Origin of the sequence: Thermoactinospora rubra (genome assembly GCF_002093975.1) — a bacterium.
In the GTDB taxonomy this organism is placed as follows: domain Bacteria; phylum Actinomycetota; class Actinomycetes; order Streptosporangiales; family Streptosporangiaceae; genus Nonomuraea; species Nonomuraea rubra_A.
On sequence record NZ_MSZZ01000058.1, the window covers coordinates 1 to 57,107 of the forward strand.

Here is a 57,107-nt window from a genome sequence, read left to right on the forward strand (position 1 = left end):
AACTTGACACAAACGTCCAGAACTTCACGACCAAAGATCGCTAGGCAAGGGCTGGCCTCATTCGAGGGATTGCCGGATTTCCGCGGCCAGGGTCACGTCGGAGCTACCCGGAGGCGGCCAGTTCGCCGCCTCGCGCCCCAAATGATGAACACGGCCGGAAATGTTCAGGTGTGCCAGACTTCCGGTATGAAATCAGCGGGCTGCGCACTGGCCGTGCTGGTGGCGGTCGCCGGTTGCGCGTCCGGTCCGCGTGCGATTCCGGCCGATCGAGCTTCCACGCCGTCGTCCGGCCCCGCCACCGCCGGCGAGTCGTCGTCCGGCCCCGTCACCAGCGAGGGGCCGGCGTCCGTGGTCTCCCCGCGTCCAGCCGGTACGGCGGCGCTCCAGCCGTCGCCGGCCCACCCGGCGGGTTGCGCGCTGCCGCCGGAAGGCGCCGACGACCTGCGGGCTTCCGACGCCGCGACCGAGTGGCGGACGGTTTGGGTGGACCGTAACCGCGGAGCCATGAACCTGCTCGCCGTGGCGGCCGACGGCACAGTATGGGCGACCTTCTCCGTCGAGGCCGAGCGCGAGGGCGCGCTGGTGACCGGCGACGACGGGGTGCGCCGCTGGGACGGCACCGGATGGCAGGCGTTCGAGGTTCCTCTCCTCCGCCGGCGCGGCGCGCAGTCGAACGTGGCGCTCGCCGCCGCCTCGGCGCGCCAGGCTTGGGTGTTCGGCACCGTCAACGGCAGGACGAGGGCGGACACGGTCGGCTTCGTCAGTGCCTACGAGGGCGGCCGGTGGCGTTCGCAGGCGCTGGCGAAGCCGGCGGCTGATGCGATCGGGTGGGCCTACACGGCCGCGCGCTCTGGCGCAGGGGACCGGGTGTGGGCGGTGAACGGGCGGGTGGCGCTGCACTGGAACGGCGGGTCGTGGACGTGCCACTGGGGCCCGCTGGGATCGAGCTTGGAGAGCCCCGCCCGGAGGATCACCGCGTTCGGCCAGGCGGAGCCCGACGGCAGGGGCGGCCTGTGGGTGCTCGGCCGTGGCGACCTGCTCTGGCATCTGTCCGGCGGGCACTGGACCCGCCACCGCGTGCCCGCGCCGGCCGGGTACGAGGCACATGTCACCTCGCTGGCCCGGCGGCCCGGCACGAGCCAGGTTTACGCGGTGGGCTCGGTGATCTCGAGGAAGGGGAACGGCTTCGACGTCTCCCGCGCCGCCCTGTGGCGTTTCCCGGCGAGCTGACCAGGATGGCACCAGGGTTCCCAGACGCGAGGCTGATGGGACGCCATGAGGAGTCGGCTTGGGAGGCGCGACATGCGCCAGACTCGCGTCTACAAGGAACACCGCGTGAAAGGCCGGCGTGATCGAGATGCGCTCGTGGGCATGCTGCCGCTCGATCCCCGCGACCCCGAGATCGTGAGGGCCAAGCGGTCACGGTGGGAGCCGATCGGGCGTGAGCATCATGACCTGGGACGAACGGCATGAGCACGAACTCGCGGTCATGCGGGAGGCGGACGGCGAAGCCCCTGCAGAAGGGCGTCGGCTTTCTGGCCGACATCCCTCCCGGCCTTCGCGAGCGGCTCGTCGCCGCGGTGTCGGTGACGTCTACGGACCGCCCGCCCTTCTCCCTCGTGACCGTCAGCTGGTCACCCTTGGCATTCTCAGCGCGTTGAGCGGTCGTGAACCACAGCTGGAGGTCCACGTGGTCCTTGAGATCACGTCGGAGCGGGCGGTTCTCCTCTGGGCGGGCGCACAACCAGGACTTCGCATTCCGCGTGGCGCACCACTTCGGTGGCGACGTCGCCGAGGAGCCGGTCGGCGATGCCGGTGTCGCGGAGGGCGCCGACGACGATGAGATCGCTGGCACGCTCGTCGGCCGTGGCGAGCAGCGCGGTCGCCGGCTCGCCGTCCACCAGGAGCGCTGCTGAGATCGTCGCTCCTTGCTCCCGGGCGATGGCGACGGCCTCTGCGAGCGCGGCGCTCGCGGTAGAGCGTCCGGGGACCCGGCCGGGCGGCGGCTCGGCCACGGTGGCGCGGGCGCGTGCCTCCTGGCGAGGTGACAGCTCCGAGTAGGCGCAGACGATGACCAGGTCGGCGTCGTTGTGGGCGGCGAGCCGTGCCGCTCGGGAGACGGTCGGGTCGGCCAGCGGCGAGCCGTCGGTGCCCACGACGATCGTGCGGTAGTCGCCCATGGTTCCCATCGATCCACTCCCTCAGTGCGTGCCCGCGGGCATCTGGAGGAGGTCGTCGACGTCGCGGACGATGGGCGGTTCCTTGATCCACGTCATCGTGACGGCTGCGGCGGCGAGGAGGACGCCGGAGAACATGATCGCGTTGGTCGGGTCGCCGCCGAGGATGTTCTCGAAGACCCGGCCGAAGGTCACGGTCTGGATCAGCATGGGCACGACGATCATCATGTTGATGATCCCCATGTAGACGCCGTAGCGCGTGGACGGGATCATGCGCACGGCCATGATGTACGGCACGCCCATGATCGAGGCCCAGGCGATGCCGAGACCAATGATCGGGATGAACAGCAGATACTGGTTGGTGAGGTTGGCGAAGATCAGCAACCCGACCGCGGCGCACAGGAGGCAGAAGATGTGCACCCACTTGGCGCCGCGCCGACGAGCCAGGGCGACGAGGGGGAACGCGACGCAGAAGGTGACGATGTTGTACCAGCCGTTGACGAGACCGGTCCATGAGACGGCATTGGCGTACCTGGGGTCGTCGGCGGTCACGCCGTAGACGGATTCGGCGATGGAAAGCGAGACGAACTGCCAGTAACAGACCATGGCGTACCACTGGAAGAGGTACACCAGCGCGAGCTTGCGGAGCTCGCCGGGCATCTCGACGATCGCGTCCCAGATCTCTCGGACCGCGGCGCCGAGGCCGCCCTTCTTGGCCCGGATCGCCGCCAGCTCCTCGTCGCTCGGCGGGAGTTCCGGGGTGGTGAGGACCGACACCAGAACCGTGGCGATGGAGCACACCGAACCGAGGATGAACGAGCCAACCACCCAGTAGGGGATGCCGGCCGACGTCGCTCCGCTGATGAGGGTCTGGAAGACGAACAGCGAGATGTTGGCGAGAGTGATCCCGAACCCGGTGAAGAAGCTCTGCGCGAGAAAGCCCTTGGCCAGCTGCGACGGCGGCAGCCTGTCGGCGATGAACGCCCGGTACGGCTCCATGGCCGTGTTGTTGCTGGCGTCGAGGATCCAGAGCAGCAGCACAGCCGTCCAGAGGGCGGCGACGAACGGGAACAGGAACAGGCAGACGCTGCAGCCGATCGCTCCGATGATGAAGTACGGCTTGCGCCGGCCCCACCGCGGGCTCCAGGTGCGGTCCGATAGCGCTCCGATGAGCGGCTGGATGAGCAGTCCTGTGACGGGTCCGGCCAGGTTGAGCAGCGGCAGCTCCTCGGGAGAGGCCCCGAGGAAGTTGTAGATCGGGTTCACCGCGGTCTGCTGCATGCCGAAGCTGTACTGGATGCCGAAGAACCCCAGGTTCATCAGCAGGATCTGCCGCATGTTCATCAGCGGCTTCTGCCGCACGATGGTGATGTGCGCGGTGGGGGCGTGCGTCGTCGTCATCGGGACTCCTCCCGAACCCGGCGCCGGGCCAGGTACTCCTCCAGGCGGTCCAGCTCAAGCTCCCAGCCCTTGCTGTGGTAGCCGGCCACCTCCGGCTCGAAGGGACCCTGGACGACGCGCACCAGGGTGTGATCGCGTCCGGTCTTGGTGAACTCCACCCGCAACTCCAGCGGAACGTCGGGGTCGATGCCCGGATCGCCGGTGATCCGCTGACGGGCGACGAAGACGTCCGGTTCGAAGTACTCGATGAACACCGCGTCGGTCGTCACCCTGGTGGTGGGATCGTTGTCGCGGACTTTGACGTGGTGGTGGCGTCCACCCACCCGCAGGTCGGACGTGACCGTGTCCGGCTCCACGTGCCAACCGGGGCTCCCTCGCCACCGCGCCATCTCCTCCGGAGCCGTCCAGGCCCGGAATACCTCTGGCCGCGGGTAGTCGTACTGCCGCTCGACCACAACCATCACGTTGGCGGCCATGGGGCCCTCCAGCCCGACGGTGGCCAGCCACCTGGCGGGTCGGCCCGGCCTCCGCCCCTCTTACGCAGAATCCTCCCGCTCGCCAAATCTGTCCAGTGCGTAAATGCCGAGGTCAGGGCGTTTGTGCGGGCCGGATGCGGCGGGCGGCCGTCGCCGCCGACGTGTCCCGGCGACTGGAATCCCTTGCTCGGCTCACCTCCGGTGGGGCGTAGCCGAAGCCTCACGCAGACGAAGCCGGAGGGCAGCGCAGCCGCGCAATACCGCACTTGCGGTGCTTGGCATCCTTCACCCACGCGGGGAGGCGACCGGCCAGGCTGGTGTTGCGGTTCGGCTCGCGTTCACGAATGGACGCGCGAACATAGCCTTCGAGAAAATCCGGGTGGTCCGCATCGTAAGCCCAAAGGACGTGTCCCAGGCACAGGGTTTGCAGCCACAGTTCCAAACCGCCGAAGGCAGACACTCCGGAACGTCCTTCTGGCCGCCAGCGCAGAGGGGGATAAGTCACCGCCCGGCAGCCGGGGCATTTCACCGGCGATCCGATCCCGTGTCGCCACAGCGCAGCCGGCACATCGGGGGCAGCGGACGAGAGCCTGGCTCGGGTTCAAGAATTGAGCGGGATGGCCGCGATCGGAGAACCGCCATGGGAGCGCTCGCATCGAAAGAAGGTCGCATGGCGGTCAGGCGAATCGCCATCGCGTTTTCCGTCACGGAAAACGATTCAGGCATCTGTCGGCCACGGGCGCGGTCCTATAGTGGCCGACATGGGATCCGGCCAGGTGGAGTTAAAGGTCCTGGGACCGCTTGAAGTCATGGTGGATGGCCGGTCCGTGAGGGTGACCGGGCGGCGCGCGCCGGCGGTGCTGGCCATGCTCGCGCTCGATCACGGTCGGCTGCTGACCGTCGATCGCCTCGCGGCCGTCTGGGGTGAGGACCCGCCCGCGTCCGTGCGCAACCAGGTGATGATCGCTGTGGCGTCGTTGCGCCGGGCCTTGCAGGCGGCGGGGGCGGACCCGCAGATCATCGAGACGATCGGGTCCGCGTACCGGCTCAGCGGCGGGACGGTGGACGCCCAGGTCTTCGCCGAGCTGGTCGGCACTGCCCGGCGCGCGGCCGGCGAGGGACGCAAGGACGAGGCCGGGGCCGCCTTCGGCCGGGCGCTCGCGCTGTGGCGGGGTCCCATGCTGGACGGCGTGGACATGGGCGCCGCCGGCGGCGTGGTGGGCAGGTGGGAGGAACTGCGCCTGGCCGCCGCGGAGGAGCGGGCCGAGCTTGAGCTCGAGCTGGGACGGCACCGCGAGGCGATCGGCGAGCTGCGGGCGCTGCTGGCCGAGCACCCGCTGCGCGAACGGCTGAGGGGCCTGCTCATGCTGGCGCTCTACCGGTCGGGGAGGAGGGCCGACGCGCTGGAGGTGTACCGCGAAGGCCGTCTCCTGCTCGCCGAGGAGCTCGGCCTGGATCCTGGGCCGGAGCTGCGCGGGCTGGAGGCCGCGATCCTGGCGGACGCCCCGGAACTGCGCAGGGTGGAGGCCCCGCTGCCGGGCGACGAGCCCGAGCGGGCCGCGGGCCGTACCGCCGCACCTGGCGGCGCGCGGGGAACGGCCGACACCGGCTCTCACGGCACCGACTCTCACGGCACCGGTCCTCACAGTGGCGATTCTCACGGCGCCGGGGCGCAGGTCCGCGAGGCGGAGCCGAGCGGCCCCCAAGGCAGCCGCCGGACCGCCTCACCCACCGCCCGCCACGCCCGGCGTCCCGCGCAGGACCTCCACGTGCCCGCGGAGCTGCCCGCCGACATGTCCGGCTTCGTCGGACGCGACGACGACCTCGCGACGCTCAAGAGGCACCTGTCGCCCGACGCCGCCACCACGGTGGTCGTCGTGACGATCGTCGGCGGCGCCGGAATCGGCAAGACGGCGCTGGCGGTGCGCTTCGGCCACCTCGTCGCCGACGAGTTCCCCGACGGCCAGCTGTACGTGAACCTGCGCGGCTTCTCCCCCGGCCCGGCCATGACGCCCCGCGAGGCGCTCACCCGGCTGCTCGGCTCGCTCGGCGTCGCCGAGGAGCGCGTCCCCGACGACGAGGAGGCCGCCGCCGCCCTGTACAGGTCGCGCCTGGCGGGCAGGCGGGTGTTCGTGCTCCTGGACAACGCCCTGTCGGCGGAGCAGGTGCGCCCGCTGCTTCCGGCCGCGCCGGGCTGCGTGGTCGTGGTCACCAGCCGCGACCGGCTCGTCGGCCTGTCGGCCAGCCACGGCGCCCGGCGGCTGGCGCTGGACGTGCTGCCGCCGAGCGAGGCGTTGATGCTGGTCGAGGCGGTGGCCGGGCCCGAGGTCGTGAGGCCGGAGCCGCAGGCCGCGGCGGAGCTGGTCCGCCTGTGCGGGGGCCTGCCGCTGGCCCTGCGCATCGCCGCCGCGACGCTGAGCGCCTACCCGTCCTGGGGCCTGCCCGACTACGTGAAGGCGCTGGGCGCCGACCGCCTCGACCTGCTGAGCATCGACGGCGACCTGGCGGTGAGCACGGCGTTCGGCCTGTCCTACGCCCGCCTGCCGGAGGCCGCCAGGCGGCTGTTCCGCCTGCTCGGGCTCGTCCCCGGCGCCGACGTCGGCGCCGACGCGGCGGCGGCCCTGGCCGGGACCGGCCTGGAGGAGACCGTCGAGCTGCTGGACCGGCTCGCCGCCGCGCACCTGGTCGAAGAGCACCGGCACCGCCGCTACACCTTTCACGACCTGCTGCGCGAGCACGCCCGACGGGTGGCGCGGCAGGAGGAGCCGGAGGAGGAGCGGCGGGCCGCCCTGACCCGCCTGCTGGACCACTACGGCTACCTGGCCGAGCGGGGGCACGACCTGGTCAACCCCAACCGCCGGCGATTTCGGCCCCCGCTCCCGCGGCCCAGCGACGACGTCCCCGACCACGCCGACCGGTCGGCCGCCGTCGCCTGGCTGACCGAGGAGGGCTCCAACGTCATCGCCGCCCTGCGGCCCGCCGCCGACATGCGTGCCGACGAGCACGTGTGGCGCATCGGGCTCAACCTGACGCCCTATCTCATGATCCGCGGACGGTACGTCGACGCCGCCTTCGTCAACGAAATGGCCGTAACCGCCGCCCGGCGGGCCGGCGTGGTGGAGGCCGAGTCGATGGCCGAGTTCAACCTGGCCGTCTGCGGGCAGGCCACCGGCCGGCACGAGGCCGCCCTGGACCACGTACGGCAGGCGCTGCGGCTGGCCGCCTCGGTGGGGGACGAGGCCGGCCAGGCCCAGTGCCACGGCCTGGCCGGGCTGCTCCACCACAGCCTGGGCGACTACCCCGACTCCATCCGCTGCCAGCGCCTGGCCCTGGCCGCCCACGCCGGGACGGGCAACCGGCTCAAGCAGGGCCTGGCCCGCATGGACCTGTCCAGGACCCTGCTGGTGCTGGGGGAGCACGACCAGGCCGAGGAGGAGCTGCGGGCCGCCCTGGCGCTGTTTCGCGAGGTCGGCTTCCAGCTGGGCGAAGGGGCGGCGCTCCACGTCCAGGGCTGCGTCCTGGCGGCGAGCGGACGGCACGCGGAGGCGCTGGCCGTCCTGCACGAGAGCCTGCGGGTGCTGGAGGAGGTCGGCGATCCGGCGATGACGGCGACCGTCCGGTGCGCCATCGGGGACGTGCTGCGGCGCGAGCGGCGCTTCGCCGAGGCGTACGAGGAGCTTGACCGGGGCCTGGAGGCCTTCGCCGGCCTGCCGGCTCCCGGGCCGACCAGCGAGGCGCGCAACATGCTGGGGGCGCTGCATCGGGACGCGGGCCGGCCGGAGGCCGCGCTGGAGGCGCACGGCGAGGCGTTGCGGCTGGCCGAGGGGATCAAGCTGCGGCTGGAGCAGGCCCGGGCCCATCACGGCCTCGCCGAGGCGTACGCCGCGCTCGGGCGGCACGACCAGGCCGAGACGCATCGGCGGCACGCCGCCGACCTCGGCGCTCGGCTGGGCGTCCGAGCCGACGGCTGGTAGAGCCGCCCCGCCGGTGAGGTGACCACCACGGTGCCGAGGCGAGGGGAAAGGAAGCACCGTGGTGATCACCGCCCCCGTGCGTGGTGGCGGGCAACCCCCGTCGGTCGCGCCCTCGTCGCCGCTCCCGTTGCACCAGGTATATCCGCCGCCGCTATGAGTTGGCTTTGAGCCCGCTATGCGGGCAGGCGGGTGAAAGTTTCAGCGCCTCCCATCGCCTCCTCCAGGTCAGCGCCGTGCGGGCGCGCCGCGTCGTTGACGCTCCGAAGAGCCCCACCAGACCATGACACGGCGTTTCCCCCCGTCGAAAGGCGTCCGATGAACAGACCCCTCGCGGTCCTGGCCGCGCTGGTCACAGCCGTGGCGGGCGTGGCCGTCGCGGTGGCGGCCACCACCGCGACGGCCACCGCCGACACCGGCACCGGCTACCTGCGCACCTCCGGCAACAAGATCGTCGACAGCACGGGTGCCACGGTACGGCTGACCGGCATCAACTGGTTCGGCATGGAGACCGACAACAAGACCTTCCACGGCCTGTGGTCGAGCAACCCCTGGCGCAACCAGATCGACACCATGGCCCGGCTCGGCTACAACACGCTGCGCGTGCCGTACTCCAACGACGCGCTCAAGCCCGGCGCCACGGCCACCGGGATCAACGACTACGTCAACCCGGACCTGATGGGCCTGTCGCCGCTGCAGATCCTCGACAAGGTCATCGACTACGCGGGCAGCAAGGGCATGCGGGTCATCCTCGACCGGCACCGTCCGACGGCGGCCGGGCAGACGGCGCTGTGGTACAACGCCGCCACGCCCGAGAGCAAGTGGATCGACGACTGGAAGATGCTGGCCCAGCGGTACGCGGGCAACACCACCGTGATCGGCGCCGACCTGCACAACGAGCCCCACGCCGAGGGCACCAACCCCAACGCCACAGGGGCCTGCTGGGGTTGCGGCGATCCGGCGCGCGACTGGCGCCTGGCAGCCGAGCGCGCGGGCAACGCGATCCTGTCGGTGAACCCCGACTGGCTGATCCTCGTGGAGGGCGTGAGCTGCCCGAGCGGCGGGCTGTCCAACGTCTGGGACGGCGACCCCAGCAACGACGAGGACTGCGGCTGGTGGGGCGGCAACCTGTCCAAGGCGGGCCAGTATCCGGTACGGCTGAGCGTGCCGAACCGGCTGGTCTACTCGCCCCACGACTACGCCACGTCGGTGTATCACCAGAAGTGGTTCGACGACCCGTCCTACCCGGCGAACATGCCCGGCATCTGGGACAAGTATTGGGGCTACCTGTACAAGCAGAACATCGCCCCCGTCCTGCTCGGCGAGTTCGGCACCACGCTGGCGTCGGACACCGACCGGATCTGGCTCACCGAGCTGATGAAGTACCTCGGCGCCGGGGTGAACGGCATGTCGTTCACGTACTGGTCGTGGAACCCCAACTCCGGCGACACCGGCGGCATCGCCAAGGACGACTGGACCACCATCAACCAGGACAAGCAGGCGATCCTGCAGCCGTACCTCATCCCGCCGGGCGGGCCGGCGCCGACGTCCTCCCCGACGTCCTCCCCGACGTCCTCCCCGACGTCCTCCCCGACGGCCTCGCCGACACGCGACCCCGCCTCCTGCACGTTCGGCTACAAGGTCACGAACTCCTGGCAGGGCGGCTTCCAGGCCGAGCTGAGCCTCAGGAACGCCGGCACCTCGACGCTCACGAACTGGACCGCCACCTGGACGATGCCGCCGGGGGTGACGCTCGGCAACGCCTGGAACGCCACCGTGACGCAGTCGGGCACCACGTGGACGGCCAGGGCGCCGTCCTGGTCGCCGAACCTCGCCCCGGGCCAGACCGTGACGATCGGCTTCACGGCCAACGGCCCGTCGACCGGTCAGCCGGAGAACGGGTCCTGCTCGTGAGATGAACGGTTCCTCCCCTTGAGATGGGGGAAGCATGACGTGTGGAGCGCGGTCCGCTCGGGGAAGGCGGGCCGCGCTCTGCTGTCTCGGGGCTCTTTCAGATCCCCAGCTCCGCCTGCCGTACCGTGAGGAAGCCCGCGGACAGGCCGGACAGCAGGGGGAGGCCCAGGCGGCGCGCCCGCCGTACCCAGTGCTCGTCGACCACCCGCGTCGTGCCCAGCGGGGCCTCGAACGGCTTGCGCCCTTCCGGACCGTAGACCCACACGTCGTAGGACATCACAGGCGCTCCGCGTCGGCGACGACCTCCAGGACGAACTCGGCGCAGTCGCGGATCGCGACCCGCCGGGCGGGCTCGCCGCGCCAGTAGGCGAGCGCCTGGCGGACGAGCGGGTGCCAGCGGCGGTCGAAGACGTCCAGCGCGTACTCGCCCGCCGCCTCCTTGGAGGCGATCTCGCCCGTGGCGATCGTGTGGTGCAGGCGCGGGGCGCCGAGCATGCCCCAGGCGCCGGCGTGGCGCGCCTTGAGCCCCGGGCCGCGCAGGCGGGCCTCGGCCCAGGAGCGCCAGTAGCGGCGCAGGTTGTCGAGGTTCCATTCGCGCAGCCGCCCGGGTTCGGGGTCGAGACCGAGCCGGTCCGGCGCCGGGCCGCGTACGGCGATGCCGCGCTCCTGGAGGACCTTCCAGGTCACGGGGTTCACGTCGAAGCCGACGCCGACACGGACGCTCTCGCCGACGTGCGAGGCGACGGGACGGATGCGCGTGACGGGCGTGCGCAGGTCGGACTCGGCGACGAAGACGCCGTTGACCGTGCCCGGAAGGGTCAGCCGCAGGCGCGCGAGGGCCCACAGGGCGGAGGGCGCGTTGGCGGCCAGGTGGAGCAGGCGCAGGCGGCGCAGGTCGAGGTCGCCGTCGACGACGGCCACGAAGTCGATGTCGCTGCGGTCGGGCCGGTAGGCGCCCAGCGCCGTGGAGCCGACGAGGTAGAAGCCGCGGATACGGCCGGGGAGCACGCGGTCGGCGACGGCCAGGTAGCGGGCGGCGGCTCTGGCGGCGCGGGGATGGGGTGTCAGGGCTTGGTGAACCATGCGCGGGCGGAGGGGAGGAGGAGCAGGACGATCACGGCGAGGGGCAGGACGAAGATCGGCGTGAAATCTCGGTCGATCATGGAGGCGCCGAGCGGGATCAGCACGTTCACGCCTTCGAGGGCGAACGCGGCGGTGCGCAGCAACCTCCGGCGGGAGGCCCACTTTCCGGCCAGCCAGCCGGAGGCCACCGCCGGGGCCGACATGAGCAGGATCCCGAGGAGGGGCAGGACGGCGCCGGGCCCGAGGGAGGCTATCGCGAAGCCGACTACGAGGACGCTTCCGACCAGGGCGAACGCCGCTTCGAGGAAGACCAGGAGCTGGGCCGTCCGGACCACGCGCGGCATCCGCGCCGTGGCGACGCCGGTCTCGGGGCCGGCGGGCTCGGGATCACTTGTCACGGGTCGAAGTCTAGGTGTGCGGGGTTGTCCGGGGTCTGTGGATTGTCGGTGGGCTCTGCTTGGATCGGGGGTCATGGTGACCGTGGATGAGTTCCTGGAGATCGTGGAGGGCTTGCCCGAGGTCCGGCTCAGTGACGGGGGCGAGTGGACGTCGCTGAAGGTCCGCGGCAAGGGCTTCGGCTACCTGTGGGAGCGCACGCGCACCGTGGGGCTGAAGGCGACCGTGGCCGAGCAGAAGGCGCTGGTGGCCGAGCGGCCCGACGTGTTCGAGGAGCAGTTCACCGCCGGGCGGTTCGGCTGGGTGGTCGTCCACCTCGACCGGATCGACCGCGACGAGCTGGAGGAGCTCGTCGACGAGGCGTGGTGCCTGACCGCGCCCAGGCAGCTCGTGGCCGCGCACGAGGCGGCGAGGCCGCTCGGGAAAATGTGATGCTCGCCGGAGTCGTCCCTGTCTAGGGCCGACCCTCGTGGCGAACGACTACTCCCTGGTGTTCCTGCGGTTCGGGATCGAGCCGCAGGAGTCGATCTATCCCTTCAAGGCGGTCAACCTCGTGTACGGCGAGGCGGGGCCCGTGCTCGTCGACCCGGACAACGGCGACCGGGACAACCCGCGGCAGGCGGCCTTCCTGGCGGATCTGCTCACGGTGGACCTCGGGCGGTACTCGCTGGAGGGGACATAGGAGGATAGATCTAGAGATAACCGCCAGAAAGGGAGCCATGCGGATCGAGCTTCGTGAGTGGCGAGAAGAGGACGCTCCTGTCGTCCTTCGGGCTTTCCAGGCGCCCGACATGGCGCGGCAGTCCGCACTGCCGGTGTTGTCCCTCCAGGACGCCGTGGGGTGGATCGCCGGATGGGCGAAGAAGGAGCACGCCTTCGCCGTCACGCTGGACGGCCGGGTCGTGGGGAACGTGGCCGTCACCAACATAGATCGGCACGCGAACGGGTGGGTGTCGTACTGGACGGTTCCGGAGGCGCGTGGCAGGGGAGTCGCGTCGGCGGCGGTCCGGCTGCTGGCGGAGTGGGCTTTCGAGGAACGGGGGCTCTTCCGGTTGGAGCTCGGGCATCGGACGAACAACCCGGCGTCGTGCCGCGTGGCGCTCCGCGCGGGGTTCCGGGCGGAGGGGATCGAGCGGGCGAAGCTGCTGTACGACGGGGTGCGTTACGACGTTGAGCGGCATGCGCGGCTGGCGACCGACGAGGCGGGCTAGTTCCGCGCTTCGCGGGCCTGGACCGTTCCAGAAGTGCCGGAACGGTAGACAAATATTGTCTGGTTGTCAGACAATCGTGGGTATGCGCAACGGACCTCTCGCCGTCGTCGCCGCGGCCGTCCTCTGGGGCACCGGCGGCACCGCGGGACTGCTGATCACCGCCGACCCCGTCTCGGTCGCCGCGGCGCGCCTGGTCATCGGCGGCGTCGCCCTGCTCGCCCTCGCCAGGGGCGTGACGAGGCTGATCCGCCCCGACCTTCTCCTCGCCGCCGTCGCCGTGGCCGCCTACCAGCTGTGCTTCTTCGCGGCGATCAGCCGTACCGGGGTCGCGATCGGGACGGTGGTGGCGATCGGCAGCGGTCCGGTCTTCACCGGCCTGCTCGGCTGGATCCTCCACGGCCAGGCACCCAGCAGGCGGTGGGCGCTGGCCACGACGAGCGCCATCGCCGGATGCGCCGCACTGATCGTCGGCGGCGGCGCCGAGGCCGGCCGGCAGGCCGTCTCCGGCATCCTGTTCGCCCTCCTCGGCGGCCTGCTGTACGCCTTCTACGCCGTCACCGCCGCCCGCCGCATCAGCGCCGGAGCCGAGTCGACGGCCGTCATGGGCCTGCTGTTCGGCGGCGCCGCGGTGGTCATGCTGCCCGTCCTGCTGTGGACCGGCCCCGGCTGGCTCGCCGAACCGCGCGGCCTGGTCGGCGCCCTCTACCTCGGCCTGGGAACCACCGCCCTCGCCTACTTCCTGTACGGCAAGGGCCTGCGCCGCACGCCGGTCGCCACGGCCGCCACCCTGGCGCTGGCCGAGCCCGCGGTCGCCGCTCTGCTCGGCCTCGTCGTGCTGCGGGAGACCCTGACTCCCCTGTCGGTCGGCGGTCTGGTGCTCCTGGGCGCTAGCCTCGTGGCGGTAGCCGTACCAGAAAGGGAGCCCAGGCGTGCTGAAGCCGGTGTCGGCGGTGAACGCGCTGGCTGACGCGCTGCGCCAGCGGGTGCTGTCGGGAGAGGTGGAGCCGGGCACGCCGCTGCCCGAGCAGGAGATCGCGGCGGCGTACGGCGTGGCCCGCCCGACCGTGCGCGAGGCGCTCGCCATGCTGGTCCACGAGGGCCTGCTGCGCAGGGAGCGCAACCGCAGCGCCTACGTCCCGGAGATCACCCAGGCCGACCTGGACGACCTGATGTACGTCCGCCGGCCCCTGGAGGTGCTCATGGCCAGGGCACTGGCCGGGCGCAGGGTGCCGGAGGCCGAGGCCGCGCTCGCCAGCATGGCGGGCAAGGCCGCCGACGCCCCCTGGTCGGAGATCGTGGCCGAGCACATGGCGCTGCACCAGGCGTTGATCGTCGCGGTGGGCAGTCCCCGGCTCGAACGCCTCTACGGCACGCTGGCCGCCGAGACCAGGCTGGGGCTGGTGCGGCTGCGCACGGTCTATGAGGACAGAGAGCGCCTGGTGGCCGAGCACCGCGAGCTCCTGGACGCCATCGAGGCCGGAAACGGCGAGGCCGCGGTGGTCGCGCACCTCAAGTGGCCGGTCTAGCTCTTGCGGGATGTGGACGATTGTCGCGAGAATCGCGCCCATGCACGGCAATGCGATGCCGGACTCCTACGTGTACGTCACGGAAGAGGGTGTGACGCGACACTACGCCGACGGCAGTGTCGAGGCTCTCGCATGGGAGGACGTCGTCGAGGTGCGCGTGCAGGCGCAGCCCGATGTCGATGTGTTCTACATCCTGCTCGACCGCGACGGCGAGGGCTGCGTGGTGCCACGGAGCGCCACGGACGCAACTTTTCTGGCGCGGCTGCGGTATTTGCCGGATTTTGACCTGGACCGGCTCCAGGTGGCCGCGGAAACCGCGCGCGACGGGGCCGTGGTGGTGTGGCGGAGCCCCGACCCGCCGTCGGCGCTGCCCGACCTCGAGTACGACTGACGGGCGGATTTCGCCTGCCGTCTCGCCCCGGCGAAGCTTTTCGCCATGCCTCTTTGGATCCATTTGTCAAGACGTCCGGTATGGCGAATCTAGTCCGTTTCAGGACACCTGTCGGTTGTTCCCAGAAGAAAACCTGATCTTTAGGATTTCTGAGGGGGTGGGCCGGCCCCAATTGATGTGAGGAGCGCGTCAACCAATGGGGTGAGATGCACGTCTTGTGACGTGTGATGCTCTGAGGCTCAGATGGTGGGGTGGGCATGAGGCTGACGGTCGAGGAGGGTAACGGCGCCCTACTCGCTCGCGACTTGTCACAACGTTCGACAATTTGGACAAGGTCTTACGTCAGAACGTTGGTTTTCGGGGACGTCGTGTGCGCGCTGGTCGCATGCAATGTCGTGCTGGGCGTCCGGCAGTGGTACGGCGTCTTCATCCCGATAGCGGAAATGGCGTTCGGGGGAATGCTGGCCGTGGTGTGGCCGGTGGCCATGGCGATGGCGGGCGCCTACCGCGAGCGGATCCACGGCGAGGGAAGCGAGGAGTTCAAGGCCCTCTTCGAGGGCGGCGGCGGGCTGATGGCCGTGGTGGCCATCGGCGCCTACGCGACGCAGACCAGCGTGGCGCGCAGCTTCGTGCTCGCCATGATCCCGCTGGCGCTGCTGCTCACCATGTCCTTCCGGTACGGCATGCGCAAGCGGCTGCACCGGCGCAGGCAGGCGGGACAGTACTTACGCCGCGTCGTCGCCGTCGGCCATCGGGCCGCGGTCCTCGACCTGATGATCCAGTTCCGGCGGCAGCCGTACCACGGCATGAGAGTGGTGGCCGTCTGCCTTCCGTCCGGCTGGGACTCGCGGACCGGCGCCGACGTCGACGGGGTGCCGGTGCTGGGCGACTTCACCAAGGTGGCCCAGGTCGTGGACGAGGTGTCGGCGGACGCGGTGGCGGTGCTGGCCTGTCCCGAGTTCGACGGCGACCAGCTGCGCCGCCTGGCGTGGAACCTGGAGGCCACCGACACCGACCTGTTCGTCGCGCCCGCCCTCATGGACGTGGCCGGGCCGCGCACCTCGATCCGGCCGGTGGCGGGGATGCCGCTGCTGCACGTGGAGCACCCCGAGTTCGGCGGCTACCGGAGGGTCATCAAGAACGTCTTCGACCGCTGCGTCGCCGGCCTGGCGCTGCTCCTGCTGCTGGTCCCGATGGTCGCCATCGCCCTGTGCATCCGCGCCACGAGCGCGGGACCGGCGCTGTTCCGCCAGGTCAGGGTCGGCAGGGACGGCCGCGAGTTCCGGCTCTTCAAGTTCAGGACGATGGTGCGCAACGCCGAGGAGCTCAAGGGGCGGCTCACCGAGATCAACGAGTTCGACGGCGTGCTGTTCAAGATTAGGAACGATCCAAGAGTCACCAGGGTAGGGGCCTTCCTGCGCCGCCACTCGCTGGATGAGCTGCCGCAGCTGCTCAACGTCCTGCGCGGGGAGATGTCGCTGGTCGGCCCGCGCCCACCGCTGCCCGAGGAGGTGGCCCAGTACGGCACCGACGTGCGCCGGCGGCTCGTGGTCAAGCCGGGGATGACGGGCCTGTGGCAGGTCAGCGGCCGCTCCGACCTGTCCTGGGAGGAGTCGGTGAGGCTTGACCTGAGATACGTGGAGAACTGGAGCCTTATCCTGGATCTCCAGATTCTCTGGAAAACCTGGTCGGCCGTGACGAGCGGAGAAGGGGCCTACTAAGCGTGAAGGCTCTCGTACTGGCCGGCGGGTCGGGCACGCGACTGCGGCCGATCACCCACACCTCGGCCAAGCAGTTGGTCCCCGTGGCGAACAAGCCCGTGCTCTTCTACGGCCTGGAGTCGATCGCGGCGGCGGGGATCGTCGAGGTCGGCGTCGTCGTGGGCGACACCCAGGCCGAGATCGAGGCGGCGGTCGGCGACGGGTCCGCCTTCGGCCTCGAGGTCACCTATCTCCGGCAGGAGGCCCCGCTGGGCCTGGCGCACGCCGTCCTCATCGCCCGCGACTACCTGGGCGAGGACGACTTCGTCATGTACCTCGGGGACAACTTCATCGTCGGCGGCATCACCTCGCTGGTCGACCGCTTCCGCGCCGAGCGCGCCGCCGCCCAGATCATGCTGACCAAGGTGTCGGACCCGCGGCAGTTCGGCGTGGCCGAGCTCGACGCGGCGGGGCGGGTGATCGGGCTGGAGGAGAAGCCCGCTCGCCCGCGCAGCGACCTGGCGCTGGTCGGCGTCTACATGTTCACGCCGGTCGTGCACGACGTCGTCAGGGAGCTGAAGCCGTCCGCGCGCGGCGAGCTGGAGATCACCGACGCCATCCAGCGGCTCATCGACCTCGGCCACCCGGTGGATTCCGTCGTCATCTCCGGCTACTGGAAGGACACCGGCAACGTCACCGACATGCTGGAGGTCAACCGGCTGGTCCTGGAGTCGGTCGAGCGCCGGCTCGACGGCGACGTCGACGCGGGCAGCGAGCTGATCGGCCGGGTGGTGGTCGAGGCCGGCGCGCAGGTGAGCGGCTCGCGCATTGTGGGACCGGTGGTCATCGGCCCGGGAACCACGGTCCGCGACTCCTACATCGGCCCCTTCACCTCCGTCGCGGCCGGATGCTCGATCGCCGACAGCGAGATCGAGTACTCCATCGTGCTGCCGCGCGCCTCCATCGCCGGAGTGGGCCGCATCGAGGCCTCCCTCATCGGACACGACGTCGAGGTCACCCCCGCTCCCCCCACGCCCCGCGCCCACCGGCTGGTGCTCGGCGACCACAGTAAGGTGCAGATCAGTCCATGAGGGTTCTCGTCACCGGCGGAGCCGGCTTCATCGGCTCCCACTACGTCCGCACGCTCGTCACCGGCGGCTACCCGGCGTTCGCCGGAGCCCGGGTGACCGTGCTGGACAAGCTCACCTACGCCGGCAACCCCGCCAACCTGGCGCCGGTCGAGGGGCGCTTCGACTTCGTCAAGGGCGACGTGTGCGACGCCGGGCTGCTGGCCGAGGTCGTGCCCGGCCACGACGTGGTCGTCAACTTCGCGGCCGAGTCCCACGTCGACCGCTCCATCGACGGGGCCGCCGAGTTCGTCCGCACCAACGTGCTGGGCGTGCAGACGCTCATGCAGGCGTGCCTCGACGCGGGCGTCTCCAGGGTCGTGCAGGTGTCGACGGACGAGGTCTACGGCTCGATCGAGGAGGGCTCCTGGCGCGAGGACGCCCCGCTCGCCCCACGCTCGCCGTACGCCGCCTCCAAGGCTGGCGGCGACATGATCGCCCGCGCGTACGCGATCACGCACGGCCTGCCCGTCTCGATCACCCGCTGCGGCAACAACTACGGCCCCTACCAGTACCCCGAGAAGATCATCCCGCTGTTCGTGACCAACCTCCTGGAGGGCAGGAAGGTCCCGCTGTACGGCGACGGCGGCAACGTCCGCGACTGGATCCACGTGGCCGACCACTGCGCGGGCATCCAGTTGGTGGCCGAGCGCGGCGAGCCGGGCGAGGTCTACCACATCGCCGGTACGGCGGAGCTGACCAACAAGGAGCTCACCGGGCGGCTGCTGGAGGCGCTCGGCCACGGCTGGGACATGGTCGAGCCGGTGGCCGACCGCAAGGGGCACGACCGGCGCTACTCCCTGGACGACGCCAAGCTGCGCACCCTGGGCTACGCGCCCGCCATCGGGTTCGAGGAGGGACTGGCCGCGACCGTCGCCTGGTACGCCGCCAACACCGAGTGGTGGAAGGCGCTGCGATGACCCGCTGGCTGATCATGGGCGCCGGTGGGATGCTCGCCACCGACCTGGTCGCGCGCCTGGAGGCCGAGGCGCCCGACGAGGTGGTCGCCCTCGCCAGGGCGGCGCTCGACGTCCGCGACGGGGCGGCGGTCCGGCGGGCGGTGCGGGACGTCAAGCCCGACGTGGTGGTGAACTGCGCGGCGTGGAACCTCGTGGACGACGCCGAGTCGCGCGAGGAGGAGGCGACCGCCGTCAACGGTCACGCGGTGTGCCTCCTCGCGGCGGCCTGCGGCGAGGCCGGTGCCCGCCTCGTCCACCTGTCGACCGACTACGTGTTCGCCGGTGAAGCCTCCAGCCCCTATGCGGAGGACGCGCCGACGTCGCCGCTGAACGCCTACGGGCGCGGCAAGCTCGCCGGCGAGCGGGCGGTGCTGGAGCAGCTGCCCCTGACCGGCTACGTGGTGCGCACGGCCTGGCTGTACGGCGCGCACGGCCGCAACTTCGTGCGCACCATGGCCCGCCTGGCCGAGGAGCGCGACACCGTGGACGTGGTCGACGACCAGCGCGGCCAGCCGACCTGGACCGCGGACCTGGCCGAGCAACTGCTGCGGCTGGTCCGCTCCGAGGCCCCCGCCGGGGTCTACCACGGCACGAACTCGGGCGAGGCCACCTGGTACGAGCTGGCCCGCGAGGTCTTCGCGCGGCTCGGCCACGACCCGTCCCGCGTGCGGCCGGTGCCGACCGCCGCCTTCCCGCGCCCGGCCCGCCGTCCCTCCTACAGCGTCCTCGGGCACGCCCGATGGGCGGCGGCGGGGCTGCCCCCGATGCGGCCCTGGCGTGAGGCCCTGCGCGAGTTCCTCTGATGTACGTGGCGGAGAGTCGTGCGCCGATCCCCGCGGGGACCGGCCGGGTGCTGACGGGCAACGTGCTGGCGCTGGGCTGGGTGAGCCTGCTCACCGACGTGTCGTCGGAGATGGTCACCGCCGTCCTGCCCGTTTACCTGGTGTTCACGCTGGGGCTGGGCGCGCTGGAGTTCGGGTTCCTGGACGGCCTGTACACCGGGGCGACCACGCTGTTACGGCTGGCCGGCGGCCACGTGGCCGACAGGTTCGGCCGCCGCAAGCCGGTCGCCGGAGTGGGCTACGGGCTGTCGGCGGTCAGCAAACTCGGCTTCCTGGCCGTGGGGAGCTCGGTGCCGGGCATCGGGCTGATGATCGGCGCCGACCGGATGGGCAAGGGCCTGCGCACCGCCCCGCGCGACGCGATCATCTCGCTGAGCGCGCCGGGCGCGGCGCTGGGCCGCGCCTTCGGGCTGCACCGCGCCATGGACACGGCGGGCGCCATGGCCGGGCCGCTGGTGGCCTTCGGCGTACTGGCGCTGGCCGCGCAGGCCATGGACGCGGTGTTCTTCACCAGCTTCTGCGTCGCGGCCGTGGGCGTGCTGGTGCTGGTGCTGTTCGTCCGCGAGCCGGCCACGACCGCCCCGGCGTCGTCGCGTCCCACACTGCGGGCCATGGCGGGGCTGCTGGGCGCCGGGCCGTTCCGCCGGGTGGTGCTGGCCGTGCTGCTGCTGTCGCTCACCACGGTCAGCGACGCGTTCCTGTACCTGCTGCTCCAGCAGTTGCTCGGGCTGCCGCCGGAGTACCTGCCGCTGCTGCCCGTCGTCGTGGCGGGCGTCTACCTGGCCGCGGCGGTGCCGTTCGGGCGGCTGGCCGACCGGGTGGGGCGCCGCCGCGCGGTGTTCGGCGGCTACGCGGGCATCCTCGCGTGCTACGCGCTCGTCCTGGCCGGTGCGGGACCGGCGCCCGTCGTCGCGGTCGCCGTGCTGGCGGTGCGCGGGCTGGCGTACGCGGCCACGGACGGGGTGCAGGTCGCGCTGGCCGGGCCGTTCCTGCCCGAGCGGGTGCGGGCGATGGGCATCGCGGTCCTGCAGACCGCGCAGGCTCTGGCGGCGATGTGCTGCTCGTGGCTGTTCGGCGCGCTGTGGGCGGTCTGGGGGCCGTCGCAGGCCGTGGGAACGCTGGCCGGCGGGATGACGCTCGCCCTGGCCGCATCGTGGCTCCTGCTGAGGGGGACGGCGCGGTGAAGGGCAGGGTGTGGATCCTCACGGCGGCGGCGTCGGCGCTGGCGCTGCTGGCGGGCGGCTACATCTTCTGGGCGCGCCAGCCGGGCACGGCCGCGGGCGCGCCGGTGACGCTGGACGGGCTGACGTACCTGTCGGCCGGATCCGGAACGGCCAACGGCAAGGTCACCCGCGGCGACGGCGGCAGCCGTACCGTGTCGGGCCTGGCCTGCACGCGCTTCTACAGCGCGGGCGGGACCGGGCTGTGCCTGCGCCCCGAGCACGGGGCCGTCACCCGCTACCACGCGATCGTGCTGGACCGGAACCTCAAGGAGAGGCGGCGCGTCGAGCTGCCGGGAGCGCCCAGCCGCGCCCGCGTCTCGGCCGGGGGTCACCTGGCGGCGTGGACGGTCTTCGTGGCGGGCGACTCCTACCTGGCCTCCGGGCTGTCCACCCGCACCGGCATCGCCGACCTGCGCACCGGCCAGGTCATCGCGTCCCTGGAGGAGCTGCCGCTCTACCGGGACGGCGCCCGGGTCACCGCGGTGGACGTCAACTACTGGGGCGTCACCTTCGCCGCCGACGAGGACGCCTTCTACGTCTCGGTCAAGACCGGCGACGTCGTCTACCTCGCCAAGGGCAGCCTGCGTGCCCGCCGGATGGACATCCTGCGCGGCAACGCCGAGTGTCCCTCCCTGTCGCCGGACGGCACCCGCGTGGCCTACAAGAAGCGGGTGCGCGGCGGCGAGGCGCCGTGGCGCTTCCACGTGCTGGACCTGGCCTCCGGCCGGGAGACCCCGCTCGCCGAGACCGCCAGCGTCGACGACCAGATCGCCTGGCTGGACCCCGACACCCTGATGTACGCCAAGGTCCGCGGCGACACCAGCGACGTCTGGTCCGTTCCCGCCGACGGCTCGGGCGCCCCCCGCCTGCTGGTCAAGGACGCCTTCTCACCCGCCCCGCCGGAGGACGCGCCGTGAACCTCTCCGTGATCATCGTCACCTACCGCAGCGCCGCCTACATCGGCCGGTGCCTGGAAGCGGTGAGCCGGGCCGTGGACGGGCTGGACGCCGAGGTGATCGTCGTCGACAACGACTCCCCGGACGACACCGTCGCCGCCGTGCGCTCGGCGGCGCCCTGGGCCACCACCCTGCCGCGCACCGACAACGACGGGTTCGCCGGCGGCTGCGCGGCCGGCGCCGAGCTGGCCAAGGGCCGCCACCTGCTGTTCCTCAACCCGGACGCGGTGGTGCGGCCGGACGCCTTGGCCGAGCTGCTGGCCTGCGCGCGGGCCCATCCCGACGCCGGCGTGGTGGGCGGCCGGTGCGTCACCGAGGACGGCACGAGCGACCCCCGCTCCTGGTGGGGCCGTCCCACCCTGTGGTCGCTGCTGTGCTTCGCGACCGGGCTGTCGACGGTCTTCCCCGGGCACCGGCTGTTCGATCCGGAGTCGCCACGCCCCTGGTCGGGCGACCCCGGCGAGACGCGCCGGGTCCCGATCGTCACCGGCGCGATGATGCTCGTCGAGCGGGAGCTGTGGGACCGGCTCGGCGGCTTCGACACCCGGATCTTCATGTACGGCGAGGACGCCGACCTGTGCCTGCGCGCGGCCGAGCTGGGCTACCGGCCCATGGTGACGGCCCGTGCCGCGTTCCTGCACCCCGGCGGCATGTCGTCGTCCAGCGCGCGCAAGCAGCTGCTGCTCTACACCGGCAAGGCCACCGTGGTCAGGCGGCACTTCCCCCGCGTGACCAGGCCGCTCGCGCTGGCGCTGCTCCTGCTGGGGGTCTGGCTGCGCGCCACGGCGAGCGGGGCGGTCGCCCCGCCCAACGCGGCCCGGCAGGGCCGCCCCACATCACAGCGACAGGACTGGAAGCCCCTCTGGAAGGCCCGCAAGCAGTGGCGCCGGGGCTGGAACTTGGAGGAGAGCCCGAGATGAGGCGCATCGAGCTGCTGGACAACCGCGACCTGGTCACCCGCATGGTCGACCTGGCGGTGCGCGGGCTGCCCCCGGGATACGTGGACGGGGAGTTCGTCTTCACCCGGCGCGGCACGCCGGGGCCGGACGGGCGCTGGACCGCCGTGCCGGAGGGACGCAGCGTCCGGTACGCCGCCATCGTGGCCCTCGGCGTGGCGACGCTGCCCGAGGAGCGGCAGCGGGCCGCCCTGTCCGGCGACACCGCGCTCGACCTGGCCGGGCGGCTGGTGGCCAGGCTGCCGCGGGTGGACAACCTGGGCGACGCGGCCCTGATCTGCTGGGCCGCCGCCGAGACCGGCCACCCGGACGTGGCCGCCGCCCTGGATCGCATGGCACGCCTTCGCAGCGACTACACGGTCGAGCTGTCGTGGGTGCTGGCCGGGCTGGTGGCGGCCGCCGCGGCGGGGCACGGCGGGCTGGAGGAGCGGATCGCCGCCGTCCGGGCCCGGCTCCTCGACGGGCTGCGCGGCCACACCCTCTACCGGCACGTGCTCGGCGAGGCCCCCTGGTACCGCGCGCACGTCGGCTGCTTCGCCGACCAGGTCTACCCGCTCCAGGCGCTGGCCCGCCTGCACGCCCTGACCGGCGACGAGGCCGCGCTGGCCGCCGCCGCCCAGGTCGCCGACCGGATCTGCGCCGTCCAGGGAGCCGAGGGTCAGTGGTGGTGGCACTACGACGCCCGCACGGGCGACGTGGTGGAGGGCTACCCCGTCTACAGCGTGCACCAGCTGGCGATGGCGCCGATGGCGCTGCTGGACCTGGCCGACGCCGGCGGCCCGGCGCACGTCAAGGAGATCGAGCTGGGGCTGGGCTGGATGACCTCCCGGCCGGAGACCGACGAGCCGCTGATCGTGGAGGAGCTCGACCTCACCTGGCGCAAGGCCGCCAGGAAGGACCCGCGCAAGCTCGTGCGGGGCGTGCGCGCCGCCGCGACCGCCATCCGCAGCGGGACGGGCGTGGGCGTGCTGGACCGCATCTACCCGCCGGTCGCTGTGGACCGCGAGTGCCGGCCGTACGAGCTCGGCTGGCTGCTGTACGCGTGGGGGTACGAGCGGTGATCACGCGATCGGTCCTCGGCCACCGCCTCCACGCGCTCACGCTCGCCGAGGCCGTCTCCCGTTGCGTCACGGCGGTGGAGCGCAGGGAGAACCTGACGATCGGCGTCCTCAACGCCGCCAAGATCGTCAAGATGCGGTCGGACCGGGAGCTGCGCGAGTCGGTGTCCTCCTGCGACCTGGTCCTCGCCGACGGCCAGTCGGTGGTGTGGGCCTCCAGGCTGCTGCGGCAGCCGTTACCCGAACGGGTCGCCGGGATCGACCTGTTCACCGAGCTCATGGCCGAGGGCTCCGAGCGCGGCTACCGCGCCTACTTCCTCGGCGCGGAGAACGAGGTGCTGGAGCGGATGCTCCAGACCGTGCGCGCCCGCTATCCCGGCCTGGTCGTGGCGGGCGCCCGCGACGGCTACTTCACCGACGAGGAGGCCGGGCCGGTCGCCGACGAGATCGCCGCGGCCAAGCCCGATCTGCTGTTCCTCGGCATGACCTCACCCAAGAAAGAGATCTTCCTGGCCTCCTACGCCCACCGGATCGACGTCGGCGTGGTCCACGGCGTGGGCGGCTCCTTCGACGTCCTCGGCGGGCGCACACGCCGCGCGCCGCTGTCCTGGCAGCGGCTCGGCCTGGAGTGGCTCTACCGGCTGCTGCAGGAGCCACGCCGCCTCGGTCCCCGCTACCTGTCCACGAACCTGGCGTTCGTGTGGATGGTGGCCGTCGAGCTGATGGGCGGGCGGCGATGAGATCAGGTGCGGCTGCTCTCGTCCCGCAGCCAGGTGGTGAAGTCGCCCGCGCGTACGACCCGGCGGGCCCTGGCCCTGGCCACGAGCGTGACGCCCAGGAAGACGGCCAGGTGCGGCGCCAGCCACGGCTCCCGCAGCGCGATGCGCACCAGGTCGCCCACACCCGTCCGCGCGTCGCCGCCGCCGATCTCCGCGACTGCCGTCACCGCCCGGACGCGCCTGCGCAGCAGGTCCGCGACCGTGCGCGGCGGATGCACCCGCACCCGCGCGCCGCGCACGACCGCCCGCTCCCCGGGGGCGAACGCCAGCGAGGCGGCCAGGTCGTCGCCCATCACCGGGGGCAGCGCCATGACCCGCCTGCCGCCCTCCTCGCCGACCGCGATCACGCCGCGGCCGAACAACCCCTCCCGTACGGCCGGCAGCCGGCTCCAGATCGCGTAGTAGGCGCGCACCGGCCACGGCCGCCCCTCCATCACCAGATCGCGTTCGGGGGCGGCGGCCAGGACACGGTCGAGCGCCTCGCACAGGGCCAGCACGTCGGCCGCGCCGATCTCCACGTCGGCGTCCAGGTAGACGCGCGGGAAGGCCGTGGCGTGCTCGTCGCCCAGGCGCAGCGCCTCCCGTTTGGACGGGACCGGCGTCTCGACCACCCGGGCGCCGAAGGCGGCGGCGACCTCGGCCGTGTCGTCGTCGCATCCGTTGGCGACCACGACGATCTCGAGATCGGCCCCGCCCAGGCCCTTCAGCAGGCGGCCGAGGACGCGGCCCTCGTTGTGGGCCGGGATGACGACGCTGGCTTTCGGCATAGTTCCGAAGTATTCCGCTTTGTGGGGAGCAGGGGATGAACAATCCACAGACCGGTGCGGTACGCATCGCCCCCTCGGCGGATGTGGATCCCAGCGCCACGCTGGGCGAGGGCACGGCGATCTGGCACCTGGCGCAGGTCAGGGAGAAGGCGGTGCTCGGGCGGGGCTGCATCGTGGGCCGTGGCGCCTACGTCGGCACCGGCGTGGTCATCGGCGACAACTGCAAGCTGCAGAACTACGCGCTGGTGTACGAGCCCGCCGTGCTGGAGGACGGGGTGTTCGTCGGCCCGGCCGCGGTGCTCACCAACGACCGCTACCCCCGCTCGGTGGACCCCTCCGGTCAGCTGAAGCGCGGCGACGACTGGCTGGCCGAGGGGGTGAAGGTGCGGACCGGCGCGTCCATCGGCGCGCGGGCCGTCATCGTCGCGGGCCGCGAGATCGGCCGTTACGCCCTGGTGGCCGCCGGCGCGGTGGTCACCCGCGACGTCCCCGCCTTCGCCCTGGTGGCGGGCAACCCGGCGCGGCGCATCGGCTGGGTCGGCCGGGCCGGAGTACGGCTGGCCGAGGCGGGCGAGGGCCGGTGGACCTGCCCGGACACCGGCGAGACCTACCGGGAAACCCCGGACGGCCTGGAACTCCTGGAATGACGGCCAGGCCACTGATGACAGTTCCGTAACGGTTGTCATCCCAGACCACATCCGTCACGTCCAATGAACCGTTCCATCTCGACGCACCATCTGGAGGACGCGTGTACACATCAGCGCGTCTGTTGTTCACCTCCCTCTTAGGCGCACTCTTCGGCGCCGCCTTCACCGTGCTGGGGCTGTCGGCCCCCGCCCAGGCCCAGCACAGTCAAGGCGCGGCTCCCTGCGACCCCGGCAACAACCCCGTCGTCTGCGAGAACTCCAAGACGGGCACGCCGCCCTCGCAGTGGGAACGCAACATCAACGGCGGCGACACCATCGAGGGATTCGCCACCCAGATGAGTGTGAACGTGGGCCAGACCGTCCACTTCAAGATCCGGACGCCCGCGACCTCCTATCGCATCGACATCTACCGGATGGGCTACTACGGCGGCGACGGCGCGCGGAAGATCGCCACGATCTCCCCGTCCGCGTCGCTGCCGCAGACCCAGCCCGACTGCCTGACGCAGGCCGCCACCGGCCTGGTCGACTGCGGCACCTGGGCGGTCTCGGCCAGCTGGGCCGTGCCGTCCACCGCCGTGTCCGGCGTCTACTTCGCCCACCTGACCCGCACCGACGGGGTGGAGGACGACAACCACATCGTCTTCGTGGTCCGCGACGACGCCGGCCACTCCGACATGCTGTTCCAGACCTCCGACACGACCTGGCAGGCCTACAACGACTGGGGCGGCAACAGCTTCTACACCGGCACCAGCCAGGCGGCCTCCAACCGGGCGGTCAAGCTCAGCTACAACCGCCCGTTCGCCAGCCGCGAGAACACGCCGTGGGGGCGTGACTTCGTCTTCGCCAACGAGTACCCGATGATCCGCTGGCTGGAGGCCAACGGCTACGACGTCTCCTACACCAGCGGCGCCGACGTCGACCGCGCCGGTCAGCTGCTGCTCAACCACAAGATCTTCTTATCGGTCGGCCACGACGAGTACTGGTCCAAGCAGCAGCGCGCCAACGTGGAGGCCGCCCGTGGCGCCGGGGTCAACCTGGCCTTCTTCTCCGGCAACGAGGTCTTCTGGAAGACCCGCTGGGAGAACAGCGCCGACGGCAGCGGCACGCCGTACCGGACCCTCGTCACCTACAAGGAGACGCACGCCAACGCCAAGACCGACCCGTCGGCCGAGTGGACGGGCACCTGGCGCGACCCGCGCTTCACCCCGCCCGCCGACGGCGCCGCCCCCGAGAACGCGCTCACCGGCCAGCTGTTCGCCATCAACTGCTGCACGGGCGAGATGAAGGTCCCGGCCGCCGACGGCAAGATGCGCTTCTGGCGGAACACCTCGATCGCGTCGCTGGGGTCCGGCGAGACCGCCACCCTGCCCGACGGCGTCCTCGGCTACGAGTGGGACCTCGACCCCGACAACGGCCACCGCCCCGCCGGTCTGTTCCGCCTGTCCACCACGACGGCGACAGCCGAGAAGAAGCTCAAGGACTGGGGCAACACCTACGTCAGGGAGGAGGCCACCCACCACCTGACCATGTACCGGGCACCCAGCGGCGCCCTGGTCTTCGGGGCGGGCACCGTGCAGTGGTCGTGGGGCCTGGACCCCGAGCACGACGGCGACGGGCCGCAGACCGCCGACGTGCGGATGCAGCAGGCGACCGTCAACCTGTTCGCCGACATGGGCGTCCAGCCGGGCAGCCTCCGGCCCGGCCTGACCGCCGCGACCAAGAGCACCGACACCACCGCGCCGGCCACCACGATCGACTCGCCCGGCGCGGGCGCCGAGCTGGCCAACGGCGCCACGGTCACCGTCAGCGGCACTGCGAGCGACACCGGCGGCAGGGTCGCGGCCGTGGAGGTCTCCACCGACGGCGGCGCCACCTGGCACCCGGCCACCGGCCGTGGCTCGTGGACCTACACCTGGCACGCCACCGGCAACGGCCCGGTGACCATCAAGGCGCGCGCCGTCGACGACAGCGGCAACCTGGAGTCCACCCCGGCCGGCCGCTCGGTGACCGTGAAGTGCCCCTGCACCCTGTTCGGCAGCGGCGAAAAGCCGGAGACCGCCTCGGCAGCCACCAGCCTGCCCCACGAGCTGGGCGTGAAGTTCCGCGCCGCCGTGAACGGCTGGATCACCGGCGTCCGCTTCTACAAGGGCGCGAACAACACCGGCACGCACACCGGCAGCCTGTGGGACGCCTCCGGCAACCGCCTGGCCACCGCCACCTTCACCGGCGAGACCGCCACCGGCTGGCAGACGGTGTCCTTCCCCGTCCCCGTCCCGGTGACGGCCGGGACCACCTACGTGGCCTCCTACTACGCGCCCAACGGCGGGTTCGCCGCCGACAACAACTGGTTCCAGGCGCGTGCCCTGTCCCGCCCGCCGCTGACCGGCCTCAAGGACGGGGCCGACGGGCCCAACGGTGTCTACCGGTACGGCTCCAGCGGCTTCCCCGCCCCGACCTACCAGGGCGCCAACTACTGGGTGGACCCGGTCTTCTCCGACGTCGAGCCGCCGGACACCCGCGCCCCGCTGGTGACGGCCCGCACGCCGTACCCGGGCAGCACCTCGGTCCCGGTGACGGTCAGGCCGTCGCTCACCTTCGACGAGGCCGTCACCCCGTCCTCGCCCGCCGTGCAGCTGACCGTGGACGGCGGCGCGGCCGTGAGCGGCTCGTTCGCCCTCGACGCCGCGGGCAAGGTGCTCACCTTCACCCCGGCGGCGAACCTGGCCCACGGCACGACCTACCGCTTCACCGTGTCCGGCGCCAAGGACGCGGCGGGCAACGCGGCGGCCACCGAGGACTTCACCTTCACCACGGCCAAGGCCACCCCCGAGCCGGGCGTGTGCCCCTGCTCGGTCTGGCCCGACTCGGCCGTGCCCGCCGTCGCGTCGGCGTCCGACACCAAGGCGGTGACGCTGGGCGTGAAGTTCACCGCCGACCAGAGCGGTTCCGTCACAGGCCTGCGCTTCTACAAGGGGCCGGGGAACGACGGGCCGCACGTGGGCGCGTTGTGGACGGCGTCGGGGACGAAGCTGGCGGAGGCGACGTTCGCCGGCGAGTCGACCGCCGGGTGGCAGCAGGTGACGTTCTCCTCGCCGGTGACGATCTCGGCGAACACCACGTATGTGGCGTCCTACCACGCGCCGGTGGGCCGCTACTCCTACACGTGGGGGCAGTTCGGCTCGGCCGGGGTGGCCAACCCGCCGCTGCGGGTGCCGCAGAACGGCGGCCTGTACGCGTACGGCAACGCGGGCACCTTCCCCGCGACCAGCAGCCCCGCCAACTACTGGGTGGACGTCGTCTACAAGGACAACGACGCCGACCCGCCCACGGTCAGCGCGGTCACGCCGCTCGACACCGAGAACAGCGTCCCGGTGACCACCGCTGTCACCGCCACGCTGAGCGAGCCGATCCAGCCGGGCACCGCGCAGTTCACGCTCAGCGGCGGCGTGACCGGCTCGGTGAGCTACGCCTCCGCGACCCGCACGCTGACCTTCACCCCGCCGGCGGCCCTCGCGGCGGGCACGACCTACACGGCGACGATCTCGGGCGCCAAGGACAGCACCGGCAACCAGATGGCGCCGTTCAGCTGGACCTTCACGACCGCCAAGCCGGCCCCCGCGTCCGGCGTGTGCCCGTGCTCGGTCTGGCCCGACAGCGCCGTGCCCGCCGTGCGGACGGCCTCCGACACCAAGGCCGTGGCCCTCGGCGTCAAGTTCACCGCCGACCGCGGCGGCGTCGTGACCGGCGTGCGGTTCTACAAGGGACCGGGCAACACCGGCACGCATGTCGGCGCGTTGTGGACGGCGTCGGGGACGAAGCTGGCGGAGGCGACGTTCGCCGGCGAGTCCGCCGCCGGGTGGCAGCAGGTGACGTTCTCCTCGCCGGTGACGATCTCGGCGAACACCACGTATGTGGCGTCCTACCACGCGCCGGTGGGCCGCTACTCCTACACGTGGGGGCAGTTCGGCTCGGCCGGGGTGAGCAACCCGCCGCTGCGGGTGCCGCAGAACGGCGGCCTGTACGCGTACGGCAACGCGGGCACCTTCCCCGCGACCAGCAGCCCCGCCAACTACTGGGTGGACGTGGTGTTCTCGGCCGTCGACTCGGCCGCACCGCAGGTCGTGTCGGCCAACCCGCTCGACACCGAGAACAGCGTGCCGACGTCCACCACGGTCACGGCCACCTTCGGCGAGGAGCTCCAGCCGGGCACCGCCCAGCTGTCCGTGGCCGGAGTGGCGGGCACGAGCGCCTACGACGCCGCAACGAAGACGATCACCTTCACCCCGGCCTCGGCGCTCGCCCCCGACACCTCCTACACGGCCACCGTCTCGGGCGCGAAGGACACGGCGGGCAACGAGATGGCGCCGGTGACGCTGACGTTCAGGACGGCCAAGCCGGACCCGCAGCCGGGCGTGTGCCCGTGCTCGGTGTGGACCGACGGCTCGCGGCCGGCCGTCCGGGCGGCGGCGAGCACCGACCCCGTCACGCTGGGGATGAGGTTCACCGCTGACCAGAACGGCTCGATCACCGGGCTGCGCTTCTACAAGGGGCCCGGCAACACCGGCACGCACGTGGGCGCGCTGTGGTCGGCCGACGGGGTCAAGCTGGCGGAGGCGACGTTCACCGGCGAAACGGCGGCCGGCTGGCAGGAGGTCACGTTCTCCACGCCTGTTCCGATAACCGCGGGCACCACGTATGTGGCGTCCTACCACGCGCTGGCGGGACGTTTCTCCTACACCTGGGGCCAGCTTTCCTCGCCGTATGACAAGGCGCCGTTGCGCGCCACCGGAGGGGCGTATCTGTCGGGCGCCGACGGATTCCCGTCGACCGATTCGCCGGCCAATTACTGGGTCGACGTCGTCTTTTCGCCATGAAAAAGCGATAAAGGGGAGGAGATTACTCCATGCCGCCCATCGGTATGGCGCTCGTGGGGGCCGGGTATTTCGGCCCGCACCTTTTGCGCAACGCGCAGCAGGTGCCCGAGCTCCACGTGAAAGCCGTCTGCGATCTCAACCTCGACCGGGCCAGGACCGTCATCGGCCGGTACTCCACCATCGAGCCGACGGACTCCTTCGCCCGGATCCTGGACGACCCGGAGATCGAGGCGGTCGCCATCGCCACCCCGGCGGCGACCCACTTCGAGCTGGCCCGCGCCGCGCTGGAGGCGGGCAAGCACGTCCTGGTGGAAAAGCCGATCACCGCCTCGCTGGCCGACGCCGAGAAGCTCGTCCAGCTGGCCGAGGACACCGGACTGACCCTGATGTGCGACCACACGCTCTGCTACACGCCGGTGGTGCAGCGCATCCGCGAGCTGGTCGGCTCGGGCGAGATCGGGGACATCCAGTTCATCGACGCGGTCCGCATCAACCTCGGCCTGGTCCAGCCGGACGTGGACGTCATCTGGGACCTGGCGCCCCACGACCTGTCGGTGTTCGACTTCGTGCTGCCCGACGGCGTCCACCCGGTGGCCGTGGCCGCCCACGGCGCCGACCCCATCGGGGCCGAGCGGGCCTGCGTGGCCTACCTGTCGATCTGGCTGTCCAACGGCGCGCTGGCGCACGTCCACATCAACTGGCTCAGCCCCACGAAGATCCGCACGACGGTGATCGGCGGCTCCCGGCGCACGATCATCTGGGACGACCTCACGCCCGGCCGCCGCCTGTCGGTCTACGACCGCGGCGTCGACCGCATCCCCTCCGCCGAGCTGGACGAGGGCGAGCGCACGCGCGCCCGCGTCGCCTACCGGGACGGCGACATCCACATCCCCGCGCTGCCGGAGACCGAGGCGCTGCGGGGCGTCATGGCCGAGTTCGCCTCGGCCGTCAGGGACGGCCGCCGGGCGCTCACCGACGGGCGCGCGGGCGTTCGCGTCCTGCAGTTGCTCACCGCCGCCGACGAGAGCATGCGCCTCGGCGGCGCCATCGTGAAGCTCCAGGGAAGGACCATATGATCAGGGACAGCCGCTGCCTCGTCACCGGGGGCGCCGGGCTCATCGGCTCGACCATCGTCGACCACCTCGTCGCCGCGGGCGCGGGGGACATCGTGGTGCTCGACGACATGGTCGGCGGCCAGCACGCCAACCTGGCCGCCGCCATGGAATCGGGCCGCGTGCGGCTGGTCGAGGGCGACATCCGCGACCGCGACACCGTCCGCGAGCTGGTCAGGGGCGTCGACTACGTCTTCCACCAGGCCGCCATCCGCATCATCCAGTGCGCGGAGGAGCCGCGCCTGGCGCACGACGTCCTCGTCAACGGCACCTACGAGGTCGTCGAGGCGGCGGCTGAGGCGGGCGTGCGCAAACTGGTGGCCGCCTCCAGCGCCTCGGTGTACGGCCTGGCCCAGTCCTTCCCGACCAGGGAGGACCACCACCCCTACGACAACGACACCATCTACGGCGCGGCCAAGACCTACAACGAGCTGCTGCTGCGCAGCTTCCGCGCCATGCGCGGCCTGCCGTACGTGGCGCTGCGGTACTTCAACGTGTACGGCCCGCGGATGGACACGCGCGGCGTCTACACCGCGGTGTTCATCAAGTGGATGCACCGGATCAACCAGGGACTGCCGCCGGTGATCTTCGGGGACGGCACCCAGACGATGGACTTCGTCTACACCGCCGACATCGCCAAGGCCAACCTGCTGGCGGCCGAGAGCGCCGTGGAGGGCGAGGTGTTCAACGTCGCCAGCGGCGTGGAGACCAGCCTCAGCGAGCTGGCCGAGACGCTGCTGCGGGTCATGGACGCCGAGCACCTGGGCGTCGAGTACGGCCCCGACCGCGGCGTCAACGGCGTGACCCGCCGCCTGGCCGACACCTCGGCCGCCGCCGCCAAGATCGGCTTCAAGGCGGAGGTGTCGCTGGAGGAGGGCCTGCGCGAGGTCGTGAAGTGGTGGAGGTCGCTGTGATCCCGGTGATGCGCCCCTGGCTGGGCCAGGAGGAGGCCGACGCGGCGGCCGCGGCGGTGCTGTCGGGCTGGGTGGCGCAGGGCCCTAGGGTGGCCGAGTTCGAGGAGGCGTTCGCCGAGGCGGTCGGCGTGCCGTACGCCATCGCGGTCTCCTCGTGCACCACCGCGCTGCACCTGTGCCTCATCGCCGCCGACATCGGGCCGGGCGACGAGGTCGTCGTGCCGTCGCTGTCGTTCATCGCCACGGCCAACTCGGTCGTCCACGCGGGGGCGCAGCCGGTGTTCGCCGACGTGGACCCGGCCACGCTCAACCTCACGCCCGAGACCGTCGAGGCGGCCCTCACGCCGCGGACCCGCGCGGTCATCCTGGTCGACCAGTGCGGCATCCCCGCCGACCTGGACGCGGTCCGCGAGCTGTGCGAGCCGCGCGGCATCGAGCTCATCGAGGACGCCGCCTGCGGCGCCGGGGCCACCTACCGGGGCCGGCCGGTGGGGGCGGGAGCCCGGTTCGCCGCCTTCTCCTTCCACCCGCGCAAGGTGCTCACCACGGGCGAGGGCGGCATGGTCACCGTCCACGACGAGAAGGTGGCGGCACGCATCCGGCGGCTGCGCGAGCACGCCATGAGCGTGAGCGCCGCCGACCGGCACCGGTCCGCCCAGCCGGTGCTCGAGGGCTACGACGAGGTCGGCTACAACTACCGGATGACCGACATCCAGGCCGCCGTCGGCCTGGTCCAGCTGCGCAAGCTGCCGGTCATGGTGGCGCGGCGCCGCGAGCTGGCGGCCCGCTACCAGCGCGAGCTGGCCGCCGTCCCCGGCCTGGTGACCGCGACCGATCCGGAGTACGGCACGACCAACTATCAGTCGTTCTGGGTCACGCTCCCCGAGGACCACCCGGTCGGCCGCGACGAGCTGCTGGGTCTGCTGGCCGAGGAGGGCATCTCGGCCCGGCGGGCGCTCAGCGCCGCCCACCTGCAGGGCGCCTACGCGCACCTCGGGGCGTCCCTGCCGGTGACCGAGCGGCTGGCACGAGACTCGGTCACGCTGCCGCTGTACCACGAGCTCACCGAGGACGAGCAGGACCGCGTCATCGCCGTGCTCCTCAAGACATGATCAAGGACGTCATGCGGCGGGCGCTCGTCGCCCGCGAGCGCAGGGCGCGCCGCCTGCCCCGGCTCAGGACGGGCCCGGCGACCGGTCCCGGCCGCCTGTACTTCCTGTGCCCGGACCACGCGGCGCCCAGCGGCGGCGTGCGCATGATCTACCGGTGCGTCGACGCGCTGGCCGCCGAGCAGGTGCCCGCCACGGTGCTGCACCACCGGGCGGGCTTCCGCTGCCGCTGGTTCGCCAACGACACCCCGGTCACCGGCGCGGACCGCGCCACGCTGACGCCCCGCGACGTGCTGGTGGTCCCGGAGATCTACGGCCCGTCCCTGCGCGGGCTGCCCGAGGGGCCGAAGGTCGTGGTGTTCAACCAGAACGCCTACCTGACCTTCCAGCACGTGCCGGGCGGGCGCTCGCCGTACCATCAGGTGCCGGGGCTGCGCGGGTTGCTGGCGGTCTCGCAGGACAACGCCGCCTACCTGCGGTTCGCCTTTCCAGAGCTGCCCGTCACGGTGATCCCGCCGGTCGTCGACCCCGCGGTGTTCTTCCCGGCCGCCGAGCCGCCCGGCCGGCGTGTCGCCTACATGCCGCGCAAGCGGCCCGAGGACGCCGAGCAGCTGTTCGCGATGCTGCGGGCGCGGGGAGCGCTGGACGGCTGGGAGCCGGTGCCCATCCACGCGCGCAGCGAGGCGGAGACGGCCGCGCTGCTGCGGTCCTGCCCGATCTTCGTGTCGCTGAGCCGCCGCGAGGGCTTCGGCCTGCCCCCGGCCGAGGCCATGCTGTCGGGCTGCTACGTCGTCGGCTACACCGGCCTGGCCGGGCGCGAGTTCATGCTGCCCGAGTTCTCCAGGCCCGTCCCCGAGGACGACGTGCTCGCGCTCGCGGTCGCGCTCGCGGACGTCATGGAGCGCTACGCCAAGGACCCCGGCCCGGTGCGCGCGGACGGCCTGCGGGCCGCCGAGCACGTCCGCCGCACCTACGCCCCCGACAGGCAGCGGCGCGAGCTGCTGCGGTACTTCACACCCCTGCTGGAACAGGAGTAGCGACGTGCGTCTCCTCGTCGGACTGCACCACCTGGAGCTCGGCGGCAGCCAGCTCAACGCCCTCGACCTGGCCCTGCGCATGCGGGAGCGGGGCCATGAGGTCGCGCTGTTCGGCACGCACACCGGGGTTCCCGGCCCCATGGCCGACCTGGCCAGGGACAGGGGGCTGGACATCACGCTCGTGCGCCACCCGCTGGAGCGGACCCGGCCCATGCTGCCCTGCCGCCCCAAGGTGGCCTCCGCGATGACCCGGCTGGTGCGCGAGCGCGGCTTCGACCTGGTGCACACCTACGAGTACCCGCTGGCCCTGGACGCCCTGTACGGCCCGCAGGCCCGCCTGGGCACGCCGCTGGTCGCCACCGTCTACACCATGCGGCTGCCGCGCTGGCTGCCCCGGCACGTCACGCTGGTCGCCGCCTACGAGGAGATCGCCGCCAAGGCCCGCGGCTGCGGCCAGCGCTGCCTGCTCATCGAGCCGCCCGTCGACACCGACGCCGACAGCGCCGAAGCCGTCGACGGCGCCGCCTACCGGGCCGAGCTGGGCATCGATCCCGGCGAGGTGGTGGTCGGCATCGTCACCCGGCTGGAGCCGGAGATGAAGGCCGAGGGCGTCTACCGCGCGATAGAGGCGGTCAGGCGGCTGGAGGCCACCTGCCCGATCCGGCTGCTCGTGGTCGGCACCGGCCCTTCGCACGAGGAGATCGCGGCGGCCGCGCAGAAGGTCAACGCCGACCTCGGCCGCCCGGCGGTGCTGGTCACCGGCGCGCTCGGCGACCCGCGGCCCGCCTACGCGGCCAGCGACCTCACGCTGGGCATGGGCGGCTCCGCCGTACGCGGGATGAGCTTCGGCAAGCCGCTCGTCGTCATCGGCACCCGCGGCTTCTCCCGCCCCTTCACCCCCGCCACCGCCGACCACTTCCTGCACGCCGGCTACTACGGCGTGGGCGAGGGCATCCCGGCCGACGACCCGCTGGCCGAGCAGATCCGCGAGCTGGCCGCCGACCCGGCGCGCCGGGCGGAGCTGGGGGCCTGGTCGCGGCGGCTCGTCGTCGACCGGTACAGCCTCCACGCCGCCGCCGGCACTCTGGAGGGCATCTACCGCGACTCCGTGGCCACCCAGCGCAGGAGCCGGGGCGAGCTGGCCCGCACCGCCGTCTACCGCGCGGTGGCCGACATCGTTCCCGACGCGGCCAAGGGCGGGCTGCGCCCGCTGGCCCGGCGCGTGCTCGGGCAGAGCTCGTGACCGGCACGCTGAGCCGCCGCGCCGGGCGCGCGCTGGGCTGGAGCCTGGTCAACATCCTGGTGGCCAAGGTCGGCACGCTGGCCATCGGCATCGCGCTGGCCAGGATCCTGGGACCCGAGGAGTTCGGCGTCTTCGCCGTCGCCATGGTCGCGCTGCTGGCCATGCTGAGCTTCAACGAGCTGGGCGTCAGCCTGGCCATCGTGCGCTGGCCCGGCGATCCCCGCGAGATCGCCCCCACGGTCATGACCTGCGCGACCGTGTCCAGCCTGGTCGTCTACGCCGGGTGCTACCTGGCCGCGCCGTCCTTCGCCGCCGCCATGGGCGCGCCCGAGGCGACCGGAGTGGTGCGGCTGCTGGCCGTCAACGTGATCATCGCGGGGCTCGTCATCACGCCCGTCGCCCTGCTCCAGCGCGAGTTCCGCCAGGACCGCAAGATGCTGGCCGACCAGGTCAACAACTGGCTGGGCGCGTTCGTGTCGATCGGCCTGGCGCTGCTGGACTTCGGCGCGATGAGCCTGGCGGCGGGCCGGCTCGCCGGCGCCGCGGTCTCGGGCGTGCTGTTCTTCGCCTTCGCGCCCATGCGGTTCGGCTTCGACGCGGCCAAGGCCCGCGCGCTCTACGCCTTCGGCCTGCCCCTGGCCGGGTCCAGCATCGTCTTCTTCGCCGTCGCCTACGTCGACCAGATCGTCATCGGGGCCAGCCTGGGCGCTGTCGCGCTCGGCTACTACTCGCTGGCCACCAACCTGTCGCTGTGGCCGCACAGCATCTTCTCCCAGCCCGCCCGCCAGGTCGCCCCCGCCGTGTGGGCCCGGCTCCAGGACGACCCGCCCGCCATGCGCGGCGCCTTCACCGCCCACCTCGGCCTGCTCGCCGCCGTCACCTTCCCTGTGTGCGTGCTGCTCACCGGCACCGCCGAGCCGCTGATCGGCTTCGTGTACGGCCAGGCGTGGCTGCCCGCCGCCGACGCCCTGGTCTGGCTCGGGCTGCTCGTCGCCCTGCGCATCCTGTTCGACCTGGTCTACGACTACTTCATCACGATCGGCAGGACCCGCGTTCTCTTCGCCATCCAGGTGACCTGGCTCGTCTCGCTGGTCCCGGCCATGGCCCTGGGCGTGCGGCTGGGCGGCATCTCCGGCGCGGGAGCCGCCCAGGTCGCGGTGGCCCTGCTCGTCGTCCTGCCGTTCTACGCGGTCCAGCTGCGCCGTACCGGGGTGGACCTGGCGGCGCTGGCCCGGCGGCTGGCCGTCCCGGCGCTGGCGGCGGCGGCCGTCGTGGGGGCCTGCCTGGTCGCGGGCCTGTTCGTCACACCAGACCTGCTCCTGCTCGCGCTGTGCGGGCTGGCCGCCGCGGTCGCGGCGGGCCTGCTCCTGCTCGGCATGCGCGACACCATTCGGGGACTGAAAGGCATGGAGGCCGTTTCATGATCAGTATTTCGAGCGTCTCGCTCCCGCCCGAGACCGAGGAGCTCGTGCTCTCGGTGCTGCGCTCCGGCATGCTCGCGCAGGGACCGCGGGTGGCCGAGCTGGAGGAGGCGTTCGCCCGCCTGTGCGGGGTGCCGCACGCGGTCGCCGTCAACAACGGCACCACGGCGCTGGTGGCCTCCCTGCAGGCGCTGGGGCTCGGGCCGGGCGACGAGGTGATCACCACCCCGTTCAGCTTCGTGGCCACGCTGAACGCCATCCTGGAGGCCGGCGCGACCGTCCGCTTCGCCGACATCCGCGACGACTTCACCGTCGACCCCGACGCCGTGCGCGCCCTCGTCACCGACCGCACCCGCGCCGTCGTCCCCGTCCACCTGTACGGCCTGCCCGCCGACATGGCGGCGCTGGAGGCGCTGGGCCTGCCCATCGTCGAGGACGCCGCCCAGGCCGTCGGGGCGCGCTTCGGCGAGCGGGCCGCCGGGTCCTTCGGCCTGGGCTGCTTCTCGCTGTACGGCACCAAGAACATCACCAGCGGCGAGGGCGGCATGGTCACCACCACCGACGACGCCTTGGCCGACCGGCTGCGCCTGCTGCGCAACCAGGGCATGCGGCGCCGCTACGAGTACGAGCTGCCCGGCCACAACTACCGCATGACCGACCTGCAGGCCGCCGTCGCGCTGCCCCAGATGGCCAGGCTGGAGGAGATCAACGCCCGGCGCGCGTCCAACGCCGGGAAGCTCACCGCGGGGCTGTCGGGCGTGCCCGGCCTGGTGGTGCCCGCCGAGGTGCCGGGCCGTACGCACGTCTGGCACCAGTACACCGTCCGCGTGACGGCCGAGGCCAGGCTCGACAGGGACACCCTGGCCGTACGGCTCGCGCAGGCGGGCATCGGCACCGGCGTCTACTACCCCAGGCTCATGCACGATTACCCGTGCTACCAGGGCCACCCGCTGATCCCCGACACGGGGGACACGCCCATGGCACGCGACGCCGCGAAGGAGGCGCTGTCACTGCCCGTCCACCCGGGCGTGTCGGACTCCGACGTCGACCGGATCGTCGAGACCGTCACGGGCCTCCTGGCGCAGTAGCCGCCACACAGCCGCGCAACAGCCCAGCACGAGGAACGTCAGCCCCGCCACCATCGAGAACGCCAGGGCGTCGAACGTGCCGTAGCTGAAGATCAGCACGAGCATGGCGGCGCCGAACGCCCGGGCCAGGTGCCGCCTGGCCGGGTCGGCGGTGTGGCGGCGGGCGCGGGCGGTCAGCGCGAAGCCCGTGAAGAACAGCCCGACGAAGGCGACCGTGCCGACCAGCCCGACCTCGACCAGGAACACCAGGTAGTGGTTGTCGAACACCCGGTAGAGCTGGGGCAGGAAGGTGCCCAGCCCGCGGCCGAACCACGGGCTCTGCACGAAGAAGCCCAGCGCGTCGCCGTAGTCGTCCGTGCGGGCCACGGTGCTGGAGTCGGTCCCGATGGACAGCACCAGGTTCTTCAGCGTGCCGATGAGGCCGCCCGCCACCACGTGCATGAGGCCCAGGAACACCACCAGCACCGCGTAGGTGATCTGGCGCTCCTTCTTGCTCCACGACGGCAGCAGCATCAGCAGGGTGATGACGCCGCCGAGCACGGCCGAGCGGGAGACGCTCATCATCATGCCGCTGGCGATGACGAAGACGCCCGCCCACCGCCATGCCGCCCGGCCCTTGGGCGCGTGCCGGGCGCCGTGGAGGGCCAGCGGCAGCAGCGTGGCCATCACCACGCCGAACTCGATGGCGTGCAGCGCGGTGGACGTGGGCCGGTTGAACCCGTCGCGGGCGCCGACGGACGCGTAGGCGCCGTTCAGCGTGAGCCCCGGCAGGTTGAGGTACTGGACGATGTCGAAGCCGGTGAAGAACTGCAGGATGCCCACGGCGGCGACCACGACGCCGCAGTTGACCATGCGGCGTCGGATCGCCTCCAGGTCGTGGAGGCTGCTGAGGCTGTCGGCGGCCATGAGCGCGATGCCGAGCCACGAGGCGATGTTGATGAGCGCGACGTCGGCCGCGTTGCGCTCGGCGCCCAGCATGTGCCGGGTCATCGCCGCGGCGTAGCCGGCCAGCACGGCGAACAGCACGAAGCCCAGCATCATCCGCAGCGGCTGGCGCTCCTGGACGACCTGGGAGCGGGGGCTGAGCCAGGCGATCCAGTACCAGCACAGCAGCCCCACGCCCAGCACGCCCGCCAGCGTGCCCGCGCTGCCCAGCGGCCCGATGATGAACCGGGACGGCACCAGCAGCAGCATGACGAGGTAGACGGTGAGCAGGACCCGCGCCGGGGTCCTGACGAGCGTGACGGAGGGGGACTGGATCGGGTCCGCGAGGATCGGCCGGCTCCCGCGCAGCAGGCTCATCGCGACGGCGTCGGCCCGTCGCCGTTGCTGCTCCTGCCGGTCTCCTGCCAGGGGATGGCGAAGGTGACGGTGTCGGCGTCTCCGGCCCGGTCGTCGTGGTCGGCATGGTCGGCGTGGTCGTCGTGGTCGGCACGGCCGGTTTCCTCGTCGTGGTGGGCCGTCTTGAGCGGCGGGCCGGCCACCTTGCGGCCGGCGGGCCGGTCACGCGACGCCTCGTCGTCGAGCACCAGGAGGGCGGCCTCGTCCGTCCACACGTGGATGTCGTCGACCATGCCGTTGAGAGGGCCGTTGAGAGGGTCGTTGAGATGACGGTCGTCGAGGCGGTCCGGCGAGCGGCCGGCGCCGGCCGGCGCGGGCGAAGGCGGCGGCTGCTCCCCCTCCTGCTGGAGGCGGGCGGCGGCCGAGCGCCTGCGCTGCGCCGAGGCCTCCAGGGCGGCGGGCGCGGCGAACGTCAGCACCAGGCCCAGCCCGGCCACGACCACGATGATCCGGATCTTTTCGGTCGGCTTGAGCTCGGGCGACTCGGTGACCGGAATGGTCTTCGTGCGGACGCGGGTCTGCTGGGGCAGGGAGCTCTGCAGCGCGTCGACCTGCTCCGGGATGACCTTCAGCAGGTGGTCGAGGGTCGCCTGCGCCACCTTGGGGTCGTCGCTCTCGCTCATCACGTTGAGCAGCGGGCCCACGCTGTCGGGCGCCAGGGCGACGGTGTACTCGGCTGTCAACCCCTGCGCCGCCATTTTCTCAGCTTGGGACTCACCCATGAGCGTGCGACCGACGATTTCCGCGGTCACCTTGAGCGATGAGTCAAAGTACAGGTAAGGATTGCCGCCGGCTTCCTTCGACAACTGCTGCGAGGACAGGAAGACCACGTTCGCATGGGCCTCGTAGCTCCACGGAAACCAAAGATATGTCGCCGCGGTGCCCGTTATGGTAAAAGTCAACAGGAGGAGAGCGACAAGCCAGCGTCGGCGAACCGCCTGGATAACGCTGAGAAGATCCATGGTGACCTTTCGGGTGCCGACACAGCAAAGCCCAATCCATGAAACAGCATAATCAGGTGGGCGGCTAGGCGTCCGAACGATGACGTCCCCCGGCGGACAATGGGAGGTTTTGCGGATGGCGCCGACGGACTTCGTCCGCCTGTTTTGGCGGCACCGCCTCCTCGTCCTGGTGGCCCTCCTGCTCACCGGGCTGGCCCTGGCGCTGGTGGCGACGGCTCGTCCCGTCTACTACGAGTCCGCCGGAGTGTGGTACGTCGCCCCGGACGACGACTATCCCCGCAGCCGCCTGGAGAACTTCAGCCCCAGCCTGATCGTCATGGGCGAGCTGTCGGTCGTCACGCTGAGCGGTGACCGCGGCCGCAGGCTGGTCCGCGACCTGGGCGGCACCGCCGACTACACGGTCGAGCTCGTCAACCACGGCAACCTGGAGACCCCCTACCACGACCAGCCCTACGTGCTGCTGACCGTGACCTCGCGCGACCCCGAGGAGGTCAACGCGACCATGCGGGCGCTGGTCAACGCGCTCCAGCAGGAGGTGCAGGACCGGCAGGCCGCCATGGGCGCCCGCGAGCGCTGGCACGTGACCACGGAGGTGCTGACCCGCACCCCCGATCCCGTGACGCTGAGCGGCAGCCGCGCCCGCGCGCTGGGCGGGGTCCTCCTGGCCGGGCTGGTGGGCATGTGGCTGGCCGTGTCGTGGGCGGAGCGCCGCCGCGGCGGTGGCCGGCTCGTGCCGATCCAGCTGCAGGACGGTTGACCGTGGATCGATCCAATGCGAGGCTGACGACCGTGTCCCTGAGCGATGCCGTTGGATCGCCTCGCAGTCGGATCCGCCTGAGCTACTTGGACGGCATCAGGGCCGTCGCCGCGCTGTACGTCGCCCTCCACCACATGTGGCTGGGCGTGTGGCAGGGATACCCCGCCAACGACGGGCCGTGGTGGGTGGGCTGGCTGGCCTACGGCCACCTGGGCGTGGCGGTCTTCATCGTGTTGTCGGGCTTCTCGCTGGCCATCGAGCCGGGCAGGAACGACCAGCGGCTGGTCGGCGGCGCCCGGCGGTTCTTCAGGCGGCGGGCGTGGCGCATCGTGCCGACCTACTGGGCGGCGATCGCCTTATCCTGCCTGCTGTTGCTGGTCAGGGACGAGAAGATCCTCGGGCACGACGGCGCGGTCCTCGGCGAGCAGCCGGTCACGCTCAAGGGCGTGATCGTCCACGGGCTGCTGCTGCAGGACGTCATCGGCAGCGAGTCGCCCAACGGGGCCTTCTGGTCCATCGCCATCGAGTGGCAGATCTACTTCCTGTTCCCGATCCTGCTGGTGCTGCTCCGCCGTACCGGGCTGGCGGTGCTCGTGGCCTCGGTCACCGCGCTGGTCCTGGCCACCCAGCTGCTGGCCGTCAACGTCGCGCTGTTCGAGCCGCTGCTGAACCTGGTGCCGCAGTTCCTGGCCCTGTTCGTGTTCGGGATGGCCGGCGCCCAGGTGCTCAGCCGGCCACCGGGCGCGAGGTTCGCCCCGCTGGCCCTGGCGACCGCCGGGCTCGGCGCGGCCGTGCTCGTGGCCTGGTTCTGGGCCGCGGGGTCCGCCGCGGTCATCCCCCGCTACTTCTGGATCGACCTGGCCGTCGGCGCCCTCACCGCGCTGCTGCTCGCCGGGCTGGCCACGATGCGCTCCGACCGGCTGCGCGCCCTGTTCGAGGTGCGCTTCCTGCGGTGGACGGGCCGTTTCTCCTACAGCGTCTACCTGGTCCACGCGCCGATCCTGGGAATCGTCTGGCAATTCGGCGTCGTCCCGCTGGGTTTGTCGCCCGTGCCGGCGTTCCTGGCTATCGTGCTGGCCGGAACGCCCGCGATCATCCTCGGATCGTGGCTGTTCGCCCAGGCCTTCGAGGAGCCCGTGCTGCGCCACCGCAGCTGGGGCGCCCTGCGCGCCGCTCTCGTCACCCGGATCAAGGGCAGCCGTGAGCCCGCACCCGTCGCGGAGTGAAGTGGACAAGGGAGAGCCGACCATGCGGCGCACCGCCTCGCTGGTTCTGATCGTGCTGGTCGCCGTCCTCGCCGCGTGCACGGCGGAGCCGACCAAAGTACGGCAGGCCGATCCGCTCGCCCCCGGTCCCGTGCCGCCCACCACCCTGCCGGGCGGCTGGCCGGGCCCGGACAACACCGGGGTCCCGCCGGGGATCAAGCTGCGCAAGACCAAGTCCATCAAGGTGACCATCCCCGGCACCGTGCTCGACGGGCTGGAGGTCCACGGCGACATCGACGTCCAGGCGGACGACGTCATCGTCCGCAACGTCGCCGTGCACGCCCCGGAGGGCGAATGGGGCATCATCCAGCGCGCCGAGTACGGCGGTCTGGTCGTCGAGGACAGCGAGGTCTTCGGTGACGGCCGCAAACGCACCCAGTCGGGCATCCTCAACATGGGCGGGGAGCTGACCGTCCGCCGCGTGGACGTCCACACCATCACCGACGGCATCGTCACCAGCCAGGGCGTGGTCGAGGACTCCTACATCCACAACCCCGCCTTCTACGAGGGCGACCACTCCGACATGATCGTGAGCACGGGTGCGCCGCGGCCCGGCAGCCGGCTGGTGATCAGGCGCAACACGGTGATCAACACGCTCGGCCAGACCGGCGCCATCTCGCTGTTCCAGGACTTTAGCGTGCCCAGGGACGTCTACATCATCAACAACCTGCTGGCCGGCGGCGGCTACTCGCTGTACGGCGGGGGCGGCAAGCGCGGCACCGCGACCAACATCCACGTCGTGGCCAACGTCTTCAGCCGGCGCGTCTGGCCCAAGGGCGGCTATCACGGGCCCGTGGCGTACTGGGACGCCGGGGGCGCGGGCAACGTCTGGAAGGACAACAAGTGGGAGGACGGCAGGGAGGTGCCCTCATCGGGCCAGTGAGCGCGGCCGTTTGAAACCGGAATGTCTCATGCTGCATTTGGGGAAAATGAGGTTATATCCGCTATCGGATCGTTATGCTGCCGCGCGGGAAACGTTGCCGATCCCTAGGAGCACATCGTGCATGCGCGGCGCATGAGCCGGTTACAGCGGCTTCAGGGCAGGCGTAGGAGGAGGCGGGCGACCCGCCGTCTGATGATCGGGATCGTCGCCGCCGGGGTCGTCGCCCTCGGCGCCCCGCTCGTCTACTACGGCGCCTCCCCCGTGGCGTACTGGACCGAGTACCAGGAGGGGAAGGCGCGGGCGAGCCAGAAGGCGTGGACCCAGAAGACCCAGAAGACGTGGAGGCCGCGGCCGACCCCGACGCGCAAGCCCCGTCCGCGCTGGCGGCACACGCCGCAGCGACCCGCGCCGACGCCGACGTGGACCAGGGTGACCACGAGCCCGCGGCCCACCGTGACCGCGTCGCACGGGCCCATCACGCTCGAGCCGACGCCGGGCACCGTGACACCGTCACCGACGCCCACGAAGGTCACCCCGACCCCGACGCCCACGAAGGCCACGCCGACCCCGACGCCGACGAAGGCAACTCCCTCGCCCACACTCACCACGCCGACGCCAACCCCCACGAAGATCACGCCGACCCCGACGCCGACGAAGGTCACGCCCACCCCGGACCGCCCGACCGACCCGCCGCCCACCGGCGGCTTCCCGAACGCCGGCACCACCGGCCCGTCCCAGGGGACCAAGCTCACCAAGAGCGGCCCCCTGAAGATCACCAAGGACGGCACGGTCATCGAGAACCTCGAAGTCCACGGCGACATCGACATCTACGCCGACGACGTCGTCATCAGGAACACCCGGGTCATCGGGACCGGCGGCAACTGGGCCGTGCTCCAGCGCAAGGGACACTCGGGCCTGCGCATCGAGGACAGCGAGATCTCCGGCGACGGGCGCAACCGCACCCAGGTCGGCGTCCTCAACCAGGGCGGCATGCTGACCGTGCTGCGCAGCGACATCCACACGATCACCGACGGCATCTACACCGACCAGGGCGTCATCGAGGACAACTACCTGCACGACCCGGTGTACTTCGACGGTGACCACACCGACATGATCACCACCTCCGGCGGCCCGCCCAAGGGCGCCAAGCTGGTCATCCGCCACAACACGGTGATCAACACCCTCGACCAGACCGGCGCCATCGCCCTGTTCCAGGACTTCAGCGTCGTCCACGACGTCCTCGTCGAGGGCAACTACCTCGCCGGCGGCGGCTACTCCCTGTACGGCGGAGCCGGCAAGCTGGGCAAGTCGTCCAACATCAAGATCGTCGGCAACGTCTTCAGCCGTGCTGTCTGGCCCAAGGGCGGCTACTACGGCCCCGTGGCGTACTTCGACATGGACGGTCCGGGCAACGTCTGGTCGGGCAACGTCTGGGAGGAGACCGGCACCAGCGTGGCCGGGGGATGATGGCGTACGTTCGGGGACGACGAGGTCGGAGGTCGCCGTAAGTGGAACCGTTGGACATCGAGGGCGCCTGGGTGTTCACGCCCGCCATCCACGCCGACGACCGCGGCACGTTCCTGGAATGGTTCCGCGCGGACCGGCTGGCGGAGGCCACCGGCCGCGCCCTCGGCCTGGCCCAGGCGAACACCTCGGTCTCCAGGCGCGGCGTCCTGAGAGGCGTCCACTTCGCCGACGTCCCCCCGGGGCAGGCGAAGTACGTCACCTGCCTTAGGGGAGCCGTCCTGGACGTCGTCGTCGACCTGCGCGCCAGCTCGCCGACGTTCGGCCGCTGGACCGCCGTGGAGCTCGACGACGTCTCGCGCAGGGGCGTCTTCATCGCGGAGGGGCTCGGCCACGGCTTCCTGGCCCTCAGCGACGACGCCGTGATCACCTACCTGTGCTCGGAGCCGTACCGCCCGGCCAGAGAGCACGGTGTCCACCCCCTCGACCCCGACCTGGGCATAGCCTGGCCGGCCGGTGTGGCGCCGATCCTGTCGCCGAAGGACGCCGCGGCCCCCTCACTCGCCGAGGCCCTGGCCGCGGGCACGCTGCCCGACTACCGGGAATGCCTGGCCTTCTACGACAAGCTCAAGCTTCACCACACGTAGGTGGAGGTCAGCGAGTCCTCCGGCAGGTACTCGCCGATCTTGTTGGTCCTGAGCGCCTCGTAGAGCTTGGCGCTCTCGGCGGCGTCCAGCTTGACGACGCTGGCCCCCTTGACCGTGCCGACGCCCTTCATGGGGACGACCGTCGAGATCAGGTCCTTGGCGCGCACGTGGCGCAACTCCAGCGCCAGGTCGCGCAGCGTGCCCAGCGTCACGCCGGAGTCGACGCTGATCGACTTGGTGACCGCCTCCAGCAGCTCGTTGAGCGCGAGGGGATCGGTGAGCGTGCCCTTGCTGACCACCTTCTCGCCGAGCGCGCGGAGGAAGGCCTGCTGGCGCTTGATCCGGTCGAAGTCGCCGCCCGCCAGGTTGTAGCGCTGGCGGACGAAGTTCAGCGCGCTCTCACCCTCCAGGACGACCTTGCCCTGCTTCCAGGTGATCTTGCTGATCGGGTCGTGGACGGTCTGCATCAGGTGGAGCTCCACGCCGCCGATCGCCTTGGTGATGTCGACGAAGCCGCGGAAGTCGAGCGCGGCGAAGTGGTCGATGCGGACCTTGGTCAGCTGCTCGACGGTCTTGATGAGCAGCTTCGGCCCCCCGAACGCGTACGCCGCGTTGATCTTGTCCTTGCCGTGCCCGGGAATGGGCACGTAGGCGTCGCGCGGGATGCTGATCAGGTAGACACGCCTCCTGTCCGGCGGCAGGTGCACGATCATGATCGTGTCGGCGCGCTGGTGTCCCAGCTCCTCCGGCCTGCGGTCGGACCCGACGAACAGCCAGTTCTGCGCCGAGCCCGCGACCCTGGCCGGACGCTCGGGCTCGTCGGGGAAGACCTGGCCGATGCGCTTGATGTTGCTGTTGTAGGTGTACTGCCGCTCGAAGGCGAGGATCGTGAGCGCGGCGAGCGGGACCAGCAGGACGAGCGCGGTGACGATCAATAACTTGCGCCGGCGCGTGCGTGGACGCTCGGATGCGGCTTCTCCCTCTGTCACAGCTCGTCCCGTCGACGTGGCCGATGGTGGGGAAATGGTAGCCGACCGCCCCGATCGCCAGGAGCCGGGCCAAGCCGTACACACCGGGAAACGAGACGGCGGCCCGCGCCTGTCGGTGAGGGCGCGGGCCGCCGGTCCGGCCCGTGTCAGTCGATGCGCCAGGTGTCCCCGGCGTGCAGCAGCGCCCCCAGGTCGCCCCGGCCCTGCTGGGCCACGGCCTCATCCAGCTGGCCCTGCATGAGCGAGTCGTAGCTGGGCCGGTCCACCTGGCGGAAGATGCCGATCGGCACGTGCTCGAAGGCCGGCTCGTCCAGCCGCGACAGCGCGAAGGCCACCGACGGGTCGGGGTTGTGCGCGTCGTGCACGAGGATCCGGTCCTCGCTTACGCTGTCGCGCGGCACGACCTCCAGGCCGCCGTCCGCCCCCCGCACGACCGCCTTGGTGGCGCTCACGATCGGCTGCCCGTGCTCCAGCCGCAGCGTGATGTCGTCGCGCACCTCGGGGTCCTTCAGCGGCTCGAAGGCGTTGTCGTTGAAGATGTTGCAGTTCTGGTAGATCTCCACGAACGACGTGCCGCGGTGGGCGGTCGCCTCGCGCAGCACCGACTGCAGGTGCTTGCGGTCGGAGTCGATCGTCCGGGCGACGAAGGTGGCCTCGGCGCCCAGCACCAGGGAGATCGGGTTGAACGGCCGGTCCAGCGAGCCCATCGGCGTCGATTTGGTGATCTTGCCGAGCTCGCTGGTGGGGGAGTACTGGCCCTTGGTCAGCCCGTAGATCCTGTTGTTGAACAGCAGGATGTTGAGGTTGACGTTGCGGCGCAGCGCGTGGATCAGGTGGTTGCCGCCGATCGACAGCGCGTCGCCGTCACCCGTGATCACCCACACGCTCAGGTCGGGCCTGCTCGCGGCCAGCCCGGTGGCGATCGCCGGGGCGCGGCCGTGGATGGAGTGGAAGCCGTAGGTGTTCAGGTAGTACGGGAAGCGGCTGGAGCAGCCGATGCCGGAGACGAACACGATGTTCTCGCGCCGCAGCCCCAGCTCGGGCAGGAAGCTCTGCACCGCGGCCAGGATGGCGTAGTCGCCGCAGCCGGGGCACCAGCGGACCTCCTGGTCGCTCTTGTAGTCCTTGAGCGACTGCTTGCCCTCGGCCTTGGGAACGAGGGCCAGGCCCTTGCCGTTCACCAGCTCAGTCAGGTTGTCAGGCACTGTCGATCACGTCCTGGATGACTCCGGCCAGTTCCTCGGCCTTGAACGGAAGCCCGCGCACGCGGTTGTAGCCGATGACGTCCACGAGGTACCTCGCCCGCAGGATCATGGCCAGCTGGCCGAGGTTGACCTCGGGCAGCAGGACCTTGTCGTACTTCCTGAGGACCTCGCCGGTGTTCTTGGGCAGCGGGTTGAGGTGGCGGAAGTGCGCCTGGGCGACGTGGCCGCCCGCCTTCCTGATCCGGCGTACGGCTGCCGCGATCGGCCCGTAGGTCGACCCCCAGCCCACCACCAGCACGTTCGCCTCGCCCGAGGGGTCGTCGACCTCCAGGTCGGGCACGTCGATGCCGTCGACCTTGGCCTGGCGCAGCCGCACCATCAGGTCGTGGTTGGCCGGGTCGTAGGAGATGTTGCCGGTGCCGTCGGCCTTCTCGATGCCGCCGATGCGGTGCTCCAGGCCGGCCGTTCCCGGGATCGCCCAGGGCCGGGCCAGCGTCTCCGGGTCGCGCTTGTAGGGCAGGAAGGTCGTGCCGTCCTCGCCGTTGGGCGCGGCGGTGAACTCCTGGGAAATGTCCGGCAATTCGGAAAGTTCCGGCAGGCGCCACGGCTCCGACCCGTTGGCCAGGTAGCCGTCCGACAGCAGGTAGACCGGCGTGCGGTACTTGATCGCGATCCGGGCGGCCTCGAGGGCGGCGTCGAAGCAGTCGCTGGGCGAGCGCGGCGCCACCACCGGCACCGGCGACTCGCCGTTGCGGCCGAACAGCGCCATCAGCAGGTCGGCCTGCTCGGTCTTGGTCGGCATGCCGGTGCTCGGCCCGGCCCGCTGCACGTCCACCAGGATCAGCGGCAGCTCGGTCGCCACCGCCAGGCCCACCGTCTCGGCCTTCAGCGCCACGCCGGGGCCGCTGGTGGTGGTCACGCCCAGCGCCCCGCCGAAGGAGGCGCCCAGCGCCGCGCCGACGCCGGCGATCTCGTCCTCGGCCTGGAAGGTGCGCACGCCGAAGTTCTTGTGCTTGGACAGCTCGTGCAGGATGTCGCTGGCCGGGGTGATCGGATAGGAGCCGAGGAACAGCGGCAGCCCGCTCTGCACGCCGGCCGCGATCAGGCCCAGGGCCAGCGCCTGGTTGCCGGTGATGTTGCGGTAGACGCCCGGCGCCAGCTTGGCTGGCTTGACCTCGTACGACACCGAGAACGACTCGGTGGTCTCGCCGTAGTTCCAGCCCGCCTGGAAGGCCGCCACGTTCGCCTTGGCGATCTCGGGCTTCCTGGCGAACTTCGTCTCGATGAACTTGATCGTGTGCTCGGTCGGCCGGTGGTAGAGCCAGCTCAGCAGCCCGAGGGCGAACATGTTCTTGGAACGCTCGGCGTCCTTCTTGGAGATGTCGAAGTTCTCCAGCGCCTTGACCGTCAGCGAGGTCAGCGGCACCGCGTGGACGCGCCACTCGCTCAGCGAGCCGTCCTCCAGCGGATTGGTCTCGTAGCCGACCTTCTGGAGGTTGCGCTTGGTGAACTCGTCGGTGTTGACGATGATGTCGGCGCCGCGCGGCAGGTCGGGCAGGTTGGCCTTCAGCGCGGCGGGGTTCATGGCCACCAGGACGTTGGGCGCGTCGCCGGGGGTCAGGATGTCGTGGTCGGCGAAGTGGAGCTGGAAGCTGGACACGCCGGGCAGGGTGCCCGCGGGGGCCCGGATCTCGGCGGGGAAGTTGGGGAAGGTCGACAGGTCGTTGCCGAACTCCGCCGTGCCCGCGGTGAAGCGGTCGCCGGTGAGCTGCATGCCGTCGCCGGAGTCTCCGGCGAAGCGGATGATCACGCGGTCGAGTTGCTGAACCTGCTTGCTCACAGCTCAGACCTCCTCGACGCGCCGTGGGTACTGTCGCTGTGGCGCGTTGTCTATTTCCATGCTAGATCCTCGAAGGGGTCACACGTTTCCACACTGCCCAAAGCGGGTAAACGCAGTCTTTTCATTGGGCGACGAGAGAACGGGACCCTTGACAGAGCCCGGACGCGAGCCGACACAGGTCGACGTGCAGGCGGGCGACGAGGAGCGTTGGGGTCACGAGCGCCAACTATACGTCCCCCTGCCGCGTGGCTCAGTCCAGGGGGCCGGATGAGTACACCCGACCCGCCCGCATTCCGGCATCGCCGTACAACTCGGGAACGGTGACGAGCTCGAAACCCTTCCTGCGGAGCTCCTTGAGGATGGCCGCGACCGCCTCGACGGTCGTCCGGTGGATCTCGTGCATGCGGACGATGGCCCCCGCGTGCGCCTCCCCGACGACCTTCCGCACGATCTCGCACGGGGCCCTCTCGTGCTCGTCGCCGGCGTCGACGTCCCAGGTCACCAGTGCCAGGCCGAGCCGTTCGGCGACCGCCTCGGCCTCCCTGCCCGCGTTGCCGTACGGCGGGCGGGCCAGCGTGGGCCGCTCCCCGGTGGCCGCGGCGAGCGCGTCCTGGGTACGGCTCAGCGAGTCGGTGACGCGGCTGGAGGACAGTTTCGTCAGGTCGAGGTGTGCCCAGGTGTGGTTGGCGACCACGTGGCCTTCCCGGTGGATGCGGCGCACGATGTCCGGGTCGGCGGCGGCGTTCAGGCCGACCGTGAAGAACGTGGCCCTGGCGTGCTCCTTCCTCAGGATGTCGAGCAGGTCGGCGGTGTGGGGGCCGGGGCCGTCCTCGAAGGTGAGGGCGACGCACTTGGCGGTGGCGCAGTCGACGGCCCGGGAGGGCGGCGCGGCGAGGAAGCGGGGGACGGCCGAGGAGGGTGAGGGGGTCGCGGGGGTCTGCGCGAGCGGCGGGACGGCGGGCCGCAGGGCGGCCCGGAGGGCGGCGGCCTGCGCCAGCCGTCCGGTCCGCGACAGCAGCGGCAGTGCCTGCTCGGCCGACACGGTCACGGCCACCCGGCCCTGCGCGCACGCCGCCACCTGGCAGTCGTCGAACTCCACGACCAGGTCGCCGTCGGCGTTGAACGCCATCGAGTCCATGGCCTCGTCCGTGACCAGCGGGCGCGTGCCGGAGCCGGGATCGCCGATGCGCTCGCGCCTGAGCAGCTGGTCCAGCACCAGGCGCTTGACCGCCGGCAGGTCCTTGACCAGGCCCTTGGACGGGACCGCCTGCCCGCTGCCGCGGTCGTACCAGAGCGTGCGCAGGGAGTGGCCCCAGCCGCCGTCCGCGAACTCGCCGGTGCGCAGCCGTACTCCGATGACCTGGGGGGAGAAGGCGGCCAGCCGCCACTCCACGGTGAGCTCGGAGCGCAGGCCGCTGCCCCGGGTGCGTTCGCGGAACTCGGTCAGCTGCCGGTCGACCTCCTGGCGCAGGGCGCGGTTGAACGCGGGCACGTCGGCGAAGTGGGGGTAGAGCACATACGCTGAGTTCTCGTCGGTGACGGTCATGGGGGTCAGGCCCTGGACCGCCGCGGGCGCCACGAAGGGGATCCTCGTGGGGTCGGCGGGGACCGGCCCGTCAAGTTCGGGGGCTGGCGGGGTCACGCCGCAGCCGGTCAGGCCGGCGACGAGAAGTGCGATTCCTCCGAAGAACCGCTTTATATGCATGAATGGGACCTTAATTTCTGCCAAGAGTGACCTATGCCTGTTTTACGGTCTCTTGGGGTTAGGCGGCCGGTTATTTGGGGTACGAACAGTTACTTGTGAGATGCGTGGGGTGTCGCCTTCACTGACGTCTGGAGGCTGGGACCGGAGGCCGGCGAGGAGTTACGATCGCGCCATGGACGGCTACTTCGGCTCCTACCTGCTGGTCGCCGTGCTCCTCGCGATCGGCGTGGGCATCGTGGCCGTCGCGCTGCTCGCCAACCGGATGCTCCGCCCCTCCAGGCCCACCCCCGACAAGCTGCTCACCTACGAGTGCGGCGTCGACCCGGTCGGCGAGGGCTGGGCGCAGTCGCAGATCCGCTACTACGTCTTCACCTACCTCTACGTGGTCTTCGCGGTCGACGCCGTCTTCCTCTTCCCGTGGGCGACCGTCTTCGCCGCGCCCGGCTTCGGGATGACCACGCTCGTCGAGATGTTCGTGTTCCTGGGGTTCATTGCACTCGGCATCCTCTATGCCTGGCGTAAAAGGGTTCTGTCCTGGACATAGCGCTGCTATAAGTGACGGCCATGCCGCCCGTCGAGACATGCCCGGACTGCGCCGCGCCCATCGACCACGATCCCCGTGTCGCCCCGTGGTGCCCGGCGTGCGACTGGAACGTCCTCCCCGAGGGCCCCGCGGCCTCCGGCTGGATGGACCGCTGGCACGCGCGGCTGGCCCACGGCCTCCACGGCAACGCGGTCCGCGGCCGGGGCGGCCGGATCGCCAAGATCGCCAGCTATACGGTGGCCGTGCTCGTGCACCTGTTCACGGTGGCCCTCATCGTGGGCGGTGTCTGGCTCGTCACCCGGCTCCACGTCGTCGGCGTCGTCCTCGGCGTGGCGGCGCTGGGCCTGGCGTGGCTGCTCCTGCCCAGGCCCGGGCGGCTGCCCGAGGGCGAGCCGCTCGGCCGCGACGCCGCTCCCGAGCTGCATCGGCTGGTCGAGGAGGTGGCCGGCGCCATCCGCGCGCCCCGGCCGCACCTCATTCTCGTCAACGGCGAGGTCAACGCGGCCATCGGCACGTACGGCATGCTCCGGCGGCGCTTCCTGGTGATCGGCTACCCGCTCTGGATCCTGCTCGATCCCCAGGAACGGGTCGCGCTGCTGGGGCACGAGATGGGACACACGGTGAACGGCGACGCCCGGCACGGGTTCGTCGTCGGATCGGCCATGGCGGCGCTGGAGGAGCTGTGGCTCACCGCCCGGGACCCCGACGAGGGCGGCCTCGTCGAGATCCTCACCCGGGGCGTGATGTGGACGGCCCGGACGGTCGTCAGCGGGGTCTACCTGCTTCTGCTGATGCTCACGCTCCGCGCGTCCCAGGCGGCCGAGTACCGGGCCGACCGGCTCGCCGCCGAGGTCGGCGGCACGGAGGCAGCCGCCTCGCTCATGGACGGGTTCCTCGGCCGCCTGCCCATCGCGGCGGGATACCTGGAGACCTCGGCCCACATGGCGCGTGAGGACCTGTGGGGGTCCGTGCGGCGGTATGTGGACGCGGTGCCGGAGTCGGAGCTCGAACGGCGCCGCCGCGCCGCCCGGCTGGGCGACGTGCGCGTGGACGAGACGCATCCGCCCACGCACCTGCGTCACGACTTCCTGACGGCTCTGCCGTACCGGGAACCGCTGGTGCGGGCGGCGGCGATGGAGGCGATCGACCGCGAGCTGGAGCAGGTGGCGGCGCGGGTGGCGCGGGCGGCGGCGGAGAGGTCGCGGGCGGCGCTGTACGGCTAGTGCGGGCGGCCCTCTACTCCTCGTCGCGGCATCGCGGGACAATGGCCCCATGGCCGATCTTCCGATGCCCACGGTGGGGCCGGTCTCGCGGCTGGCCCCCAAGCCCATGCGGTTCATCCTGAACTGGGGCAGGCGGTACTCCCTGTGGGTGTTCAACTTCGGGCTGGCCTGCTGCGCGATCGAGTTCATCGCCACCTCGATGTCGAGGCACGACTTCATCCGGTTCGGCGTCATCCCCTTCGCCAACGGGCCACGCCAGGCGGACCTCATGATCGTTTCGGGGACCGTGACCGACAAGATGGCCCCGGCCGTCAAGCGCCTGTACGAGCAGATGCCCGATCCGAAGTACGTCATCTCCTTCGGCGCCTGCTCCAACAGCGGCGGGCCGTACTGGGACTCCTACTGCGTCACCAACGGCGTCGACCAGATCATCCCCGTCGACGTCTACGTGCCCGGCTGCCCGCCCCGGCCGGAGGCGCTGCTCCACGGCATCATGACGCTGCAGGAGAAGATCGCCGGGGAGCGGTTGAGCGACCGGTACCTCTGGGCGCGGGCGCACGGGGAGAAGGCGTGAACACAAGCATCGGCCAGGTGTCCGAGACGTTCGGGGAGAAGACGGTCGACGTCGAGCGCGGCGACTGGATCACGCTGCTGAGCCGGTGCCGGGACGAGGGGTATGAGTTCTTCGACTGGCTGACCGGCGTGGACGACCCGCCGGAGGGCTTCTTCGTCGTCGCGCACGTCTACAACCCGGCCACGCTCGACCGGCTGCTGCTGCGCACGTGGGTGCCGCGCTCCGATCCCACGCTGCCCTCGGCGGTCGGCGTCTACCGGGGGGCGAACTGGCACGAGCGGGAGACCTTCGAGATGTTCGGCGTGGTCTTCGAGGGGCATCCCCACCTGGTGCCGTTGCTGCTGCCCGAGGGGTTCGAGGGGCATCCGCTGCGCAAGGAGTTCATCCTGGCGGCCCGGGTGGCCAAACCGTGGCCGGGGGCCAAGGAGCCGGGGGAGGCGGCGCCGTCGCGCCGCAAGGTGCTGCCGCCCGGTGTCCCGCCCGACTGGGACGCGCCCAGCTCGACCTCCCTGCCCGCGCCCAGCCTGGCCCTGCGGGAGGGCGCGGAACCGGCGGAACCAGCGGAGCCAGCGGAGTCGGCGGAGTCGGTGGAGTCGGCGGGGGAGTCCGATGGCTGAGTTCCTCGACATCCTCCTGCGCTTCGTCGTCATCCTGTTGATCTTCCTGCTCCTCCCGCTCATCGTCGGCCAGACCGAGCACAAGGCCATGGCGCACATGCAGTCCCGCCTCGGCCCCATGTACGCCGGTCGCTTCCACGGCTGGGCCCAGCTCATCGCGGACGGGGTCAAGTTCGCCCAGAAGGAGGACGTCATCCCGGCGGCGGCGGACCGCCGCGTGTTCATGATCGCGCCCGGCGTGGCGCTCGTGCCGTACCTCCTCGTGCTCATCGTCATCCCCCTCGACCGCGACTTCGTGGGCGTCGACCTGGACCTCGGCCTGTTCTTCGCGCTCGCCGTCATGGGCGTGGGCGTGCTCGGGGCGATCATGGCCGGGTGGGCGTCGGCCAACAAGTTCTCGGTGCTCGGCGGCATGCGGGCGGCCGCCCAGCTGATTTCCTACGAGCTGCCGCTGGTCCTGTCCGCCTCCTCGGTCGCGATGGCCGCGGGCACGCTGTCGCTCCCGGGCATCGTCGAGGCGTGGCAGTGGTGGTGGCTGCCCTGGCAGGCGATCGGCGCCTTCGTGTTCTTCGTCGCGGGCCTGGCCGAGCTGCGGCGCCCGCCGTTCGACATGCCGATCGCCGAGTCCGAGATCATCATGGGCCCGATGACCGAGTACACGGGGATGCGCTTCGCCCTGTTCATGCTCGCGGAGTACGTCGGGATCGTCGTGCTGGCGTTCCTGACCACGGTGCTGTTCCTCGGCGGCTGGCAGGGGCCCCTGCTGCCCGGCTGGATGTGGACGCTGGTCAAGGTGTTCGCGCTGGCGTTCGTGGTCATCTGGCTGCGCGTCAGCTACCCGCGGCTGCGCGAGGACCAGCTGCAGAAGCTGGCCTGGGCCGGGCTCGTGCCGCTTGCCCTTCTCCAGCTGGCGATCACCGGGGTGGTGAAGGTGCTCGTTTAGCCGGTCCGCGGAACTTTATGCCGCCTTTATCCGTCAGGACCTGACAGGGGGCCGGATCGAGAGGTTTTCATGCAGGATGCGGGCAAAGGGGAAGTAGGCACAGGGGTGGTAGGCCGGGCGATCCGGCCGCAGGCGGGGGCCGTGGAAGGCGCCCCGGTTCCGGAGATCTCGCTCTCCTGGGACGGCGGCGCGTTCGTCGCCGAAGCCCCGGACGGTCAGGTGCGGCTGCGGCCGTCGACGCTGTACCGCTACCGCTACGACCAGCATCGCCGCGCCAAGAACGACACCGTCGTGGTCGACGGCCTGGCCCTCCTCGACGGGGACGGCCTGGTCATGCTGGACCTGCCGGGAAAGTGGTCGCGCATCGACGCCCGACGGCTGGCCACGGACGCCGGAGTGGACTTCCAGGACGACACCTCCGCCGTGGTGCGCCGCGCTCCGGCGGTGCTGGCGGGTCGTGCCCCCGGCTGGCGGCGGCTGCACGGGCGGAAGGTGTTCCACTTCACCCGTGTCCACAAGGTGGTCGTCACCTGCGGGGCCGTCCTCACCCTGGCGGCGATGGCCTATGTGATCACGATGTCCGGCTGGCTGGTCTGGCGCGGCCTGTCGTGGGCCGGTCGCGCCCTGCTCGACCTCCTGGACGCCAAGTGGGCGATCCTGCTGCTCAGCCCGGTCGCCGTCCTGCTGCGCCCGGTCCGCGGGCGGTTCCACCGGTTTCGGGTACGGCGGGGCGATGCGCTGTGGGCGCCCGGCGGGACCTTGGTGACGGTACGGCGGGGCCGCTGGTTCCAGGTGACGCGGGGCAAGGACGTGCTTCCGGCGGTACGGCTCGGCCAGGACGGTGTCGCGGGGTTGACCCTCTATCGCCACGAAGACCTGTCCGGCCTCCTGGCGGCGAACGCCACCGGCCGGGTCCTCTACCACCTGCCCGGCTCCTGGAACCCGGACGACGTCCATCGTTTCGCCACGCGGCACCGCCTGGCGTTGCGGGTGCTCAGGCCGTCCCGGGAGGAGTACCTGGAGTGGGTGCGGCAGGCGCGGTACGCGATCGGCTAGCCGTAATGACCCGCAGGTCGTTAGTGCGCCCGCTCGGCTCCGGCGGCTGAGAAGCCACCTCGCACAGGCGAAGCCATCCCGGCGGGTCACGGACCGGTGGTCGCCGGGTGGGTCCGTCCCACGCTCACGCACTGCCGCCCGCACACCTCAATGCACGATCGCCAGCATCACGTCGGAAGCGCTCGGCCGGTTCTCCGGCGTCTTGTCCAGACACGTCCCCACGATCCTGCGCAGCGACGGCGGCAGCGGCGACAGGTCGGGATGAACGGTGAGCACCCTGTGGAAAACCGCCGGAACGCTGTCCTCCCCGAACGCCGGTCGCCCCGTGGCCGCGAACAGCATCGTCACCCCCCAGCTGAACACATCCGACGGCGGCCCCACCGGCTGCCCGGACAGCTGCTCCGGCGACATGTAGGGAGGAGTGCCGACCATCTTCCCCGACGTCACCGTGACCTGGTCCAGCGCGCGGGCGATGCCGAAGTCGATCACCCGGGGGCCGTCGGCGCCGATGAGGATGTTGCTCGGTTTGAAGTCACGATGCACGATCCCGGCCTTGTGGATGGCCGCGAGGGCCCCGGATGTGGACAACGCCAGGCGTGTCAGGCTGTCGGCGTCGCGCGGGCCGTACCGGCGGACCAGCTGCTCGAGCGAGGGCCCGTCGACGTACTCGCTCACGATGTACGCCTGCGGCCCGTTGATGCTCACGTCCAGCACCCTGGCCGTGGAGAACGTGG

General features: G+C 71.4%; 54 protein-coding genes (1 of these 54 running past the window's edge). 38 read left to right on the forward strand and 16 right to left on the reverse strand.

Going from position 1 to position 57,107, the window contains the following annotated elements:
* The first annotated feature begins 186 nt into the window (after positions 1-186).
* A complete protein-coding gene (locus tag BSB02_RS32965; RefSeq protein ID WP_143591453.1) occupies positions 187-1,230 on the forward strand; it encodes a hypothetical protein in 1,044 nt (347 codons plus the stop codon).
* Positions 1,231-1,703: 473 nt separating this feature from the next.
* Here the strand turns inward: BSB02_RS32965 and BSB02_RS32970 are convergent, their stop codons facing one another.
* The 4 genes from BSB02_RS32970 to BSB02_RS40105 form a co-directional block, all read right to left on the reverse strand.
* Positions 1,704-2,189: a universal stress protein gene (locus tag BSB02_RS32970; protein ID WP_206185019.1), complete on the reverse strand. Its 486-nt coding sequence runs from the start codon at positions 2,187-2,189 to the stop codon at positions 1,704-1,706.
* 12 nt (positions 2,190-2,201) lie between these two features.
* Complete coding sequence (locus tag BSB02_RS32975) at positions 2,202-3,578, reverse strand: MFS transporter (RefSeq protein ID WP_084964906.1); 1,377 nt, start codon at positions 3,576-3,578, stop codon at positions 2,202-2,204.
* The gene (locus BSB02_RS32980) at positions 3,575-4,054 is read right to left on the reverse strand and encodes an SRPBCC family protein (RefSeq protein WP_084964907.1); all 480 of its coding nucleotides are present in this window, start codon (positions 4,052-4,054) and stop codon (positions 3,575-3,577) included. Before BSB02_RS32980 ends, BSB02_RS32975 begins: the two co-directional genes overlap by 4 nt.
* A gap of 220 nt (positions 4,055-4,274) precedes the next feature.
* The gene (locus tag BSB02_RS40105; RefSeq protein WP_143591455.1) at positions 4,275-4,514 is read right to left on the reverse strand and encodes a hypothetical protein; all 240 of its coding nucleotides are present in this window, start codon (positions 4,512-4,514) and stop codon (positions 4,275-4,277) included.
* A gap of 367 nt (positions 4,515-4,881) precedes the next feature.
* Here BSB02_RS40105 and BSB02_RS32985 point away from each other — a divergent pair, with 367 nt between their 5' ends.
* Together BSB02_RS32985 and BSB02_RS32990 are read left to right on the forward strand one after the other, a co-directional pair.
* Positions 4,882-8,028 (forward strand): AfsR/SARP family transcriptional regulator, encoded by a 3,147-nt coding sequence (locus BSB02_RS32985; RefSeq protein ID WP_158088799.1) that lies wholly within the window; start codon positions 4,882-4,884, stop codon positions 8,026-8,028.
* Positions 8,029-8,343: 315 nt separating this feature from the next.
* Positions 8,344-9,939: a cellulase family glycosylhydrolase gene (locus BSB02_RS32990; RefSeq protein ID WP_084964909.1), complete on the forward strand. Its 1,596-nt coding sequence runs from the start codon at positions 8,344-8,346 to the stop codon at positions 9,937-9,939.
* Positions 9,940-10,036: 97 nt separating this feature from the next.
* Here BSB02_RS32990 and BSB02_RS32995 read toward each other — a convergent pair whose 3' ends face one another.
* Genes BSB02_RS32995 through BSB02_RS33005 form a run of 3 tightly spaced genes read right to left on the reverse strand, consistent with a single transcriptional unit; the run spans position 10,037 to position 11,420 of the window.
* Positions 10,037-10,219 carry a hypothetical protein gene (locus BSB02_RS32995; protein ID WP_143591457.1) on the reverse strand — a complete coding sequence of 61 codons (183 nt, stop codon included), beginning with the start codon at positions 10,217-10,219 and terminating at the stop codon, positions 10,037-10,039.
* The gene (locus BSB02_RS33000; RefSeq protein ID WP_206185020.1) at positions 10,216-11,022 is read right to left on the reverse strand and encodes an aminoglycoside adenylyltransferase domain-containing protein; all 807 of its coding nucleotides are present in this window, start codon (positions 11,020-11,022) and stop codon (positions 10,216-10,218) included. Before BSB02_RS33000 ends, BSB02_RS32995 begins: the two co-directional genes overlap by 4 nt.
* Positions 11,004-11,420: a hypothetical protein gene (locus BSB02_RS33005; RefSeq protein WP_084964911.1), complete on the reverse strand. Its 417-nt coding sequence runs from the start codon at positions 11,418-11,420 to the stop codon at positions 11,004-11,006. The genes BSB02_RS33000 and BSB02_RS33005 overlap by 19 nt, the downstream gene beginning before the upstream one ends.
* A gap of 73 nt (positions 11,421-11,493) precedes the next feature.
* Between BSB02_RS33005 and BSB02_RS33010 the strand changes: the two genes are divergently transcribed.
* The 15 genes from BSB02_RS33010 to BSB02_RS33080 all read left to right on the forward strand — a co-directional run bounded on the left by BSB02_RS33010 (position 11,494) and on the right by BSB02_RS33080 (position 24,107).
* On the forward strand, positions 11,494-11,850 hold the full coding sequence (locus tag BSB02_RS33010) for an MmcQ/YjbR family DNA-binding protein (protein ID WP_084964912.1): 357 nt from the start codon (positions 11,494-11,496) through the stop codon (positions 11,848-11,850).
* Positions 11,851-11,887: 37 nt separating this feature from the next.
* On the forward strand, positions 11,888-12,100 hold the full coding sequence (locus BSB02_RS33015; protein ID WP_084964913.1) for a hypothetical protein: 213 nt from the start codon (positions 11,888-11,890) through the stop codon (positions 12,098-12,100).
* Positions 12,101-12,137: 37 nt separating this feature from the next.
* Positions 12,138-12,629: a GNAT family N-acetyltransferase gene (locus BSB02_RS33020; RefSeq protein ID WP_084964914.1), complete on the forward strand. Its 492-nt coding sequence runs from the start codon at positions 12,138-12,140 to the stop codon at positions 12,627-12,629.
* Positions 12,630-12,711: 82 nt separating this feature from the next.
* Positions 12,712-13,596, forward strand: coding sequence for a DMT family transporter (locus BSB02_RS33025; RefSeq protein ID WP_084964915.1), 885 nt, complete (start codon positions 12,712-12,714; stop codon positions 13,594-13,596).
* Entirely contained in the window at positions 13,559-14,155 is a 597-nt protein-coding gene (locus BSB02_RS33030; protein WP_084964916.1) for a GntR family transcriptional regulator, read from the forward strand. Before BSB02_RS33025 ends, BSB02_RS33030 begins: the two co-directional genes overlap by 38 nt.
* A gap of 40 nt (positions 14,156-14,195) precedes the next feature.
* A complete protein-coding gene (locus BSB02_RS33035; RefSeq protein WP_084964917.1) occupies positions 14,196-14,546 on the forward strand; it encodes a hypothetical protein in 351 nt (116 codons plus the stop codon).
* Positions 14,547-14,896: 350 nt separating this feature from the next.
* Positions 14,897-16,267 carry a sugar transferase gene (locus BSB02_RS33040; RefSeq protein WP_420855902.1) on the forward strand — a complete coding sequence of 457 codons (1,371 nt, stop codon included), beginning with the start codon at positions 14,897-14,899 and terminating at the stop codon, positions 16,265-16,267.
* Positions 16,268-16,269: 2 nt separating this feature from the next.
* On the forward strand, positions 16,270-17,337 hold the full coding sequence (locus tag BSB02_RS33045; RefSeq protein ID WP_084964919.1) for a glucose-1-phosphate thymidylyltransferase: 1,068 nt from the start codon (positions 16,270-16,272) through the stop codon (positions 17,335-17,337).
* Positions 17,334-18,293, forward strand: coding sequence for a dTDP-glucose 4,6-dehydratase (gene rfbB, locus BSB02_RS33050; protein WP_084964920.1), 960 nt, complete (start codon positions 17,334-17,336; stop codon positions 18,291-18,293). The genes BSB02_RS33045 and rfbB overlap by 4 nt, the downstream gene beginning before the upstream one ends.
* Positions 18,290-19,135 (forward strand): dTDP-4-dehydrorhamnose reductase, encoded by an 846-nt coding sequence (rfbD, locus tag BSB02_RS33055; RefSeq protein ID WP_084964921.1) that lies wholly within the window; start codon positions 18,290-18,292, stop codon positions 19,133-19,135. Before rfbB ends, rfbD begins: the two co-directional genes overlap by 4 nt.
* Complete coding sequence (locus BSB02_RS33060) at positions 19,135-20,358, forward strand: MFS transporter (protein WP_084964922.1); 1,224 nt, start codon at positions 19,135-19,137, stop codon at positions 20,356-20,358. Before rfbD ends, BSB02_RS33060 begins: the two co-directional genes overlap by 1 nt.
* On the forward strand, positions 20,355-21,314 hold the full coding sequence (locus tag BSB02_RS40110) for a TolB family protein (protein WP_206185021.1): 960 nt from the start codon (positions 20,355-20,357) through the stop codon (positions 21,312-21,314). The genes BSB02_RS33060 and BSB02_RS40110 overlap by 4 nt, the downstream gene beginning before the upstream one ends.
* Positions 21,311-22,273: a glycosyltransferase family 2 protein gene (locus BSB02_RS33070; RefSeq protein WP_158088800.1), complete on the forward strand. Its 963-nt coding sequence runs from the start codon at positions 21,311-21,313 to the stop codon at positions 22,271-22,273. The genes BSB02_RS40110 and BSB02_RS33070 overlap by 4 nt, the downstream gene beginning before the upstream one ends.
* Positions 22,270-23,370 (forward strand): hypothetical protein, encoded by a 1,101-nt coding sequence (locus BSB02_RS33075; RefSeq protein ID WP_084964925.1) that lies wholly within the window; start codon positions 22,270-22,272, stop codon positions 23,368-23,370. Before BSB02_RS33070 ends, BSB02_RS33075 begins: the two co-directional genes overlap by 4 nt.
* Positions 23,367-24,107 carry a WecB/TagA/CpsF family glycosyltransferase gene (locus tag BSB02_RS33080; RefSeq protein WP_143591461.1) on the forward strand — a complete coding sequence of 247 codons (741 nt, stop codon included), beginning with the start codon at positions 23,367-23,369 and terminating at the stop codon, positions 24,105-24,107. The genes BSB02_RS33075 and BSB02_RS33080 overlap by 4 nt, the downstream gene beginning before the upstream one ends.
* A gap of 2 nt (positions 24,108-24,109) precedes the next feature.
* On the opposite strand, the gene BSB02_RS33085 is transcribed toward BSB02_RS33080, so the two are convergent.
* The gene (locus BSB02_RS33085; protein WP_084964926.1) at positions 24,110-24,913 is read right to left on the reverse strand and encodes a glycosyltransferase; all 804 of its coding nucleotides are present in this window, start codon (positions 24,911-24,913) and stop codon (positions 24,110-24,112) included.
* A 35-nt stretch (positions 24,914-24,948) separates the two neighbouring features.
* On the opposite strand from BSB02_RS33085, the gene BSB02_RS33090 reads away from it, so the two are divergent.
* The 9 genes from BSB02_RS33090 to BSB02_RS33130 all read left to right on the forward strand — a co-directional run bounded on the left by BSB02_RS33090 (position 24,949) and on the right by BSB02_RS33130 (position 38,358).
* Positions 24,949-25,560 (forward strand): acyltransferase, encoded by a 612-nt coding sequence (locus BSB02_RS33090; protein ID WP_084964927.1) that lies wholly within the window; start codon positions 24,949-24,951, stop codon positions 25,558-25,560.
* 101 nt (positions 25,561-25,661) lie between these two features.
* Positions 25,662-30,434, forward strand: a complete 4,773-nt coding sequence (locus BSB02_RS33095) for a DUF4082 domain-containing protein (protein WP_143591463.1) — start codon at positions 25,662-25,664, stop codon at positions 30,432-30,434.
* A gap of 29 nt (positions 30,435-30,463) precedes the next feature.
* Positions 30,464-31,510 (forward strand): Gfo/Idh/MocA family protein, encoded by a 1,047-nt coding sequence (locus BSB02_RS33100; protein WP_084964929.1) that lies wholly within the window; start codon positions 30,464-30,466, stop codon positions 31,508-31,510.
* Positions 31,507-32,460, forward strand: a complete 954-nt coding sequence (locus BSB02_RS33105; protein ID WP_084964930.1) for an NAD-dependent epimerase/dehydratase family protein — start codon at positions 31,507-31,509, stop codon at positions 32,458-32,460. The genes BSB02_RS33100 and BSB02_RS33105 overlap by 4 nt, the downstream gene beginning before the upstream one ends.
* Entirely contained in the window at positions 32,445-33,572 is a 1,128-nt protein-coding gene (locus BSB02_RS33110) for a DegT/DnrJ/EryC1/StrS family aminotransferase (RefSeq protein WP_206185022.1), read from the forward strand. Before BSB02_RS33105 ends, BSB02_RS33110 begins: the two co-directional genes overlap by 16 nt.
* Complete coding sequence (locus BSB02_RS33115; RefSeq protein ID WP_084964931.1) at positions 33,569-34,606, forward strand: glycosyltransferase family 4 protein; 1,038 nt, start codon at positions 33,569-33,571, stop codon at positions 34,604-34,606. The genes BSB02_RS33110 and BSB02_RS33115 overlap by 4 nt, the downstream gene beginning before the upstream one ends.
* Positions 34,607-34,610: 4 nt before the next feature.
* Entirely contained in the window at positions 34,611-35,849 is a 1,239-nt protein-coding gene (locus BSB02_RS33120) for a glycosyltransferase family 4 protein (RefSeq protein WP_084964932.1), read from the forward strand.
* Positions 35,846-37,273, forward strand: a complete 1,428-nt coding sequence (locus BSB02_RS33125) for an oligosaccharide flippase family protein (protein WP_084964933.1) — start codon at positions 35,846-35,848, stop codon at positions 37,271-37,273. Before BSB02_RS33120 ends, BSB02_RS33125 begins: the two co-directional genes overlap by 4 nt.
* Positions 37,270-38,358 (forward strand): DegT/DnrJ/EryC1/StrS family aminotransferase, encoded by a 1,089-nt coding sequence (locus tag BSB02_RS33130; RefSeq protein WP_084964934.1) that lies wholly within the window; start codon positions 37,270-37,272, stop codon positions 38,356-38,358. The genes BSB02_RS33125 and BSB02_RS33130 overlap by 4 nt, the downstream gene beginning before the upstream one ends.
* Here the strand turns inward: BSB02_RS33130 and BSB02_RS33135 are convergent.
* Both BSB02_RS33135 and BSB02_RS33140 read right to left on the reverse strand, forming a co-directional pair.
* Complete coding sequence (locus BSB02_RS33135; protein ID WP_084964935.1) at positions 38,278-39,660, reverse strand: O-antigen ligase family protein; 1,383 nt, start codon at positions 39,658-39,660, stop codon at positions 38,278-38,280. The genes BSB02_RS33130 and BSB02_RS33135 overlap by 81 nt on opposite strands.
* Positions 39,657-40,661 (reverse strand): YveK family protein, encoded by a 1,005-nt coding sequence (locus tag BSB02_RS33140; protein WP_143591465.1) that lies wholly within the window; start codon positions 40,659-40,661, stop codon positions 39,657-39,659. Before BSB02_RS33140 ends, BSB02_RS33135 begins: the two co-directional genes overlap by 4 nt.
* 115 nt (positions 40,662-40,776) lie before the next feature.
* On the opposite strand from BSB02_RS33140, the gene BSB02_RS33145 reads away from it, so the two are divergent.
* From BSB02_RS33145 to rfbC, 5 genes are all read left to right on the forward strand, one after another.
* Positions 40,777-41,418, forward strand: coding sequence for a hypothetical protein (locus BSB02_RS33145; RefSeq protein ID WP_084964937.1), 642 nt, complete (start codon positions 40,777-40,779; stop codon positions 41,416-41,418).
* 86 nt (positions 41,419-41,504) lie between these two features.
* A complete protein-coding gene (locus tag BSB02_RS33150) occupies positions 41,505-42,644 on the forward strand; it encodes an acyltransferase family protein (RefSeq protein ID WP_240506868.1) in 1,140 nt (379 codons plus the stop codon).
* Between the two features lie 22 nt (positions 42,645-42,666).
* Positions 42,667-43,566: a right-handed parallel beta-helix repeat-containing protein gene (locus BSB02_RS33155; protein WP_143591467.1), complete on the forward strand. Its 900-nt coding sequence runs from the start codon at positions 42,667-42,669 to the stop codon at positions 43,564-43,566.
* A gap of 192 nt (positions 43,567-43,758) precedes the next feature.
* Entirely contained in the window at positions 43,759-45,033 is a 1,275-nt protein-coding gene (locus tag BSB02_RS41700) for a right-handed parallel beta-helix repeat-containing protein (protein ID WP_206185023.1), read from the forward strand.
* Positions 45,034-45,074: 41 nt separating this feature from the next.
* Positions 45,075-45,677 carry a dTDP-4-dehydrorhamnose 3,5-epimerase gene (gene rfbC, locus BSB02_RS33170; RefSeq protein ID WP_084964940.1) on the forward strand — a complete coding sequence of 201 codons (603 nt, stop codon included), beginning with the start codon at positions 45,075-45,077 and terminating at the stop codon, positions 45,675-45,677.
* Here rfbC and BSB02_RS33175 read toward each other — a convergent pair.
* The 5 genes from BSB02_RS33175 to BSB02_RS33190 form a co-directional block, all read right to left on the reverse strand.
* Positions 45,665-46,666: an LCP family protein gene (locus BSB02_RS33175; protein WP_143591470.1), complete on the reverse strand. Its 1,002-nt coding sequence runs from the start codon at positions 46,664-46,666 to the stop codon at positions 45,665-45,667. The two genes, rfbC and BSB02_RS33175, sit on opposite strands and share 13 nt — an antisense overlap.
* A 146-nt stretch (positions 46,667-46,812) precedes the next feature.
* Complete coding sequence (locus tag BSB02_RS33180) at positions 46,813-47,871, reverse strand: 2-oxoacid:ferredoxin oxidoreductase subunit beta (RefSeq protein ID WP_420855903.1); 1,059 nt, start codon at positions 47,869-47,871, stop codon at positions 46,813-46,815.
* Complete coding sequence (locus BSB02_RS33185) at positions 47,864-49,711, reverse strand: 2-oxoacid:acceptor oxidoreductase subunit alpha (protein WP_084964942.1); 1,848 nt, start codon at positions 49,709-49,711, stop codon at positions 47,864-47,866. Before BSB02_RS33185 ends, BSB02_RS33180 begins: the two co-directional genes overlap by 8 nt.
* 121 nt (positions 49,712-49,832) lie before the next feature.
* Entirely contained in the window at positions 49,833-49,928 is a 96-nt protein-coding gene (locus BSB02_RS43710) for a putative leader peptide (protein WP_420855904.1), read from the reverse strand.
* 33 nt (positions 49,929-49,961) lie between these two features.
* Complete coding sequence (locus BSB02_RS33190) at positions 49,962-51,416, reverse strand: polysaccharide deacetylase family protein (RefSeq protein WP_143591472.1); 1,455 nt, start codon at positions 51,414-51,416, stop codon at positions 49,962-49,964.
* Positions 51,417-51,588: 172 nt separating this feature from the next.
* Between BSB02_RS33190 and BSB02_RS33195 the strand changes: the two genes are divergently transcribed.
* From BSB02_RS33195 to BSB02_RS33220, 6 genes are all read left to right on the forward strand, one after another.
* Positions 51,589-51,960: an NADH-quinone oxidoreductase subunit A gene (locus tag BSB02_RS33195; protein ID WP_084964944.1), complete on the forward strand. Its 372-nt coding sequence runs from the start codon at positions 51,589-51,591 to the stop codon at positions 51,958-51,960.
* 20 nt (positions 51,961-51,980) lie between these two features.
* Positions 51,981-53,183 (forward strand): M48 family metallopeptidase, encoded by a 1,203-nt coding sequence (locus BSB02_RS33200; RefSeq protein WP_084964945.1) that lies wholly within the window; start codon positions 51,981-51,983, stop codon positions 53,181-53,183.
* A gap of 49 nt (positions 53,184-53,232) precedes the next feature.
* Positions 53,233-53,757: an NADH-quinone oxidoreductase subunit NuoB gene (locus tag BSB02_RS33205; protein WP_084964946.1), complete on the forward strand. Its 525-nt coding sequence runs from the start codon at positions 53,233-53,235 to the stop codon at positions 53,755-53,757.
* The gene (locus tag BSB02_RS33210; RefSeq protein WP_240506870.1) at positions 53,754-54,374 is read left to right on the forward strand and encodes an NADH-quinone oxidoreductase subunit C; all 621 of its coding nucleotides are present in this window, start codon (positions 53,754-53,756) and stop codon (positions 54,372-54,374) included. The genes BSB02_RS33205 and BSB02_RS33210 overlap by 4 nt, the downstream gene beginning before the upstream one ends.
* Positions 54,367-55,317, forward strand: a complete 951-nt coding sequence (nuoH, locus tag BSB02_RS33215; protein WP_084964947.1) for an NADH-quinone oxidoreductase subunit NuoH — start codon at positions 54,367-54,369, stop codon at positions 55,315-55,317. Before BSB02_RS33210 ends, nuoH begins: the two co-directional genes overlap by 8 nt.
* A gap of 141 nt (positions 55,318-55,458) precedes the next feature.
* Positions 55,459-56,373, forward strand: a complete 915-nt coding sequence (locus tag BSB02_RS33220) for a hypothetical protein (RefSeq protein ID WP_143591474.1) — start codon at positions 55,459-55,461, stop codon at positions 56,371-56,373.
* Positions 56,374-56,520: 147 nt separating this feature from the next.
* Here BSB02_RS33220 and BSB02_RS33225 read toward each other — a convergent pair whose 3' ends face one another.
* On the reverse strand, positions 56,521-57,107 hold the 3' portion of the coding sequence (locus BSB02_RS33225) for a serine/threonine-protein kinase (protein WP_143591476.1). 631 nt of this gene lie beyond the right edge of the window; only the last 587 of its 1,218 coding nucleotides appear in the window; the start codon falls outside the window, past its right edge — the gene reads right to left on this strand; the stop codon is at positions 56,521-56,523.

Bases quoted from the DNA above. Each gene is read 5' to 3' on its own strand.
- nuoH (WP_084964947.1), top strand. From the start codon at position 54,367: ATGGCTGAGTTCCTCGACATCCTCCTGCGCTTCGTCGTCATCCTGTTG.
- BSB02_RS33135 (WP_084964935.1), bottom strand. From the start codon at position 39,660: ATGAGCCTGCTGCGCGGGAGCCGGCCGATCCTCGCGGACCCGATCCAG.
- BSB02_RS32990 (WP_084964909.1), top strand. From the start codon at position 8,344: ATGAACAGACCCCTCGCGGTCCTGGCCGCGCTGGTCACAGCCGTGGCG.
- BSB02_RS32980 (WP_084964907.1), bottom strand. From the start codon at position 4,054: ATGGCCGCCAACGTGATGGTTGTGGTCGAGCGGCAGTACGACTACCCG.
- BSB02_RS33025 (WP_084964915.1), top strand. From the start codon at position 12,712: ATGCGCAACGGACCTCTCGCCGTCGTCGCCGCGGCCGTCCTCTGGGGC.
- BSB02_RS32975 (WP_084964906.1), bottom strand. From the start codon at position 3,578: ATGACGACGACGCACGCCCCCACCGCGCACATCACCATCGTGCGGCAG.
- BSB02_RS33090 (WP_084964927.1), top strand. From the start codon at position 24,949: ATGAACAATCCACAGACCGGTGCGGTACGCATCGCCCCCTCGGCGGAT.
- BSB02_RS33140 (WP_143591465.1), bottom strand. From the start codon at position 40,661: ATGGATCTTCTCAGCGTTATCCAGGCGGTTCGCCGACGCTGGCTTGTC.
- BSB02_RS33010 (WP_084964912.1), top strand. From the start codon at position 11,494: ATGGTGACCGTGGATGAGTTCCTGGAGATCGTGGAGGGCTTGCCCGAG.
- BSB02_RS33085 (WP_084964926.1), bottom strand. From the start codon at position 24,913: ATGCCGAAAGCCAGCGTCGTCATCCCGGCCCACAACGAGGGCCGCGTC.
- BSB02_RS33155 (WP_143591467.1), top strand. From the start codon at position 42,667: ATGCGGCGCACCGCCTCGCTGGTTCTGATCGTGCTGGTCGCCGTCCTC.
- BSB02_RS33195 (WP_084964944.1), top strand. From the start codon at position 51,589: ATGGACGGCTACTTCGGCTCCTACCTGCTGGTCGCCGTGCTCCTCGCG.
- rfbD (WP_084964921.1), top strand. From the start codon at position 18,290: ATGACCCGCTGGCTGATCATGGGCGCCGGTGGGATGCTCGCCACCGAC.
- BSB02_RS33200 (WP_084964945.1), top strand. From the start codon at position 51,981: ATGCCGCCCGTCGAGACATGCCCGGACTGCGCCGCGCCCATCGACCAC.
- BSB02_RS33105 (WP_084964930.1), top strand. From the start codon at position 31,507: ATGATCAGGGACAGCCGCTGCCTCGTCACCGGGGGCGCCGGGCTCATC.
- BSB02_RS33075 (WP_084964925.1), top strand. From the start codon at position 22,270: ATGAGGCGCATCGAGCTGCTGGACAACCGCGACCTGGTCACCCGCATG.
- BSB02_RS33060 (WP_084964922.1), top strand. From the start codon at position 19,135: ATGTACGTGGCGGAGAGTCGTGCGCCGATCCCCGCGGGGACCGGCCGG.
- BSB02_RS33130 (WP_084964934.1), top strand. From the start codon at position 37,270: ATGATCAGTATTTCGAGCGTCTCGCTCCCGCCCGAGACCGAGGAGCTC.
- BSB02_RS32965 (WP_143591453.1), top strand. From the start codon at position 187: ATGAAATCAGCGGGCTGCGCACTGGCCGTGCTGGTGGCGGTCGCCGGT.
- BSB02_RS33020 (WP_084964914.1), top strand. From the start codon at position 12,138: ATGCGGATCGAGCTTCGTGAGTGGCGAGAAGAGGACGCTCCTGTCGTC.
- BSB02_RS33100 (WP_084964929.1), top strand. From the start codon at position 30,464: ATGCCGCCCATCGGTATGGCGCTCGTGGGGGCCGGGTATTTCGGCCCG.
- BSB02_RS33000 (WP_206185020.1), bottom strand. From the start codon at position 11,022: ATGGTTCACCAAGCCCTGACACCCCATCCCCGCGCCGCCAGAGCCGCC.
- BSB02_RS41700 (WP_206185023.1), top strand. From the start codon at position 43,759: ATGATCGGGATCGTCGCCGCCGGGGTCGTCGCCCTCGGCGCCCCGCTC.
- BSB02_RS33190 (WP_143591472.1), bottom strand. From the start codon at position 51,416: ATGCATATAAAGCGGTTCTTCGGAGGAATCGCACTTCTCGTCGCCGGC.
- BSB02_RS32970 (WP_206185019.1), bottom strand. From the start codon at position 2,189: ATGGGAACCATGGGCGACTACCGCACGATCGTCGTGGGCACCGACGGC.
- BSB02_RS33145 (WP_084964937.1), top strand. From the start codon at position 40,777: ATGGCGCCGACGGACTTCGTCCGCCTGTTTTGGCGGCACCGCCTCCTC.
- BSB02_RS33035 (WP_084964917.1), top strand. From the start codon at position 14,196: ATGCACGGCAATGCGATGCCGGACTCCTACGTGTACGTCACGGAAGAG.
- BSB02_RS33115 (WP_084964931.1), top strand. From the start codon at position 33,569: ATGATCAAGGACGTCATGCGGCGGGCGCTCGTCGCCCGCGAGCGCAGG.
- BSB02_RS33205 (WP_084964946.1), top strand. From the start codon at position 53,233: ATGGCCGATCTTCCGATGCCCACGGTGGGGCCGGTCTCGCGGCTGGCC.
- rfbB (WP_084964920.1), top strand. From the start codon at position 17,334: ATGAGGGTTCTCGTCACCGGCGGAGCCGGCTTCATCGGCTCCCACTAC.